Genomic DNA, 54,663 nt, shown 5'->3' on the forward strand with positions numbered 1-54,663 from the left:
CCCTGAACGAAGCGGCTCATACCCACCTCCTGAAGACCTCAGCAGGCTAACCTAATTCGCTCGAACGGAAGCTGTTTTCACACAGCCTCGGTCGAGAGCAGACTTTCCCTGAGGGGAGGGCGAACATACTTGTTCGTTTCATTGGTCGACTGAGATCGCTAAAACACGGTACTGAATAGACGTATCTGAACCCCAACAACAGGCTGATTGGACGAAAACTACTCCGTCCACCGGATCAGAAATTTGAAGACCCGACCAAGGTTTCAGGGGTGGGACATCGGCCATGGTTATCGTAGATTTCCGCGCGCGGGCGTAACGTTCCTGCCCCACGGCAATCCAGCCGTCATGAGTCTCGATCAAGCCGGAGAAAGGCCAAGTCTGGCCGGGGCGATTGACTAGCGAGTATGGCAATACCGGTAGCGGATCGCTGAAAATCGATGTGATCCGGTCGGTGCAAACGCGCATGACTTCACCGTATCGCCCGGTGAGATGAGCTAGGCTCGCCCCGACCAGCACACAGTTTTCGTTGCTGGCGTCCCTGATAATGCCGACGATGGGTGCGCACGCAGGGTTCAAGCGCCCGCCACACAGGTCTTCGCCATCCTCTTTGACAAACGAAACTGTTCCGGCGGGCACATCGATACGACGCAACCCGCCACCCCATTCCCCTTCGTTATAGCCGACAAACAAATCGTCTCCCATCAATGCCGACACACGTGCATGAGGCTCCAGCGAGGCCGCCGTTGGCCATCGAGTGAAGCCTTGGCCTGATGGAAGCAGAACCCTTGTTGTTGTCAGTACGCCCGGACCGCTCGGCGTGGAAAACAAAGAGATAGGACTTCCTTGGAAGTAGACGCGTCGTTCGGGCAGGCTTGCGTCCAGAAGATCACGCACTACGCTTTCGTTCTCGTTAAGCGTAACAAGCGCCCACAAATGCGGGCCATCGGACATAAGATCGACGACGTCACTTGCAACGATCATCCGGTCACCGGTCTGTCTGTCAAACCGCACAACTTTTCTAGATGCCCCTCGAAGCCATAAGTTTTCGCTTTTGCCGACACCTTCGAGGATAGCTCCTCCGAGGTCAGGATCTGTCCAGTCTCGAGGGGAGCTCATTCTGGTTTGAGCAATTGCTTGGCCGCTGATCGTCAGAACTAGCATTGCCGTAAGGATCATAATCCGCATGGCGCAAATCCTTTCTGGAAATCATTGATATTTCTAGAGCGATTGAAAGTTTGTCTTTGGTCGAAAGCAGTCAAGCCATTTTGTAGAGACCCTACCTTATCGGTTTGCTCACACTCCGCCGGTTTCCTTGTGCCTAAAACAGCTGGTCTGGTGATCGTTGACCATACCGACGGCCTGCATGAAGGCGTAAACAATGACTGGCCCGACGAACTTAAAGCCGCGCTTCTTCAGGGCCTTGGACAGGGCCTGACTTTGTTCGGTCTGGGTCGGGGCTTCGCGATAGTCGCCCCACTGGTTCTGGATCGGTGTGCCGTCGACGAAGGACCATATCCACGCGCTGAAATCCTCGCCGCTGTCGCGCATCTGAATGAATAGGCGGGCGCTCTCGATGGTGGCAATGATCTTGGCGCGCGAGCGGATAATGCGGGCATCGCCCAACAGGCGCTCAACGTCGGCATCCGTATAGGCGGCGATCTTGTCGGGATCGAAACCCTCAAAGGCGGCGCGGATACCGTCGCGTTTCCTCAGGATCGTGATCCAGGCCAGCCCCGCCTGCATGCCGTCCAGCACCAGCTTTTCCCACAGCGTGCGGGCATCATATTCCGGCACGCCCCATTCGGTGTCGTGATAGGCCACATAAAGGGCGTCGGTCGTGCCGCACCAGCCGCAACGGCCTTCGGCTTTTTCGGATTCGGTCATAGGAAGATGTTGCCTGAATGTTCTGATCGGGCAAGCGAAAAGGCCCGCTGTTGCCAACGGGCCTTTATTATTCTCGCAACCGGTCCTTACAGGCGTTCGACCGTAAAGCCCTTGGCCTCCAGCATGTCGATCACACTGTCATTGTCCATCAGGTGCGCGGCACCCACAGCGACAAAGGTGGTGCCCGATCCTGCCATCATTTCTTCGATCTGGCGGGTCCAGTCGGCATTACGCACTATCAGGGCGGCGTTATGCACATCGGTATGGACATCGCCGGTATTATAGCGCGACAGGCGGCCCACCTCGGCCACATCGCCCTTGATCCATGCAGCGACGGTCTGGTCCAGATTGGCGACGATGCCATCATGGTTGCGGACAAAATGGTTCAGATAGGCGATCTGGCCTTCCTCGCCCATACCGGCGATCAGGCGCACCTGAATGTCGGCGGTTTCAAACCCGCGCAGAGCCTTGCCCGAGGCACGGGCGCGCTCCATCAGCGTCTTGTCCACACCGGCCTCGGAACGGTATCCGGCCTGCGTCGGGCCGTTCATCGACACCATGAAGGCCGCCAGCCACGGACGATAGGCATCCAGTGCCGCGCCGCTGGCACCGCTGGCCTGTGCCAGCGCATCAAAGGCGGCAAAATCCTCGGGCTTGAGCAGGGTGGACAGGGGCCGGGACGGGGCCACGCCATATTGCTGTATCACCGGCATGACGACGGACTGGTCGTCCTGATTGGCGATCTCGACCCAGATTTCGGGGGCGCTGTCGAAGGCGGCATCCACCTTGTCCGAGCCCCACGCCGTGCCTGGACGCAGCAGGTGGATGGTGCCGTACAGATAGACGGTCGAGTCCGCATCACGTAGCACCCACAGGGGAGGACCGGAACCTTCGGCCCTTGCAACAGGAGATGGCGCGACAGTGGTGGGGGCCGCAGCCTCCTCGGCCTTGGCCGACGGTGCGATCAAGATGGCGGTGCTGAGGGCCAGAGCACCCAGCATACCGAAGGCGAAACGCGAGACACAGTTGGCCGACTGGCCCATGCGGTTGGCGAGGGTCATTGCATATTTTCCGTATTTTAAAGGGATGTTGGGGGCCGCGAAAGGCGCGGCTAAAGGCGTGGCCTTAAGGGCCGAAGTCTTGAGCGTAGGGTGCGAGTTTAGCCCAGCAGCACCTTGGTCATCAGGCCGATCAGCAAGCCACCGGACAGGCCCATGCCAAGGCTGGAGACGATGTGAACGGCGTTGGATGCGATTTTAAACATGAGGGTGGTCCTTTCAGGATTTGAGATCAGGCGATGAAGATCGCTTCGATGGGTTGGTTCAGAAGACGCGAGATACGAAAGGCGAGGGGCAGGGACGGGTCATAGCGACCCTTTTCCAGTGCCTGGATGGTTTGACGGCTGACGCCCAGCTGGTCGGCCAGATCGGTCTGGGTCCAGTTACGCTCGGCACGGAAAACCTTGAGACGGTTGGTGAATTCGCTGGTCATTGGCGGGCGATCCACCAGCCGCACCATGCGATACCGTAACCGACGGCTTGGGCGGCAAAGGCGGCGATGAAACCTGCCGCGATCAGGGCTGCATCGGTGTGCGGGATCGGGGCGGGCAGGATATCGACACCGGCCAGAGCAGCGGTCAGGAAAACTGCGGCACCGACGATGAAGCCGATATTGCCGCCCCACCACCATGCCCATTTGTGGGCTTCCTTGGCGGCTTCATCCAGATCGCGCCACCAGTAATAGGTGTGCAGGGCGAGGAAAACGGCCAGACCGGCGGCCAGAACAACCACGCCGATCGACGGCGCATTGCCCAGTTGTTGAGGCCAGAAGGGCATGGCGGCGGTGGCGCCGGCACCGACGACGGTCAGGGTGCAAAGCCCGACGGTCAGGGCATCCATGTGGTTTTTAGCGTTGGTGGTTTTGGTTTCGACGTTCATGACAAGCCTCCCTGTCTTGTTGACAAGTTAGCTTTACTCTCGCGACCGAGTTTGTGTCAAGTAACATTTACAACGCGACAAGCGAGCTTTCCAATTTTTAATGTTGGCGCATCATCCGTCATCCTCCGACAAGCCGCATAGCGGCGCAGATCGGGGGATCCAGTGGCGCGCGATAGCGCGACCCGAAGGGCGGCGCGTAGCAGCCAAAAGGCGGGGCAATGCGGATGCAGTAAAGATCACCTGCGGTGCCGCTGGGTTCCCCGATCAAGTCGGGGAATGACGAAGAGGGAATCTTACCCCTCGAACGCAGGCACCCAGTCGGGACGATTCACCACCACTACACGGCCATCGACCGTCAGTTCCCCGTCCATGCGGTCCAGCCGCATCAGGGCCATGCCCTGCTGGCCCAGCACACCCGTCACTTCACCCGCGCGACGTTCACCGTTCAGAACCTCGGTGCCGATCGCGGGCGCTTCGCCTTCAAAGGTGAAGGGCAGGATACGGTTCTTGATGGTGCCACGGCGTTTCATGCGCGAGGTGGTTTCTTGACCGATGAAGCATCCCTTGTGGAAATCGATGCCGTTGATCAGGTCAAAGTTTGCTTCGATGGGATAGGTCTTGTCCTGCGGCGTATCCATCGCCGCCTCGGCCACGCCCAAGGCCATGCGGTGCGCGTGCCAGTCATCTTCCGACGCCGTGGTTTCACCGGCAAAACCGATGGCACGGAAGCCCAGCCCTTCAAGGCGGGGATCGGCAACAAAGCCTTCTGGCTGCTCGCCCCATGCCACGAACACGGCATCGTCTGTGGCGCTGACCGTCACATTCAGGCGCAGCTTGTACATGGACAGACGCTGGACCAGTGCATCACGCGCCGCCACCGGCACATCCAGCCACAGGGCGTCGCCCTTCGCCCACACCATCATATCCACCATCAACCGCCCTTGCGGCGTCAGCAGCGCCCCAAAGCGAAGCTCTCCATCCTCGATGGTCTCGACATTCTGCGTCAGCAGATTGTGCAGGAAATGGCGGGCATCGGGGCCTTCGATGCGGATAACGGCGCGGCTGTTCAGACGGGCGATAGACATAGCGTTCAGATAGGAAGGCTTGGCCGTTTATGCCACCGCATATCGTGCGGTTACGCCATCAGGCTGGAACGGCCCTTCGTGCAGCTTGTCCAGTGCCGCCAGTAACCGCTCGACGAAGTCGGCCATGTCGCCTTCCTCGATAGCAGGGCGCAGCCAGTCGGTGATGATGGATCGCACCGGATAGAAACCTTCCGGCCCCGGCACCGACAGAGCGATCTGGATGCCCTCGGCAATCCATTGCGCCACGGTGACAAAGAAATCCTCGCTGGCGAGAAACTCCGAAGGGCGCACCACATAAAGGGTGATCTCGCCGCGCTCGACACCATCGGGACGGATGATGACGCCGCTATGGTCGGGCCGCCAGTCCTCCGACAGCTCCACCGCCCGCCACAGACAGAACCACACACGGCACGTCTGCGGCCGGATCGCATGCACCGCACACCCCGACCCATCCACGCAATAATGGCACAACTGCCCCGTTGGCTTGGCCAGTTCGGGCAAGTCCAGCGGGATATAACGGCAGCACTCGACACAGCCACCGCAATCGCGGTCAGGAAGCAGGGGTAGGGACATGGAGGAGTCTGTAGAGGCTACCGGAGGCTCGAACCAGCCTTGTCTCGCTATGGCGTAACTATACTATCGGGACGGGCGAGGCTTGGAGGGGGAAAGCATGATCGTTTCAGACGAGGTCAGAAGGCATCTTCATGCCGATGAGACTGTTGTATGGATGGGGCATCCGCATACAGGGCTGGCCTTGGCACCGCATGATATCGTCTGGATTCCCGTCAACATACTGACCGCCGCGGTGCTGATCTGGTTCTATGCGACGGGGGAGATAGACAGGCTACCGGTCATCTTTGCCCTGATTGGGCTTGCGCTGTTCCAGTGCCGGTTTTTGGTTGATGCGGGCTGTCGAAAGCTGACGACCTATGTGCTGACCGATAAGCGGATTTTGGTGGTTAAAAGCTGGCCGTTCGGCAAAACAATTGCCCGCGAGCGGTCGCGCTTCCCTTTGCCAAAGCTGAAGGAGGGCAGGGACGGTCGTGGCACAATCTATTTCAATGGCCCGCCGACCATCGGCGACACCCTGTTCGATTTTGCGCCCTACAACCGTGCCGCCGGTGCCGGATTGTTTATCCCGTCGATGCTGGACCGCACTGTCTTTGTGGGCATCGAAAACGCCCGAACGGTCATGGCGCACTTGAAACGGGCCTAAACCTATCGTGGCTGCATCACCGCAATAATCCCCGAAAAGGCCAGCACGGGGCGGCCTTCCTGTTCCATCTGGCCCTGTACGAAGATCATGCGCTTGCCCGCCTTGGTGACCTTGCCACGCGAGGTCAGGCGCTTGTGGGGCAGGGCGGGGCTGAGGAACTCGCTGTTCAGCGACACTGTCACGCCGTCCTGACCGGCCAGCGCTTCGGCGGCAATCACGAACAGCGAGAAGTCGGCAAAGGTCAGCAATGACCCGCCATGCACCGTGCCGCCATGGCGACAGTTATGGTCCTGCGGGATAAAGCCGCCCATCGCATCGCCGTCTTCATGGCGGCGGATATAGAACGGGCCAGCATGCTGCTCGAACGGCACATCCATGCTCCAACGCCCCCAACCGGCCCATTCGCCCTCGGTGAAGGGTGTGACATGGGTATCAAAGCTGGTGGTGGACATGGCGGCTTTAAACTCGACGGATCGGGGAAGGACATACAGCCCTTAGCGCCCCTTATCGCGGCTGTAGAGCCCTAAACCGACAGCCGTTTGCGGGCCTCCTTCCTGCTTTGCGAGCCGGAAGGAGGCTTTGCCATCAGGCGCGCGCAGTCTGTTTGTGGCTAGAGTTCACGCGCAGATAGGCCTCGAGCGAGTCGTCGAACGCCTTCATCCACGGCACATGGTGACGTGCCGCCAGCGTGCCGGTCAGGACCGAGCGATAGCATTTGTCGCGATAGCCCATAATGTCGGCCTTCTTGTCCTTCTTCCACTGCACGAAGATCTTGTTGATGTTGTCGATATCAAGATCGGGATAGTCGGTTTGGGTGATCAGGCGCTTGATGTATTCGCCCTGATACTCAAAGGCCTCCGCATCGGTGCGGATCGCGACTTCTTTCTCGCGCCAGTGGTCGTTGGCGTTTTCCATATCCGTGCGCGACGGCAGCGGGATGCGGTCCATGATGATGTCGCGCGTCAGCCAGGCCTGGGCGTCGAACATGTTGAAGCTGTACCAGAGGTCCTGCATCCCCAGATAGAACAGCTTGGGGTTCGGCGTGAAGGCCACGCCTTCATACAGGTTCAGCGGCCATAGACGGTTGCTGGTCTTCAGGCGCAACGTGTCCGGCAGGAAGGGGAAGTGGTGCTTGTAGCCGGTGCACAGGATGATGGCGTCCACGTCGCGGCGCGTGCCGTCACTAAAGTGGGCCGTCTTGCCTTCCACATGCGTCAGGCAGGGCTTCTCTTTCCACCCCGAGGGCCAGTCATAGCCCATAGGCTGGCTACGGTAGCTGGTGGTGACCGACTTCGCGCCATACTTGTAGCATTGCGAGCCGATGTCTTCGGCGGAATAGCTGGAGCCGATCAGCAGCACATCCTTGCCCGTGAACTCCGTTGCGTCGCGGAAGTCATGGGCGTGCAAAATACGACCGGGGAACAGATCAAAGCCCGGATAGGAAGGCGTGTGCGGCGTCGAGAAGTGGCCGGTCGCAACGATCACATGGTCGAATGTTTCGCTTGTGCGGCGACCTGCCGAATAATCCTTGGCCGTGACGGTGAACAGGCCGGACGCCTTATCGAAGGCCACATCTTTTACCGCGGTGTTGAAGCGAATGTACTGGCGTATATTCGCCTTCTGTACGCGGCCCTGAATATAGTCCCACAGGACTTCACGGGGCGGATAGGAAGAGATCGTCTTCTTGAAATGTTCGTCGAAAGTGTAGTCGGCGAACTCAAGGCACTCCTTGGGACCGTTCGACCACAGATACCGGTACATACTGCCGTGAACCGGCTCGCCGTTTTCATCTATGCCGGTGCGCCAAGTATAGTTCCACATGCCGCCCCAGTCCTTCTGCTTTTCGAAACAGACGATGTCGGGGATATCGGCTCCCTTGTCCCGGGCGGACTGGAAGGCGCGAAGAAGGGCGAGACCGGACGGGCCGGCACCGATGATGGCTATACGTTTTTGCTTGGGCATATTCACTTTGGGCTGATGGACGGGAGTCCCTGTCAAAACGACGCTGTGGCCGTAGATCGCAGGGGTCGAACGCACGAGCTGATGTGCATATTTCAATATCCGACTGAAGTTTTCAGAATCAGTTTGGATAAATATGAATAGTTATTAGTGACGCGGATTGAGTGTCTCTGTATTGTATTAATCGTGGTTTTATTTGCTTTAGTTGCTCTGCAAAATGTTTTTCAGATTATCCAATACAATATTCATCCTTGTCTTTTGAAATTGCTGTTTCAGTTTTGTCACTATGCATGGATGTTGTCGAAAGAGCAAATTTAAGCCCCAAAAACACCATTTCAACTTTCAGTGAGGTCGGCTTCACACAACCGCCTTGGAGGCAAGGTGAGCCCGCACGCAGTGGCGCTCACGCGCCCTGTGGTGGCCGTCTTCAGGATGGGGATGGGGGATCAAGTCTCTGCGTTATGGCTGAACGTGCAGAGCATTCCGTTGGGCACGGAATGGGCGGGCTTTAACGCAAACAGGCAGGCGGGGGCGGGCAGGCGGGGTTGGGCAAGGAGACGCCAAGCCCTTGGCGCCCTTGCCCCTGTTGTCGTCCCCTAAATCAGCGCAGGACGGTGTCCGTGCTGACCACATGCACGTCATGCATCTGGTCCAGATAGGCCTCGTAATAGCCTTTGTGCGATGCGCCCACGAGGGTCAGCATCCGCGTGCCTGGCTCGCGGCCCAGCACCTCGCGGATATTGGCGACCATGCGCAGGTTGCGGGTTTCCCAATAGCTCAGATAGCGACGGCCATAGGCCTGCTCGGAAGGCTCCATATGGTTGGGGCCAAAATCGGCCTGATAGGCCCCAAGCGCGGATTCAGCCGTATTGGCATCGCGATAGATGTCCATAATGCCGTCGGGCTGATCCACACGGGCATTCAGTGCTTGGTGGGCTTCCTTGCTGGCATTGGCGACAGGATTGTTCCACACGCCGCGCAGATTGGCACCATAGGCGCGCGTTTCACCGGCGGGGATATGCCACGAGGCCGTGTGGTCATCGACAGCCCATAAACGCTCCTGCCCCAGTCGCGCGGCCAGCTTTGCAGCCACCAGTTCGGTCTCGTTCTTCTGGACCATGCGGGTGTTCAGGGCGGTGACCAGTTCCTCGGTCAGGCCGTCCTGTGCCACGCGGTCGGCTTCGTTGAGGCGCAGCCATTGCACAATGGCCGAAGGCGCTTCGCCCGCCGCAAGGAAGGTCAGGGCCAGTTGGCGGCGCTGGGCTGCGGTCGGGGCGTGCGGCCATTCGGCCAGAATACGCTCCACCTCGACATTGGCAGCGGGCACATCCATCCCCGATGCGGCCTCAGCGGCGGTGGTATCATCGCAATAACCACGAAGCGCGGCGGCATAACGGGTAGGCATGCGGCGCATGGCATCGCATTGCAGACCCGAGACATTCTCGATCGAAATGGCCGTGGGCTGCCATGCCGCCAGACGGTCCAGCAGCGGATTTAGCTGCTCGGCGCGGAAGGTATCAGGCAGACCCGACAGGTGCGGCGTGCCCAGCACCATGACCTCGTTCACGCGACCGGCGGGCGGGCCCTTATACTGTCCGGGCTGAAAGGCGGGATGGTAATCCTGTGCCGTGGCGGCCGTAGCGCCCAAGGCAAACAGGGCTGTGAAAGCAAGAAAAACAGAGCGCATGAAAAGCTCGTATGAGGGGTTACCGTTGAATGCGGCGGCACATATCAGCGCTCTGTTTTCTGCCCAAGTTAAGCTTATGCAATGCGGCGCGGAATCATTTTCCAGCTCAGTACAATCGCCGCCACCACTACGGCCAGACGCAGGCCATTGCCCAGCCAGCCACCCAGCGCTGTCTCCCCCAGCGCAAACACGATCCACAGGCTGTTCAGCCCCACATGCAGCAGGATCGGCGGCCACAGATTAAAGCGCCAGCGCACGAACAGCCACCCGAACAGCAGTCCACCAAGGGCCGTGATGGCGACAATCCCTGCGGCATCCATCGGGTTCTCACCCTGCGCCATATGCACAATGCCAAACATCAGGGCAGGGGCCAGACACGCCGCCCACCATCGCCAGTGCGCCAGCATCACCAACGCCCCGACCGCCAGCCCGCGATAGACCACTTCCTCGATGACCGGAAAAATCCCGCCCTGCCACAACAGGGTATTGGCCGACAGATCGGACGCCACAGGGGCCATCAGTGCGGCGGCCACCGCGGCGGGCACCAGAATAAAGGCCGACCAGATCAAAGGCTTTACGGGCGATGCCGCCAGCCCCGCCATTTTCCACAAGGCCAGCGGTCCCTTGCGTGCCGCCAGCATGACCAATGCAGCCATCACCGCCACATCCGACAAATTGACCAGAAACGATGCCAGATACGGCACCTGTATTCCCGCCAGATGCGGCCTCAAGACCGGCCCGCTAAAGGTCGTCCACAACAGGCCAAGGCCCACCGCCCCCGCCACCAGAAGTGCGTTTTTGTTTCGCCAGCTCATTTTGATCCCTCCCGGCCCCCCGGAAGCTCGCAGGCTAGGGATTGGACCGATGACAGCAAGTGAAGCTTTGGCAATCTTTGGCGAAAGCCGCCGATAACGTTTATTTCAGCAGGCGGGCAGAGAAACGCCGAGAGAATCCCGTTAGACAGGGATTATGAGCGGGCGTTTTCCCATCCTTTATATCGCCGAGGCCGATCCCGAAGAGGCAATCCTGTCTTCGGGTGTGCTGGCGCATCTGGTGGAAATGATCCCCCATGCGGACTTTACGGTGGTGGGCTCGGCGGCGTCTGCGCCCCTGTTTGCCGATCTGCCGCGCCTGCGCCGCCTGATCGTTCTGGACAAGGACGGGCGCTGGGACTGGATCTCGCTGTGGAACCAGGTGCGCGATACCAACTGGGGTCTGGTGGTCGATCAACGCGGCTCCAACCTGTCGGGCAAGCTGCGCCGCCAGCGCCGCGCCGTGCGCCCCGCGCCGGTGCCGGGCGTCCACTGGGTCGAAGAAGCCGCCCGCGCCATGCAACTGGACGAGATTCCAGCCCCGCATCTGTTCTTCTCGCCCGAAACCATGGCCATCGCCGACAGCTTCATCCCGCCTGCGGCTCTGGACGGTCCTATTCTGGCCGTTGGTCCGGGCGTGGACTGGATCGGCAAGCGCTGGCCTGCCGAACGCTATTCCAAGCTGGCCGGTGCGCTTCTGGCCCCGTCAGGGCCACTGGCGGGCGGGCGTCTGATGATTGTCGGCGAAGAAGCCGACCGCGATGCCGCCCACACCATCCGCTTTGCCGTCAGCCGCGACCGCGTGATTGAGCTACAGGGCAAGCTGACCCGTCTGCAAACGGCGGCGGCCCTGCGCCATGCCACCCTGTTTGTCGGTGGTGACAGTGTCTGGACCCAACTGGCCGTAGCCGCCAATGTGCCCACCGTGGGCGTGTTCGGCCCGTCCGACGACACCAAGCGCCGCCCATGGAACGGCATCGCCGTGCGCGGCCCGCGTACTCTCGACGAATACCGCGAACTGGACCCGCGCCTGAACCAGCACATCCAGCACATGATGGACCTTCCCGCTGAACGCGTCTTCAAAAAGACGCTGAAATATCTGGCGGAGATGGCGGAATAGGCAGTCTTATCTTCTAAGGGGCAACGAGATGCGAAAGCTTACCAAGATACTACGTTGGACTTTTTGCGTACCACTTGTTTGTTCAGCACCTGCTGCTGCCAGTGAAGTTATGCCCAATATGGTCGGCACCGAGGCCGTGACCTCTTTGATCCGAGAGACGGCCTTTGACACCACTTTGTTTTTTAGGTCCCGTCATTGGGACCGTTCAAATATTGGCGTCCTCTACACAGGTGATGACTACGGATGGCCTGTTTATGCGTTTGCCATTGCGCCGGGCTGTATGAATGAAAACGAGCCTGTAGCTATTTGTCGTCTGGGCATGTCAGCACGGATGCTGCGTGTGGTTAACAGTGGCGATCAAAGCCCCAGAAATGCCGCAGCAAGGCTGGTTCGGCAAATGGCGGATGCAGGGGCCGACACGCCAGAAAAGCTACGTGATGCAATGGACAATGTTGAATTGCAGTGGCTGGAGGCAAATCTACTCACGTGCCCTGGTGCTCTTGAACAGTTGAAGCGTGCAGAAGAAGTGGCGTGGGTTCCGGCCGAGGTGTTGGTCCCGCCGGATATTAATGAACCATTTCCTTCCCTTGTGTTGCATGCAGATAAGGTCACGGTCACGTTCCGCAAGAAACTTTGGAATGCGACTTTCAGCGGATGGACTGGTGATAGTTCGCCTGCCAAATGGGCAGTAGAGATGGCGCAAACGCTTGAGCCGTGTTGGCAATCATCGAGTTCGCCTGTGCCCTGGCGTAGATAGTCGAGTAGCTTCACTTAACGTATCTGCTTTTCGACCATGAGAGCTGGGTGTGGAAAGAAACATTGCCGCTGGCTGGGAGGGCAAAGCGGACGACTGGTTTGACGACCTTCTTGCTACCTGTCGCTAGAACCTAGCCGCGACTGATAATCGGGCAACCACTTTTGCCAGTGACACAAGACGCGAGGCGTTGGACGCATACGAAAACGCTTTGAACCGGAGCGCCAACAGCGCCAATACGAAGGCTAGCTAGGTCCGCTTCCCACCCTTAAGCGAACTTCGCGTCACGACCAATTATGGACCTTCGATTGATTGGCTTCTGGGCGTTTTTCACTTCGGTTTAGAGGCGGATGAGGGAAGCTACGGGAGTGCCCGCCTGTTGGTATGGTCAGTCCAAGACTGGGATGGGCAGGGCGCGGAACAGAGTGGGCTTGTCCGGCCCCCCCCAGCAGCATGAGCCAACCACGAACAGGACCCCGTCTTGCTCGTGGCTGATCCTCAGGCCGGACCAGTCATGAAAAGGCTTGAACGCCCTCTCCTCAACTCGGCCGCCGCGACTGCGAAAGAAACGGCCTCGACTAGTCGCAACCCAACCGTCGCGGATGGGGACCAGATCGTAGAGCGGCCAAGGCGACGGCATCAGCATCCACCGATCGGGGAGTGTCGGCGGCGGCGTATTGAATTCGGAGGAAATGCCGTCTCGGCAGACGCGATAGATGCGTCCCATACTCGATCCGAGGTGGGATAGGCCGGTTCCAACGATCACACATCCCGGCCGGTCGGGCGCGGGAAACAGGCCGATAACCGGCTGACAGGCTGGGTTGAGCGCTCCCCCGCATAGACCATCGCCTTGAGCTGAAACGATCGAAATCGTCCCTGTGTCGAGATCGACGCGCCTCAGACCGCCACCGAATTCTCCGCGATTGAGGCCGACATAGAGTGCGGTCTGTCCATCGAAAACGACCTCGCCAGCGGCCAACGTCGCCGCCAGTTCCTTACGGACCCAACCGCGCTCTGCGGGGCGATAGGCGACCGCGCCGGTGAGCACACCCGGGCGGTCCTGGCCAGTCGCGAACAGATTGATCATCGGGGTTTCCCCGGCGTAGAATCGAACAGGCTCGGACTGTTCAGAGCGCAGATCGCGGATTTCGCCCTCACCCCCAGCGCCCGACGTCAGGACCCAGAGGCGCGTCCCGTCCGGCATCAGGTCCAAGACGCTTTCGGCAACGACTGTTCGCGTTCCATCGGTGCGGTCGAACCGCACGACTTTTCCGGACTCGCCTCGCAACCACAGAGATGCGAGATCAGCATAGCCCTCGAAAATCGCGTGGCCCAAATCCGGATCACGCCAAGTTCCGCGCTGCCACGAACCCGGCGTTTCCACGTCGGGCATACGCTCCGTCTGAGCCACGGCCGGTGCGGCCGCCCCGAGCATCATCAGCAGGAAAAGAGTCAGGAAGCGCATGGCTAACTCTCGCATGAGATGGTGGAAGAGTCTGCCTAAATCGATCGCTCAGAAGTTCCCGGTCGATCTGGGTCGATGGTAGCAGTAGGCGGCGCGATGCCAATGCCTGCTTCCGGTCCCTAACCGACATTCAGCATGCCCGCTTCTGGTAAGGCGGGTTCAGCAGACGATGTAATCCGACCTCCGCCTTTCGCTCGCGCCCTATAGGGCGTAGAAGTAGGTCCGACTGTAATCCTTGCCTGTCGGAGCCTCCCCTATGACCCAATCGCCCATGAATCAGACCTATGACCTGATCGTTCGCGGGGGCGAGGTGGCCAATCACGCAGGGCGCGGCCGTGCGGATGTTGGTGTGATCGACGGCAAGATCGCCTTTATCGGTGACCTGTCCCACGCCTCGGCGGGTGAAGTGTTCGACGCCACCGGCCTTACCGTTTTGCCGGGTGTGATCGACACGCAGGTCCACTTCCGCGAACCGGGTCTGGAATGGAAAGAAGACCTTGAAACCGGCAGCCGTGGCGCGGCCCTTGGCGGCGTCGTGGCCGTGTTTGAAATGCCGAACACCAACCCCAACACGACCAATGAGGCGACCCTTCAGGACAAGCTGAAACGCGCGGGCAACCGCATGTGGACGGACCACGCCTTCTATATCGGCGGCACGCACGAAAACGCCGACCATCTGGGCGAGCTGGAGCGCCTGCCGGGTGTGTGCGGGGTCAAGGTCTTCATGGGCGCATCGACCGGCGACCTGCTGATTGCCGACGACGAGGGCGTGCGCAAAGTCCTGACCAATACCAAGCGCCGCGCCACCTTCCACTCGGAAGACGAATACCGTCTGGTCGAGCGCCGCGAACTGGCCCGCACCGGCGACTGGACCAGCCACCCCGAGGTGCGCGACGCCGAAAGCGCCATCCGTTCCACCCGCCGTCTGGTCGGTCTGGCCAAGGAAACCGGCGCGCGTATCCACGTCCTGCACGTCACCACGCGCGAGGAAATGGAGTTCCTGCGCTTCCACAAGGACGTGGCGACCGTTGAAATCACGCCCCAGCACCTGACGCTGGTTGGCCCCGAAGCCTATGAGCGCCTCGGCGCCTATGCCCAGATGAACCCGCCGATCCGCTCGCAAGAACATGTCGACGCCCTGTGGCTGTGGGGCATTCAGCAGGGCGTGGCCGATGTGCTGGGTTCCGACCACGCGCCACACACCAAGGAAGAAAAGTCCAAGCTGTACCCTGCCTCGCCATCGGGCATGCCGGGCGTGCAGACCTTGGTGCCGCTGATGCTGGACCATGTGAACAAGGGTCGCCTGACGCTGGAACGCTTCATCGACCTGACCTCGGGCGGCGCCCAGCGCGTGTTCGGCACCGCAAACAAGGGCCGCATGGCCGTCAGCTATGATGCCGACCTGACCATTGTCGACATGAAGGCCACCAAGACCATCACCCACGACCAGCAGGCCAACCGCAGTGGCTGGACCCCGTTTGACGGTCGCGAAGTCACTGGCTGGCCGGTTGCCACCATCATCCGTGGCCGCGTGGTCATGCAGGACGGCGAACTGATCGGCACCGCCCACGGCCAGCCCGTCCGCTTCCAGGAAACGCTGTAAGGGTGATTAGGCGTTCCGCGGATTGGAAGGGCGCAGCAGTCCTGTTCGGGCTATGTATTGCTGCGGCTGCATGTGCTGAACGCCCGGCTCAAGCTAGGGGAACGTGTCAGCTTGAGGCCGTAAAGACGTTTTGTAATGTAGAAGGCAACGATAGGTTGGTAGCAATCGACAAGGGGGCATGCCTCTCGGGTGGCTCCATTGGTCGTTTATTGGTGTCTCTGCCCTATTCCCCGATGTTGGTGCTGGATATCGAGGCTACAGATATTGAAGCGACTACGAAAACTCTAAGCGGTTACGAAGAATATATGGTCTCCCTGCTGCCAGCGGCACCTATCCCAGTGAAGGGGCAGGGCGGAGCCGTTTATGCATGTCATGAAGAGTTATGCAGAGCGGTATTTGGTTTGGATGGGCACGCGCTGATGGTCGAATGGCACAACAGACAGCTCTCGCCCACAGATGCAGTGCAAGCAACTATGAGCTTGTTTAGAGAGTGGACAGCGCCGTGTGCGGTGGCAATAAATGCATAAAAAGCCCCGTTTAGGCCTGATCGGTTACGGCGCGTTTGGGAAACTGACCGCGCAACACCTGTCGCCGCATTTTGACGTGCGCGCCTATGATCCGGCGATGGATGCCGATGATGCCCATGCCGCCAAGGTCGATCTGGCCGAGGCAGCGGGCTGTCCGGTGGTGATCCTCGCCGTTCCGGTCGGTATTCTGGAACAGACGCTAACCGAGATTGCGCCCAAGTTGTCGGCGGGCGCATTGGTGATTGATGTCGGCTCGGTAAAGGTCAAACCGGCCGAGGCCATGCTGCGCCTGTTGCCCGATCATGTCCGTATCGTCGGCACCCATCCTTTGTTCGGTCCGCAATCGGCCAAGGACGGTTTGGCGGGCCTTCGCATCGCCGTGTGCGAGGTGAGGGGAGCCAAAGACGCCCGCCGCACCGCCGCATGGTGCCGCAAAATGCTGGCGCTCAAGGTGTTCAACGTCACCCCCGAGGACCACGACCGTGAGGCCGCCACCGTTCAGGGCCTGACCCATCTGATCGCACGGGTGCTGCTGAAAATGGAACCGCTGCCCACCCGCATGACCACCGCCAGTTTCGAGCGTCTCATGCAGGGCGTCGATATGGTCCGCCACGACAGCCCCGCCGTCTATCAGGCCATCGAACGCGACAACCCCTTTGCCGCCGGCGTGCGCGAACGCTTCTTCTCCCTGTTCGACAAGGCCAGAGGTGAACTGGACAGCTAAGCCCTAGCGCGGCGTCAGAATGAAGTCTGTGACGGTCTGGAAGAACTGGCCTTCAGGCACGCGCGTCAAATGAGCGGGTGCTGGAGTATCCTCGATGAAATTTGTGGGATAAGCGTGCTCGTAAACGCGGACAGTTACAGAGGGCAGGGGCTCATAGGCCGTGGCAGCTTCTACGACGGGTGCCTCGTTGACCTCGTTGATGATCACCAGCATCGGAGCGGCAGCATTCGCTAGCGCTTCACTCCGGTTAAATCTATTCGACTGGATGTTGTGACGTTGCATCTCTGCGGGATAGATGTCCCGTATATCCGGGTCGTTGACCTCAATAATTCGACCGTCAGCATTGGCCTCCAACACCTCGCGGTGTTGCTTCATCACTGTCCTTTCACGCGTTATAGCGGCTTGAAATTCGGGATCGGTCGTCGCGTTTTTTTCGATTTCTTCGATTTCCGCGATCGTCTTTTTGATTTCAGGATTGGTCTCCCAATCCGGATGCTCTCTCTTGAGGGCTTCGATGAAGCCGTTCATAAATTCATCTATTGTGGCCCCCACCGTCCCTTCCAATGGGCCAGGCATTGCGGTGAGGCTGTAGATGTCCCGCTCCAATGGCGTTTACAGGGTCGGTGCCACGACGATCATCCCGCATATCTTGTCGCTGGATTGCGCGATGGCATGACTGATGAGAGTGCTTTTCGTTGTAGAGAACAGCCAGACACATGGTGTGCCGACACGCTCGGCAATATGCGAAGCCCATTCCACGCCGTCGCTACGGTTCAAGTCATAATCAGGCATGGTGGCTGAGTCTTTGTCGCCCAAACGACTGCGAGGAAGGTATCGAATGGAAGCTACGCCCAGCCGACTGAACTCTTCGGCCATAGAGATCCTATCTGACGCCACATAATCGTAGGCCCAGAAGCCGTCCGCGTCGGTTTCGTCCCACTCAGGTACGAACAAAACCGCCGCCTTTGTCGGCCCTTCAGGCGTGACCAGTGTTCCTACCAGTGGAGCAGGCTCCGCAGGCAGCGTGATTTCGGTCGAGACGGGCGAGGCTATGAGGGCGGCGAGCAGGGCTAACATGGAACATTGTTATGTTCATTTTTGTCGGGCCGTCCATAGGGCCACAGCAAATGAAGCCTATCAGTGGGTTGGCGCGTCCGTGGGCTAAGGCGTCGCCTCATTATCTGGGGCGTATGCTTACCCCGCGCGGCGCGTCTCGTTCATGTAGCGGGCAGGGGATTGGCCCAGCAGTTTTCGGAACATAGTGATGAAGGCGCTGACCGAGTCATAGCCGAGATTATCGGCCACGTTCTGCACCGAAGCCCCTTCGGAAAGCTGGCGCAGGGCGATGATGACCTGAAGCTGCTGGCGCCAGCGGCCAAAACTCATGGCGGTCTGGCGGGTCACAAGGCGCGAGAGGGATCGCTCGCTCATGGCCACGCGGCTGGCCCATTGCGCCAACGACAGACGCTCGCCGGGATTTTCGATCAGGGCATTGGCGATAAAGCGCAGCGCCGGATCATCGGGAATGGGCAGGTGCAGATCGTTGACCTGTTGCAGACGCAACTCCTCCAGCAAAACCTGAGCGATACGGTCCAGATGGTCGCCGCTGCGGTAAAGGGCGGTCGGATTTTCGGCCAGACGACAGATCAGTTCGATCACCAGCGGCGACAGGTTCAGACAGGCGCAATGTTCGGGCAGTCCGGCAATTTCGGGCGCAACAAACAGCACCACAACACGGCCATTGCGGGTGACTTCATTACTGTGCCTGACATAGCCGGGCACCCACACCCCGCTACCGGCGGGCACCATCCACAGGCCCTTTTCCGTGCGACAGATCACCCCGCCGCTGAGGGCCACCACCAACTGGCCCCTGTTGTGGTTGTGCATCGGGGCTTCGCGCGTGTGCTCGGCGGCGTCCAGATTGAGGGCGCAGACCGGCACGTCGATGGCATCGGGATCAAAGCACTGCATCATCAAGATTGGCCAGATTTAGAAATAGAGTGTCTAGATAGCTAAATCCGGCGCATTTTCCCATTGCTATATGCACGATACTGCCGGTCCTCCCCCTGTCCGAGTGAAATCCTGACATGCCCAAGTCCGCATCCGCGCGACACACGACGCTTTTCTCCCTGCTGGCTCTGGCGGGTATCCTGCTGTTTGCGGCCAATCTGCGTGGCCCCTTTACGGCGGCGGGCGCGGTGCTGGAGGTCATTCAGGCCTCCTTGCACATCGGGGCGGGACAGGCGGGCCTGCTGCTGACCCTGCCGGTGCTGGCCTTCTGTGTCATCTCGCCTTTTGCGGCCCCGCTGGCACGCCTTTACGGGCTGGAGCGGGTGCTGTTCGGGGCGCTGCTGATCATGATCGCAGGCATTGCCATACGGTCCACGGGCTCGGTGTGGATGCTCTATACGGGGACAATCATACTGGGGGGCGGGATTGCTCTGGGCAATACACTGGTGCCCAGCCTTCTCAAGCGTGACTATCCCAACAGCTTTGCCCGCCTGACGGGGGTCTATGCCATCACCATGGGGCTGGGCGCAGCGGCGGCCTCGACCATTATTGTGCCCCTGACGCTGGCCTTTGACTGGCAGGTGTCTCTGGGCAGCTTCATCCTGTTACCGGTGATCAGTGCTCTGGTCTGGTGGCCGCGACTGAAAAATAACGCGGCACCCGAAGAAGCGGCCGAGGAGTCGGTTGCCGCGGCCCCGATGTGGCGCTCGCCTGTCGCGTGGCAGGTGACGCTGTTCTTCGGCTGCACCTCATTCAACTATTATGCCTTCACCGCCTGGCTGCCTTCCATTCTGGTCAGTCAGGGCTATTCGCAGGTCGAGGCCGGAAATATGCACGGCCTTCTGCAACTGTGCACCGCTGTACCGGGCTTGCTGCTGCCGCTGCTGATTGCCAAGGCCAAGGACCAAAGGGCGATTGCCGCAGGTCTGGCCCTGTCCGGCTTTAGCGGCGTGGTCGGGCTATATCTGTTGCCCGCCTATGCCGTGGTCTGGGTGATGATCTTTGGCATCGGCATGGGCGGGGCCTTCATCATGGCCCTGATGTTCATCGGTCTGAGAACGCGCCATTCCCGACAGACCGCGCGTCTGTCAGGCATGACCCAGTCCTTCGGCTATATGATCTCCGCCTGCGGTCCGGTCACGGTCGGACTGGCGCACGACCTGACCGGCGCATGGCTGGTGCCGTTCATCCTGTGCGGCACCCTGTGCCTGATCGTGGCCACGCTGGGCCTTGGTGCAGGCCGCGCCCGTTATGTGGATGAGGGCTGAGGCCTCGCCTTCACCTTAAAGCGTGTTGTTCTTGATGAAGGCGGCGACATCCGTAACCACCTGCGGATCGATCTTCGCCTCCGGATCGGCATAGGTGGCAAGGTTGGCACTGCGTTCCGCAGGGGCTTGCGTCAGGACGTGGTTGACGCCCTGCCACAGCTTCATCTGGGCGTTGGGCTGGGCCAGCGACAGGGCTTCGGCATCGGCTACACTGGTTTGCAGGTCGGTGGTGCCTTGGCCGATGAAGATCGGACCCAGATCGTCATGGGCCAGCTTGGCCGGATCGCGCGAAATCCACGAAATCATATAGGGCTGAACCGACGGACGTAGCAGGCTGTGCAGCATGGGCGACGGATTGGGGATGGTGCGTCCGGCCTCAAGTTCGGCAATGCCGTCAAAGAGCTGGGTTCTGTACGGCTCGGGTGTTTGGGCCAGTTGTTCGCGCAGAACCACACCCGCCGGACGGCCCGCACCCGAGAGCAGAACCAGACCGCAGATATTTCTATCGGTATTGCTGGCCGCTGACTGGGCCACCAGTGCGCCTTCGGAATGGCCGATCAGCCAGACACAGGACACATCCAGTTGCTGCACCGTATGGGCGGCCCATGCGCGGGCATCGTCGATATAGGTGTCAAAGCGCAGGTCTTCTTCGCGGCTGGCTGCCGCCACGCTACGGGCAATGCCGCGCTTGTCGATGCGGACCGTGGCGATGCCCTGTGCCGCCAGCCCCTCGGCCAGTTGTTTCAGGCTGGCATTCTTGACGCCCAGCGGGTTGTTGCCGTCGCCATCGGTCGGGCCGGAACCGGGGATGATAACGGCGGCGGCCTCTAACGCGCCTTCAGGCCGCAACAGGGTGCCGTAAAGGGCGGACGGTTGCGCCGCCATTTCCACCTGTGACGATACCGGCTCGGCCATAGCGGGCAGGGCGAACATCAGGCCCATCTGGGCGGCGATCAGTGTCGGGGTCAGTTTCACAGTTTATCTCCACTCAGAAGGTTTGGGCTTAGAAGGCCAAATCTTAGAAGGCCAAATCTTAGAAGGATTGCGCTTCAGGATCGTTCTTCCACACGCGCCAGCTCTCATAGGCGCTGAAGATGGCCATCAGCACGACCGCAACGGTCAGGGCGATAAGGCCAAAGGGCTGGGGCGACAAAGGACTGGCGATCAGGCCGACAAGGCCGGTCCAGAACATCAGCCGCCCCGCCAAGCGGTTGGACTTGTCCCATGCCAGACGCGACTTGAACGCCCACGGGGTGCGTACGCCGATAAAGGCATTGGGACCGACGCGGCCCAGAATGGCCCCCACCGTCAGAAACACCGCGCCCATAAAGGCCATGGCACCGCTCAGGGACGTCATGCCCGATGCGGCCGACGGCCCAAGGCTGGACCAGCTTATAAAGGCGGCGACGGCGGCCATGATGGCCACGGTGACGTATTGCCCGCTGCGCAAAGCCTTCTGGCGCACAGGATCAGGCGTGCTGTCGGCCTGTTTTCCGGTCAAAAAGCCGACGATCAGGTTCAGAACCGACATCCCCGCCAGCACAGCCGCCAGTTCATAGCGCGTGCCATAACGGTCAACCTGACCCGAGGCATCGAAATGCATGGGGATCGGACCTGTCGGACCATGCAGGGCCACCCAGATGGCACCGGCCAGAATAAGGGCGCTGACAATAAAACCGAACACATGGGCGGGATGCAGTTTGGGGTTCACTTGTCGTCCTCTGGCGTGCGGCTTCCTGTTCCGGTCAGGTCCATCAAAAAGGCCATGGCCTCCTCGACGGCAGATATTTCGAGACGATAACGCACCGACTGGCCGTGCTTTTCTGTCGAAACCAGCTCGGAGTCTTTGAGCGCATTCAGGTGGCCGGTAATGGTTGGCCAACTCATGTCAAAGGCGGCGGCGATCTCGCCAGACCCCATCGGACCCTGCCTCAGCATGGCGATGATGCGACGACGCACCGGATGGGACAGGGCTTTGAACAGGTTGTTCATAAGCCAATACCCTAATTAGGAAATATCCTAAGTAAAGTGAAATATCGGTAATCGAGACCCTCGCCCCGTCATCCTCCGGCCAAGCCAGCGCATGACGGCGAAGGCTGGCGGTTATCAGGCCAAAGTCCTAGACGAACATCACAGGTAGTGAGGAAACGCCCCATGCAGATTTCAGATCAGATTGTTCTCGTCACCGGCGGTGCGCGTGGGGTGGGTGCGGCAACCGTCCGCGCCTTTGCCAATGAGGGTGCCCGCGTCATCATCAACTGGCGGGCCAGCGCCGATGCGGCACAGGCTCTGGCGGCTGAACTGGGCGATCGCGTCATCGCCCTACAGGCCGATGTGACCGACCGCGCCAGCGTCGAGGCCATGCTGGCCACCGCCCACAGCCATTTTGGTGCGCCGGTCACCACGGTGGTCAACAACGCGCTGGACTACAGCTTTAACGGCGATGCCCGCTCCCAGATGGAAACCATCGGCTGGGACGAGTTCGCCAGCCAGTTCGAAACCGTCATCCACGGCGCGCTGAATGTCATTCAGGCCGCCACCCCCGCCATGAAGACGCAGGGCTTTGGCCGCGTCATCAATATCGGCACGAACCTGGTGCAAAACCCTGTCGTGCCCTACCACGACTACACGGCAGCGAAGGCCGCGCTCATGAGCCTGACCCGCACAGCGGCAGGCGACCTTGGCCCGCTGGGCGTTACGGTGAATATGGTCTCCGGTGGGCTTTTGCGCACGACCGATGCCAGTGCCGCCACCCCCGATGCCGTGTTCGACCTGATCGCCGGAATGACACCCCTTCGCAGCGTCACCACCCCGCAGGAATTCGCCGACGCCATCCTGTTCTTCGCCTCGCCGTGGAGCCGCGCCGTCACCGGCCAGAACCTCGTCGTCGATGGCGGTCTGGTACGCGACTGATCAAGGTTTGCGGGAACGGCCTGTGCGCGGCTTCGTTCTTCTGTGACAGCAACAGGAGACAGTCAGATGATCAAATGGGCTTTGATATTCGCGGTAATCGCCATTGTGGCAGGCATATTGGGCTTTGGCGGGATTGCCGGAGCGGCCGCTGGCATTGCCAAGTTTCTGGCCATTCTGGCGCTGATCGTCTTCCTGATTTTTCTGGTCCTCGGCTTTACCGTGGCCAAGAAGATCGTCGATTAAACAAAAAAGCCCCGACCGGATGGTCGGGGCTTTTTCTATTCGCTCACAGGCGGACTACAGCACGCCCATGATGCGGCGTTTCTGGGATTCATATTCGTCCGACGAGATAGCGCCGCTGTCGCGAAGGGCCGCATAGCGGGCCAGTTCGTCCACCGCCGACATTTTGGGGGCAGAGTTTGCTGACAACTGGTTGATGAGCTGGTTGTTCTGCTGGGCGGCCATGCCGGGGATCAGGAAAATATCCACCAGCAGCCAGACACCCAGCGGGATCAGGAACAATAGGCCCAGACCCAAGGCCCAGACCGTCATCCATCCCAGAATAAACAGAACCAGCATCCCTACGGCTGAGCCGGTGCGACCCAGATAGAAGCGATGTGCGCCCAGACTGCCAAGGAAGAACCACAGAACATAGGCCAGCCCTGTAGACTTCTTGTTATTCTGGAAAGCCATCATGGCTTGCGTGTCGTGACTTAGATTGGACATCGGTGATGCCGTCCCCTTGAAACCCATTGGTTGTGCAGGGAATATCACTCTCATCCAAAGCTTAGCATTATGTTTGCAGCGCTGTTTTCCGAGCTAATGACGTAGCCACAGACAGAAGCCCGCTAAAGACGCGACGTCCGACCAGCCCTAGATCGAGAAGCTGACCCCGCAGCCACAGCTGGACGAGGCATTGGGGTTCTTGATCACAAACTGCGCACCGGCCAGCTCGTCGACAAAGTCGATCACCGAGTCCTTAAGGAACGGCACCGAGACGGCGTCCACCAGTGCAGTCTGGCCTTCCAGCTCGATCTTCAGATCGTCCGCTTCGGCATTTTCGACCAGATCCATCAGGTACTGAAAGCCCGAACAACCGCCGCCCTCAACCGCGACGCGCAGCATCAACGCCTTGCCCTCGGCCTGTGACAGGGTCGCCAGACGGCGGGCCGCGCTTTGCGACAGAGAGATGCCTTCGGGGGTGCGGGCAGAGATCGAAAAGGACACTTGTGGATAATTCTGTGGATTGGACGGGTCTTACACGCTTCTATATGTGATGCCTTGGGCCATTAAGATAGGCCCGTAGTCTTCAAAGATGATGTCGTGATCCAGAACGAACGCGCTTCTTACGCCGAAAAGCACGAAAACAGCCTTGGTCGCCGGATCCCCGAGCCGCCCAGCCGTACCCGCACCCCCTTTGCGCGTGACCGCGACCGCATCATCCACGCCACGGCCTTCCGCCGTCTTAAGGAAAAGACGCAGGTCTTTGTGGCGCATGAGGGCGACACCTATCGCACGCGCCTGACCCATTCGCTGGAAGTCGCCCAGATTGCGCGTTCCTTGGCCCACGCCCTGCGCCTCGATGACGATCTGGCCGAGACGATTGCGCTGGCCCACGATCTGGGCCACCCGCCATTCTCCCATGCGGGCGAGGACGAGCTGTCCGAACTGATGGCCGACTATGGCGGCTTTGACCACAACGTCCAAAGTTTCCGCGTCGTGACCGAGCTGGAACTCCGCTATCCGGCCTTTGCGGGCCTGAACCTGTCATGGGAAACGGTCGAGGGCGTGGTCAAGCATAACGGCCCCGTCCTGCATCATCTGGATGAGCCCGCATGGGCCAAGGTGGCCGAGTATCACACGGGCGGGGCCATGAACTGGGACCTGCGCCTTGGCACCTTTGCCTCGCTGGAAGCCCAGTGCGCGGCCATTGCCGACGACATCGCCTATAATAACCACGACGTCGATGACGGGGTTCAGGCCGGTCTGTTCACGCTGAACGATCTGGCCGAAATCCCTCTGATCGGTCCGGCCATTGCGGCGGCGCGGGCGGATTATCCGAGCATCGACGACCGTATGCTGCGGCTCGAAGCCGTGCGCCGCATGATCGGGGTGATGGTGGACGATGTGCTGCAAGAGACCGAACACCGTCTGAAGTCGCACCGCATCGAAACCCCCGAAGATGTGCGCCTTGCCCCCGAAACCCTCGTCCAGTTCTCGGCGGGCATGATGCAGGAACTGTCGGTCCTGCGCCGCTTCCTGTTCGAGCGCATGTATCGCCATTACCGTGTGAACCGCACCCGCAGTCAGGCCCGTCGCGTTCTGGCGCAACTGTTCAATCTGGCCATGGCCGAGCCGGAGGTTCTGCCGCCCGAATGGCAAAAGGCGGCCATGACGCAGGACCGCACCGCCCGCGCCCGCGCCGTTTGCGATTATATCGCCGGTATGACCGACAGATATGCCATCGAAGTACACAGAAAGCTGTTCAGTCTCGACCTCGCCCTCGATCTATGATTCGAAAGAGGCGGGTGGGAACGATAAAATGACTGTGGCCCCGTACCGATTCGCGGGGTTGTACCCGAGCTAAAGGCGCGACCATGTCCTATGACGACGATAACCGGGGCTATCCCCAAAACGGCCAGCAGAATGGTCGCGATCAGGGCCGTGATCGCGGTGCCTATACGCCGCCGACCGGCGATGACGACCTGCCGTTCAACCGCAGCGGCTATGACCCGCGCCGCGCACCGGCGTCCAAATCGCCGCCCCTGACCCTGATTATCAGCGCCGTTGTGCTGTTGCTGCTGGTTGTGGCGGTGGCGCTCTTCTATCGCTCGGGCCTGCGTTCCTCGACCGATGCCCCGCCTGCGGTCGGCACGCCGGTGGAAACCATGAAGGTGGAATCGCCGCTGGACGCCCAGCCGGTTGATCCCGAAGAAGGCATCCGCGTCTATCGCGATACGGCCGCTCCCGAAGGTGTCACCCCGACCCTGACCCCCGGACCCGAAGAAGTCCTGCCGCGTCCGGCCCCGTCGCTGGAAGCACCGGCACCGGTTTCGGCAACTCCGCCGCCTGCGCCCAAGGCCGTGACCCAGCCCGCGCCTGTAACAACCGCTCCGGCTCCGGTTAAGGCCGCTCCGGTCACGACGGCTCCTGCGGCACCCAAGGCTGCAGCCCCTGCGGCTCCGGCTCCCGCCGCGGCCTCCGGCTCGTCGCGCGTCCAGATCGGTGCCTTCTCCTCGCGTGCCATTGCCGACCAGCAATATGCCAGCGTCGCCGGTCGCCACGGCCAGTATGCTTCGGGTGCCACCAAGGGCATCGAGGCTGTGACCCTGCCGAACGGCAACACGGTTTACCGCACCACCTTCAACGGCCTGAGCCGTGAACGGGCCAATGCCTTCTGCGCGGCGATCAAGTCGTCGGGCGGCGACTGCCTCGTTCGCTAAGACAGGATCGGGACTGTGGTTTCTGCCGTCATTTTCGGCTGTGCGGGTTATCGGCTGTCGGCGGAGGAGAAATCCTTCTTCGCCGAGGCCAATCCGTGGGGCTTTATTCTTTTCCGACGCAATGTCGAAAACCCCGATCAGGTAAAGGCTCTGGTCTCAGAGCTTCGCGCCTGTGTGGGCCGTGATGATGCGCCGGTCCTGATCGATCAGGAAGGCGGGCGTGTGCAACGCCTCGGCCCGCCCTTCTGGCCCAAATATCCGCCGGGTGCCGCCTATCTTCAGGCCGCAGACGGCGATGTGAACAAGGCGCGCGAACTGGTGCGCCTTGGTGCACGCCTGATGGCGCATGACCTCCATGAACTGGGGATCAATGTGGACTGTGTGCCGGTGCTGGATGTGCCGGTGCCGGATGCCCACGACATTATCGGTGACCGCGCCTATGCCCGCGATCCGCAGACCGTGGCCCGTCTGGGCCGCGCCGCTGCCGAGGGCATGCTGGCGGGCGGTGTCCTGCCGATCATCAAACATATTCCGGGCCATGGCCGTGCCTTTTCGGACAGCCACCATGACCTGCCGGTGGTGGAAACACCGCTGGAGGAATTGGATGCATGGGACTTTGTGCCCTTCCGCGCCAATTCCGACATGCCGATGGCCATGACCGCCCATGTGGTGTTCACCGCCGTTGACGCCGCCGAGCCCGCCACCACGTCAAAAGCCGGTATCCGCCTGATGCGCGATCATCTGGGCTTTGGCGGTCTGATCATGTGTGACGACCTGTCGATGAACGCGCTGCAAGGCACGCTTAAAGACCGTGCCGAACGCTCGATCGCTGCGGGCTGTGACATGCTGCTGCACTGTAATGGCAAGCTGGACGAAATGGCCGAGGTCCTGTCGGCCACGCCCAAGCTGAAGGGCGAGGCCAAGCAACGCGCCGATGCTGCATTGGCCCGCATTGTCCGCCTGCCCGAACCGCTGGATATCGAGGCTGACCGCGCCCGCTTCTTTGCGGCGATGGACGGACGTTTTGCGGCCGCTCGCGGCCCTGATGTCGGCGAAGCCCAAGCTCCGGCACTGGCTTAATAGAGAGAGGGCAGGGGGAAATGACCGACGCCTTCCAGCCCAATCTCGACTTCACCGCGGTCCAGCAGGCCGAGGAGAAGGAAACCTTTGTCGTCGATCTCGAAGGTTATGAAGGCCCACTGCACGTCCTGCTGGAACTGGCACGCGGGCAAAAGGTGGACCTGTTAAAACTGTCCATCACCCGCTTGGCCGAACAATATCTGCTGTTCGTTCATGAAGCGCGCCGCCGCAACTTCTCGCTGGCCGCCGACTATCTGGTGATGGCCTCGTGGCTGGCCTATCTCAAGTCGCGCCTGCTGATTCCGCGCAACGAAAAGGACAAGGGCGAGGAGCCGCCCGCCGAGCAGATGGCCGCCGCACTGGCCTTTCGCCTGCAAAAGCTGGAAGCCATGCGTACCGCCGTCGCCAACCTGACCAAGCGCCCGCAACTGGGGCGCGATGTCTTTATGCGCGGCGATCCCGAACAGACAGTCATCATCCCTTCCGATCAGGTGGATGCCAGCCTGTACGAACTGATGGGTGCCTATGTGCATCAGCGCATCAAACAAGAACGCCGCAACTATAATCCCGGCCAGCGCGTCGAGGCCTTCCAACTGGAAGCCGCCCGTGACTGGCTGCGCGAAATCATGCCGCGCCTTGCCGACTGGACACCGCTGGAACGGGTGGCCCCGCAACGCCCCGACGACCATGACGGCCCGACACAGGCCAGCTATACGGCCTCGACCCTGTCGGCTTCGCTGGAACTGGTGAAAGAAGGCGGCATGGATATCCGGCAGGAAAAGCCCTTTGACGAAATCTGGTTGAAACGCCGTGGACCCTGTGAGCCTCTGGAGCTGACACCGTGAGCCTCGACTTCACCCCCGACCACGAAGAAATCGAACGCCGCATCGAGGCGCTACTTTTTGCCGCAGCGGCCCCGCTGTCGCGCGAAGAGCTGTCACGTCGCCTGCCCGAAGGGGCCGATGTGTCCGGTGCCCTGACCGCGCTTCAACAACGCTATGCCGGACGCGGTGTCGAACTGGACTGTGTGGCGGGGCGCTATCGTTTTCGCACCGCCGAGGACCTCGGCTTCCTGATGACCGAAGAGCGCGAGGAACCGCGCCGTCTGTCCAAGGCGGCCTTGGAAACCCTCGCCATCATTGCCTATCACCAGCCCTGCACCCGTGCCGAGGTTGAAAGCGTGCGCGGCGTTTCCCTGTCCAAAGGCACGCTGGATGTGCTGCTGGAGATGGGTTTTGTGCGGCTGCGCGGGCGTCGCCGTACACCGGGGCGGCCTGTGACCTATGGTACGAGCGACCGATTCCTCGAACATTTCGGCCTTGCCGGTCTTTATGATCTGCCGGGCGTACAGGAAATGAAGGCGGCGGGTTTGCTGGACCTGTCCATGCCTGTGGGCTTTGAAGTGCCCGATCCGTCGCTGGTGTCCGATGAAGACGGCGAGGATTTGCTGTCGGGTATCGATCCGGATACCCCCGAGTTTGCACAGGATTTCGTCACCGAAGACAGCGAGTCGTAGACGAAAGGGCGATGCAAGCTCGCACCTCCATAAGAAATCGCTGAAAATCATGCACTTAAGTCGCGTCTTGTTCGCCTTGACCTGAAGCCCCTGCATCTGTAGGTTCCGCGCGAAATTCAGACCCCTGCCGAACTTGTTTGGCTCTGAGCGAATTGGCCATGTCCTCACCTAAGGAATCGCGCGAAGAGGCGATCGCACGCCTCGCCAAAAGCGCTTCTGCACTTGAGGCGCGGACTCGGACCGAAGTTGTTGCTTCGGCCGAGGCTCAGAAGGTCGTCAGTCAGGCTTGGCGCATCGTCGCCGAACTGGTGGGCGGCGTCTTTATTGGTCTGGGTATCGGGGCTGGTATCGACTTCATGTTCGATACCCGTCCTGTAGGCATAGTGGGCGGTGTCCTTTTGGGCTTCGCTCTGTCCATTTTTATGGCCCGTCGTACAGCCAACCGGCTGATGGCAGAGGCCAAGGCACTCGGTGAAGTCCCTGCGGGCGAGCCGGATGTCGAGCTAAACGAAGACGAGGAACGATAGGCTCCATGGCCGGTCCGATTGAACAATTTGAGGTCAAGCCGCTCGTTGAGCTCGGCACGGTCAATGTTCCCGTTCTGGGCGAACAACTGATCGCCATCACCAATTCGCACGTCGCTATGACGCTGGCGTTTGCGGCTGTGGTGGGCTTCCTGACGCTGGCTACCAGCAAGAATTCCGTCGTTCCGGGCCGTATGCAGGCTGCGGGCGAAACCATGTTCGGCATGGTGGATGGTCTGACCTCGTCGATCATCGGTCACGAGGGCAAGAAATACTTCCCGTTCGCCTTCACCATGTTCATGCTGGTTCTGTCGATGAACCTGCTGGGTATGTTCCTGACCTTCACGGCGACGTCGCAACTGGCCGTCACCATGACGCTGGGCCTGATCTCCTTCCTGACCGTTGTCGTTGTCGGCTTCGTCAAGAACGGTCTGGGCTTCTTCAAGCTGTTCTGGCCTGTGGGCGCGCCGCTGCTGCTGCGTCCGGTTGTCGGCCTGATCGAGTTTGTTTCGTTCCTGCTGCGTCCGGCCACCCTGGCCCTTCGTCTGTTCGGCAACATGCTGGGCGGCCACGTTGCCCTTAAGATTTTTGCTCAGTTTGTTGTACAACTGGGTGCTGTGGCCATCGCCACCGGCGGTATCGCCTACGCCTTCTTCGGCGTCGCGGCGCTGTCGCTGGGCATGACTGTTGCGATGACCGCACTAGAGTTTCTGGTGGCCTTCCTTCAGGCCTTCGTTTTCACTGTTCTGACCTGCATCTACCTCAATGATGTGGTCAACCTGGGTGAAGGCCACTAAGGCCTGAAACCAGTTCGCTTAAACCCTACCTTCTAACGCTCTCTCGATTTAGGAAATCATCATGGAAGCTGAAGCCGCAAAGTACATCGGCGCTGGTCTGGCCACCCTCGGCATGATCGGTTCGGCCCTGGCCGTTGGTAACATCTTCGGTCAATTCCTGGCTGGCGCTCTGCGCAACCCGGCAGCTGCTGCCGCTCAAGTCGGCAACCTGTTCGTGGGTGCCGCTCTGGCAGAAGCCCTGGGCATCCTGGCCTTCGTGCTGGGCGTCCTGATGATCTTCGGCTAAATCTAGCCTCACGAAGACCACACAGTATCGACGGCGCGTAGGTTCGTCCTACGCGCCGTTGTCCTGATCTATAGACAGACGGACCATGGCCGCAGAACCCACACTAGAAGCACCGATCGGCGACGTAGCCGCCGAGACCCATGCCTCCACCGAGCACGCCTCGGGCGGCCTGCCCCAGTTCGAAATGCAGCACTGGGCCGGCCAGATCGGCTACCTGCTGATCCTGTTCGCCATCACCTATGTGCTGATTGCCAAGGTGTTCGCGCCGCGTATGCGCCGCGTCATCGACGAACGTGCCGAAACCATCGACGGTGCTATTGCCACCGCCCGTTCGGTTCAGGCCGAAGCTGAAGCTCAAGCCGAAGCTGCCCGCGCCGAGGTCGACAAGGCCCGCGCCGACGCCCGCGCCACCGCAGCCGCTGCGAAGGCCCGCGTCACCGAAGAATTCAACGCCCGTCTGGCTGCCGACGAAGCTGTCGTCGGTGCCCGTATCGCCGAGGCCGAGGCCAAGATTGCCGCGACCCGCGATGCCGCCATGGGTAACGTCACCACCATCGCTACCGACGCCACCAGCGCTATGGTCGAGCGTCTGACCGGCAAGGCACCGACCGCTGCCGAGCTGAGCGCGACCATCAAGGGAGCTGCCTGATATGCCCGCTTTTCTGACTGGCCATTTCTGGGACATCTCCAACCCTGAATTCTGGGTTGCCATCGGCCTGCTGGTCTTCTTTGCCATCGTCATCATGGCTGGTGTGCCGAAACTGGTTGCTGCCGGTCTTGATGCCAAGGCCTCCAAGATCCAGTCCGACCTCGACGAAGCCGCCCGTCTGCGTGCCGAAGCCGAAGCCATGCTGGCCCAGATCCGCAAGGAAAAGGCCGAGGCCGAAGCTCAAGCTGCCGAACTGCTGGCCACTGCCGAAGCCGAGGCCAAGCGCCTCGAAGCCGAAGCCAAGGTCCGTATCGAAGAATCGACCGCTCGTCGTGAAGCTCTGGCCGAGCGCCGCATCGCTCAGGCCGAAGCCGAAGCCACCCGTGAAGTGAAGTCGGCTGCGGCTGACCTCGCTGCCAAGGCGGCTCAGGACATCCTCGCGGCCCGCATCGCCGGTGCCAAGAGCGATCCGGCTCTGGACGCAGCCATCGGCCAGCTGGCCGGCAAGCTGAACTAAAACTTTCTGGCCGCAAGGTCTGAAACGTCAAAAGGCCCCGCTTTTCTGCGGGGCCTTTTTTCGTAACCTTATAGGCCGTATCGGCCCTTTGCTGTTCCGCGCCTAGTGGGCGGGGGCAGCGCCCGCTGGATGGATGTGATGTTTGTCACGTTGCAGCAGACGGTTGAACGTAGAACCCAGCACAGCGCCATAGACGGCGTGGGTGGCCAGCATCCAGGCGATGATATCGAAACCGCCGGAAGGCAGGATGCGCTGACCGGGGACGATCATGATGACGTAGATCATCAATACGACCCATGCCCCGACAGCAAAGGTGATGCCCTTGGCCATTGGAACCTTGGTCGGCAGGCGATCATAGATCAGGCCAAAGGCCGTCCCCAGGATCACGATACCCATAAAGATGTGCAACGCCCATCCGGCTGCAACATTGCCGGTCATGCCGAACATCTTTGCGACGATCAGCGGAAAAGCGGGGAACATCTTGAGTGCGAACATATTAACGGCCTCAAGGACCGAGACAACTGCAGTTGCAGCCACACCGGCAATCATGCCGTTTTTTACGCGTGACATCATTAGTATAGCGCCTCCCAACGCCAACACACCGAGACTACGCACAACCAGAGTATGCCATTTTCGAGCGAATGTCGAAAAACAGCGTTCACTTTAGCGTGCGAGCCTTGGCCATAAGGCGCAACAAGGCGATCTGCGGGGCAGGAGAGGGGTCTGTAGGTCGGTTTTAGAAGTGGCGCTTGCGGGCGGTACGCAGGCCGCGCGTGCGGTTACGCATGGCACGGCGGTACATGCAGCGGATACGGCGGCGCATACGCGGCAGGGCGCGGTGACGCTTGGAGCGCACCACCATCTTCTCGACGCGCAGGGCCTGTTGCCAGAACACCGGCGCGATCTCGGGGTTTTTGCGCATCAGGCGACGGAACGGGTAGACCCATTTCGGCTTGGCCCGCTGTGCCTTGATGAACTGGCGCTTGGCCCAGTACGAATGGCGCAGCACCACGATCAGACCCAGCGTGATCACCGGAATACCGCCCGGACCCGGCAGGGGCGAGATGATGATCCCGACCAGGATAATGAACACACCCAGCGTCATCATGGCCAAACGGCGCATGCGGTTCTTCGACGCCGGACGGCGCGAAGGTTGCGGCAGGGAGGTCAGAACCAGAGACACGGGCGCAGCAGTCTTTTCGGGAGGAATCGGGAAACGTCTAAAGGCACAAATCGGGGAGAACTAAATCGATGACCGATATCAACCTAGATTGGTGGCCGAACCATGACTGCTAGGTGAACAAGGTGTCATGACCCCACAAAAGAAAACGCCGTGTCCCGAAAGACACGGCGTTGCTTTGGTCAGGGTTTGTCAACCGGCCTTAGGCGGCGTGGTTGGAGCCTTCCGGCTTGACCCAGCGCAGCTTGGGCGAGCGGGCCGCACGGGTCTCGTCCAGACGACGCATCGGGGCGTGGAACGGTGCGCCCTTGAAGCGTTCGACGTCACCGTCCTTCGCGGCCTGCGCCAGCAGACGCATGGCGTGGATGAAGCGATCCAGCTCGGCCTTGGATTCCGTCTCGGTCGGCTCGATCAGCATCGCACCGTGTACCACCAGCGGGAAGTACATGGTCATCGGGTGGAAGCCCTCGTCGATCATCGCCTTGGCGAAGTCGAGCGTGGTGATGTCCGTGCCCTTCAGCCATTCGTCGTCGAACAGGGCCTCGTGCATGCACGGGCCGTCCGGGAAGGCCGGGCTCATCAGGTCTTCCAGACGGGCCTTGATGTAGTTGGCGTTCAGCACGGCATCCTCGGCGACCTGACGCAGACCGTCAGAACCGTGGGACATCATGTAGCTGAGGGCGCGCACATACATGCCCATTTGCCCCTGGAAGGCGCACAGACGGCCAAAGGCCTGCTCGGCCTCGTCCTCTTCACGCTCGACCAGTTTGTAGCCGTCACCCGTGTTCACGACCCAAGGGGCGGGTGCGAACGGGGCGAGGGCTTCGGACAGCACGACCGGACCTGCGCCCGGACCGCCGCCGCCGTGCGGCGTCGAGAAGGTCTTGTGCAGGTTGATGTGCATGGCATCGACGCCCAGATCGCCCGGACGCACGCGACCGACGATGGCGTTGAAGTTGGCACCGTCACAATAGAAATAGGCACCGGCCTCGTGGGTCAGGCGGCTGATTTCCATGATGTCGCGCTCGAACAGACCGCAGGTGTTCGGGTTGGTGACCATGATGGCCGCCACGTCCGGACCCAGCTTGCTCGCCAGATCGGCCACGTCCACGCGACCGTCATCGGTCTGGGCCACTTCCACGACCGAATAGCCAACGAAGGCTGCGGTCGCAGGGTTGGTGCCGTGCGCCGAGGTCGGCACCAGCACCTTGCGGCGCTGCTCGTGCTCGCCCTTGGCTTCGTGGGCGGCGCGGATAGCCATCAGGCCGCACAGTTCACCGTGCGCGCCTGCCTTGGGCGACAGTGCAACCGCCGGCATGCCCGTCAGGGTGGTCAGCCAGTGCGACAGGGTATCCATCAGCTCCAGCGCGCCCTGAACCGTCGATTGCGGTTGCAGCGGGTGGATGTCCGAGAAACCGGCCAAGCGGGCCATCTTCTCGTTCAGACGCGGATTGTGCTTCATCGTGCACGAACCCAGCGGATAGATGGCCAGATCGATGGCGTGGTTCTTCTGGCTCAGGCGCACATAGTGGCGCATGGCTTCCGGCTCCGACAGACCGGGCAGGCCGATCGGGTCGCGACGGACCAGATCACCGAGGTCCGAACCATCGGTTTTCGGTGTCGGCAGATCGACGCCGGTCTTGCCCCAGCCTTCGCCTTCGAAGATCAGGGCCTCGTCCTGCAACAGACCGCGACCGCCCGTCAGGGTCGGGTGCTTGTAGTCATTGTCCGGCAGGGTGTTTGGGGTGGTCGGACGGCCGACAGTGTTCATCGTGCTCATATTATCAATCTCCCCTTAGGCCGCCAGAACCTTGGCGAGCGCACCCGCCAAAATCTTGATGTCGGCGTCCAGCGTGGTTTCCGTTGCGGCGACCAGCAGCACATCGTCCAGACCCGCTTCCGGTGCCAGACGGCTGTAAGGCACACCGGCCAGAATGCCTTGGGCCGCCAGTTGCTCGACCACATCGGTGGCATTCTTCGGCAGCTTGATCGCAAACTCGTTGAAGAAGCGCGGGGTCAGAACCTCAACGCCATCAATCGCGGCCAGTGCATCGCGCGTGGCCAGTGCCTTTTCGTGGTTCAACAGGGCCAGTTGGCGTAAGCCCGTTTCACCCAGCAGGCTCATATGGATAGTGAAGGCGAGGCAGCACAGACCGGAGTTGGTGCAGATGTTCGACGTCGCCTTGTCGCGGCGGATATGCTGCTCGCGGGTCGAAAGCGTCAAAACAAAGCCACGGCGGCCGTCGGAATCGACCGTCTCACCGCAATAGCGACCCGGCGTCTGGCGCAGCAGCTTTTCGCGGGTGGCGAACAGACCGATGTAAGGACCGCCATAGTTCAGGGCGTTACCGATCGACTGGCCTTCGCCGGCCACGATGTCGGCACCCATTTCACCGGGCGACTTCAGCAGGCCCATCGACACGGCCTCGGTCACGACGACGATCAGCAGCGCGCCGTGGGCCTGTGCGGCCTCGGCGATCTTGGTGACGTCGGTGGCGGTGCCGAACACGTTCGGGGTCTGCACGACGACGCAGGCGGTGTCAGGGCCGATCTGGGCGATGACATCGGCTTCGGCATCGACGGCAGGGGCCAGAACCTGCGTTTCAACGCCCATGGCGTGAACCACAGTCTCGGTGGCGCGGACATAGTGCGGGTGAACACCGCCCGAGATCACAGCCTTGTTGCGGCGGGTGACGCGGGTGGCCATCAGCACGCCCTCGGCCATGGCGGTCGAACCGTCATACAGCGAGGCGTTGGCAACCGGCATACCCGTCAGGTTCGCAACCTGCGTCTGGAACTCGTACAGATACTGCAGCGTACCTTGCGCGATTTCCGGCTGGTACGGGGTGTACGAGGTCAGGAATTCCGAACGCTGGATCACGTGATCCACCGTGGCCGGAACGTGGTGCTTATAGGCACCGGCGCCACAGAAGAACGGCACCGAACCGGCGGTGGCGTTCTTGGCGGCCATGGCGGACAGGGCGCGTTCGACCTCCAACTCGCCCGCAACGCGCGGCAGGTCCACAGGGGCGCTCAGGCGTGCGCTTTCAGGCACGTCCACAAACAGGTCATCGATCGACTTGGCGCCGATCGCGGCCAGCATGGCCTCGCGATCATCGGCGGTCAGAGGGAGGTAACGCATGGTCAGGTCCGATCCATCCGGCTTGGGGCCGGACTAGTGGGAAGGGGTAAAAGCAAGCCCGCTCCGGCAGGGCCGAAGCGGGCGAAAGTCTTAGAGGGTCGCGAGGAAGGCGTCGTAAGCCGCCTTGTCCATCAGGCCGTCCAGCTGGGAAGCATCCGAGATCTTGATCTTGGCGAACCAGCCTTCACCTTCCGGCGAGGCATTCACGGTTTCCGGTGCGTCGGCGAGGGCTTCGTTGGCCTCGACCACTTCGCCCGAGACCGGAGCGTAAACGTCGGATGCGGCCTTGACCGATTCCACAACGGCGAAGCTGTCACCCTTGGCGAAGGTCTTGCCGACCTGCGGGGTTTCAACGAACACAACGTCGCCGAGGGCTTCGGCAGCGTGGGCCGAAATGCCGACAGTGGCGATATCGCCGTCCAGCGATACCCACTCGTGATCTGTGGTGAATTTCATGGCTGATCCCTCTCAAGCCTTGGGTTTGCGATAATAGCGGGTGGGCACGAACGGCGAGGCGACGACCGTAGCTGCCGAAGGGCGACCACGGACCAGCACCTGAAGCTCGGTCCCGATTTCGGTAAAGGCCGGCGGCACAAAGCCGATGGCGATCTTGTTGCCGGTCGAAGGCGAGGGGCCACCCGAGGTGACCACGCCGATGACATTGCCGTCCGCATCGGCGATCTCTGCGCCTTCACGGGCCGGAGCGCCTTCCTTGACGATCAGGTTGACGCGCTTGCGCGACGGGCCTTCAGCCAGTTCCTTCAGGATGCGCTCGGCACCCGGGAAATCGGCGGCTTCCTTGCGTGACTTGGAAATAGTGAAGGCCAGATCGGTTTCGACCGGCGACGTGGTGGCGTCCATGTCGTGACCGTGCAGCGGCAGACCGGCTTCCAGACGAAGGCTGTCGCGTGCGCCCAGACCGATCGGCTTGACGCGCTCGTCACCCAGAATGGTGTTCCAGATACGCTCGGCATCGGCGTTCGGCATCGAGATTTCAAAGCCGTCCTCGCCCGTATAGCCCGAGCGCGAAATGATGCAGTTGGTGCCGAAAATGTTCAGCCAGTTGACGTCCATAAAGGCCATCTCGGCGACAGCAGGCTCGAATGCCGACAGCACAGCCACGGCTTCCGGCCCTTGCAGCGCCAGCAGCGCGCGGTCTTCGAGGATTTCCAGCTTGGCATCGCCCGCCAGATTGGCGTTCAGATAGGCAAAGTCGGCGTCTTTGTTACCGGCATTGACGACGACATACAGACCGTCATGGTCGGGCTTGCCCGCCATCAGGTCATCCATGATGCCGCCATTGTCGTTCAGCAGGTGGGTGTATTTCTGCTTGTGGTCCTTGACGATCTTGTAGTCGCCGGGAACGAAACGCTCGAACTGCTCGATGGCGTCCTTGCCGGTGATCTTGGCCTGACCCATGTGCGAGACGTCGAACAGACCCGCATGTTCGCGCGTCCATTTGTGCTCGGCCAGCACGCCTTCATATTGCACAGGCATGTCATAGCCGCCGAAACCGACCATACGCGCTCCCAGCGCACGGTGGGCCGCGTTAAGCGGGGTGGTTTTCAGGATCTCGTCGCTCATAAGGCGCACTCCGGAGTCGCGTCATCACGGCAAAGGCCTTGCCGTCCGCGCCCCCGCTGTCCCTTAAGCCTGAGAGATTCCGATCAGCCCGGGGGACAGGCGACCTTGCTCCTTCGGCGCGCTTTCGGACCCCTCGTGACCCTTGAGCGACTTTCCAGCGTTTAGTAGCTTTCGCGGTCCTTTTGCCTGAGCGTTTCCGGGGCGGTTGCGCCTTCGGCTCCGAAAGACGGTTGCCCGTCTCCCGATCTCTCCCGCGAGAGCAAATGTCCTAAGCCATCGACTCCTGTTCGAAGTCAAGCGGCACCGGACTTGTCGGAACGGTTTTGAGGCGTCATTGAGAGCCTAATCTGTTTGCCGTTTGCGAGATGACCGCCAAAATGACCGATACCCGCATCGACCTTGCCACCCATCTTGACGGTGCCGCACTGCCGCAAGGCCTGTCCGAACTGCTGGCTCTGGTGGCCTCGGCGTGTGTGGATATCCGCAAAGTCGTGTCGGGCGGTGCGCTGGCCGGTGCCCTTGGCGCATCGGGCAGTGTGAACGTGCAGGACGAAGAGCAGAAAAAACTCGACGTCATCTCCAACGACATCCTGACCGATCAGCTTCTGGCATCCCCGCTGGTGGCCGGTGTGGCCTCCGAAGAAATGGACAATTGCCAGCCAGCCCCGCATTCGGGCGGCAAATTCTTGGTGCTGTTCGACCCGCTGGATGGTTCCAGCAATATCGACATCAATGCGCCCGTTGGCACCATCTTCTCGGTTCTGGCCGCCCCCGAGGGCGACATTACCGACGCGTCCTTCCTTCAGGATGGCCGCAAGCAACTGGCAGCGGGTTATGTGCTGTATGGCGGCCAGACCATGCTGGTGCTGACGACGGGTAACGGTGTGGCCGGTTTCACCTTGTCGCTGGACGGCCAGTGGTTGTTGACCCACCCCGACATCAAGATTTCCGCCGACACCAAAGAGTTCGCCATCAACATGTCGAACCAGCGCCATTGGGCGCAGGGCGTCCAGACCTATGTCGCCGGTTGTCTGCAAGGCGTCGAAGGCGGTCGCGGCAAGAATTTCAACATGCGCTGGGTCGCCGCCATGGTCGCCGACGTTCACCGCATCATGATGCGCGGCGGCGTGTTCCTGTATCCATGGGACAAGCGCGAGCCGAACAAGCCGGGCAAGCTGCGCCTGATGTACGAAGGCAACCCCATGTCCTTCCTCGTCGAGCAGGCCGGTGGCAAGTCCACCACCGACGGCCGCGCCGCCATCCTCGACGTCACCCCGACCGAGCTGCACCAGCGCGTCCCCGTCATCCTCGGCTCCGCCAACGAAATCGACATCATCGCCGATACTTGCGGGGTCTAAGCGAATGAACATCCCCGCCTTTGACGTTCTCGATACCGATGCCCTGATCGTCGTCGATCCGCAGAACGATTTCTGCGAAGGCGGGGCCTTAGCGGTATCGGGCGGGGCGGGGATCATGCCGTTGCTGAATGCGATCGCGGCCCGCTTCAAAACCGTGATCGTGTCTCAGGACTGGCATACGCCCGACCAGATCAGCTTTGCCTCAAACCACGAAGGTGCGGCCCCGTTCACCCAGATCGAGGTCGCCTACGGCCCGCAAATGCTGTGGCCTGACCACTGTGTGCAGGGCACGTCGGGCGCAGACTTCCACCCCGCTGTGGCCCCTGCCATCCAGCGGGCCGCGGCCATCATCCGCAAGGGCGCAAACCCTGCGGTGGACTCCTATTCCGCCTTTTTCGAGAACGACCACCAGACCTCGACGGGCCTGTCGGGCCTTCTGCGCGGCCTCGGCATCAAGCGCGTATTCATCTGCGGCCTCGCCTATGACTATTGCGTCCGCTACAGCGCCGAAGACGCCGTGCGCGAAGGCTTTGACGCCATCGTCATCGAAGACGCCTGCCGCGCCATCGCCCCTGAAACGGCGCAGGCCGCCCGCGACAGCTTTGCGGCACTGGGCGTCACCCGCCTCTGACACCTGTTTCGCTCCGGCGGGCGTGGACCAGCCGGAGCGGTATTCAGGGCTTAGTCGTCCAGTTCGGTGATGATGACCGTTGCCGGAACTGGCTCGTCCTCATAGGTGCCGACCCAGATTTCATAGACGCCTTCTTCCGGGTCCGTGAAGCTGATCATCGGGTTTTCGCCGCCGCCGCTGTCATCGTCGCAATACCAGCTACCGTCGGGGCCATTGATGACCAGGGTGGTGTCTTCCTTGGAGCTGACGCGAATATTCAGGGGCAGTTCGTCGGGGCTGTAGGTCAGGCGGATATCCGGTGCATTGGCGATCATGCCCACGCATTCGCCGCCCTGTGTGCGCTCTACGTTAATGTCTCCGCCTGCGGTCAACTGGATACGATAGGGGTCGGGTGTGAAACCGGCCTCCAGCGTCAGATTGGAAAAGGTCGGTTGTGCGCCGATTTCCTGCGCGAGGGCAGGGCTGGCCACCATGGTGGCAAGGACAGCGGCGCTGATAGCCGTGCGGATCATTCGAGACGACATTCTATTCCCGTTCATTAAGGCCCAACGCCTTGAGATAGGCCCATAAAAGCCATGTTCGATGAATGGGGATTGAACAAATAGGCTCCATGAAATGAGGACGTTATTTTCTAAAAACTGTTGAAGGGGCTCCGGCCTTCACTCCCAGAAATCCTCTTCGTCCGGAATGCGGTTAAAGGCGATCTTGGCCCCGATATAGGCAGGCAATCCGGCATTGGGACCGATGCTGATCGTGTCCTTGCCAAAGCGTTTGTTCAGTTCATCCATCGCCTGTGACAGCCGCAAGGATGGCGCATTGCCGTTCATATCCGGCCCGTCGCTGAACAGGTCGGCCTCGAACGCGGCCCGCGGTTTCAGGTTGAGGATATTGACCCCTACCGTATTGGGCCGCCCGCGTTTCAGGACCGGCGCGGCCTGACGCCACAAGCCGTCCAGCGCCGCCAAAAGGGCAAAGGTGTCCTGTGTCGGGTCCAGATGGCATTGCACCGCCACCCGCTCGCCGCGACGGCGCTCATAGCGGTCGGCACCCTCCATCTCGATGTGCAGGCCCAGCACGCCTCCGGTCACCCCCATGCGCCGCAACCGCGCCCCGCACTTGACCAGCAGACGACGGGCGACGGCGCGGGTTTTTTCCGGCGTTCGCATCTCGGCGGCCAGCACATGGCTGTGCCCGATAGAGGCCGGGGCCTGTTCGGGCGGCAGTTCGGTATGCAGACCATGCAGGCCGCGCCAGATACGCTCGCCCTCGACACTGTTCCAGACGGCGCGGGCCTGTTTGGGGCTCATGGCCCACAGTCCTTGCGTGTCGTGAATACCCGCCGCCGCCAGCCTCTGCTGCATCCGTCGCCCGATCCCCGGAAAGTCCGATACCGGCAGGTCCAGCAAGGGCGCGGGCAGTTCATGGAGGCGCAAAATAGTCAGGCCATCGGGCTTTTTCATCCCGCACGCCGTCTTGGCCAGAAAACGCGACGGAGCCAGCCCCACCGACGACCTCAGGCATTCCCCGACATTCTTCTTGATGCCGTCCTGAATACGCCGCGCCAGTGCCACGGCATTGGCCTCGATCCGCTCCGGTCCCTGAAGCTCGCACGAACATTCGTCAATCGAGCCGACCTTGAAGACCGGAATATGCAGATTGATCTCGGCCATGATCTGTTTGTGCAGCTTCACATACACATCCGGCCGCGCCTCGGCGACGATCAGGTCGGGGCATAGTTTGCGCGCCTCCGACACCCGCGTTCCGGTGCGGATACCGTATGGGCGACTTTCATAGCTGGCAGCAATTGCCCCCGAATATTCACTGGGGGCAGGGCGCACAATCACCGGCTTGCCCCGCCAGTCGGGGTTCATCTGCTGCTCGGCACTGGCAAAAAAGGCGTTCAGGTCAATGAACAGCCAGCGCAGTTGAGCCGGATCAGGATGGGGTAGCGGGGGTTCCATGTTAAGAACATAACAGGAACAAATGCGCGTGTGGAGTCACCCTTTCCGCCGTCACCCTCCGGCTTGACCGGAGGGTCCAGCGGCGCGCGTGAGCGCGAACCAAGGGCGGCGCGTAACAGCCAAAAGGTGGGCATTGCAGTTCAAGTAAGATCACCTTCGGTGCCGCTGGATCCCCCGATCAAGTCGGGGGATGACGAAGCTAGGTGGTAAAGAAAAAGCCCCGCCGTTTCGGGCGGGGCTTTCGCTAATCAGTTTGCCGCGACGTAGGCGTCGATCTCGGCCAGATATTGCGCCTTCTTCTCGTCCGGCAGGAAGCTGCCCTCGAACGAGTTACGCGCCATCTGGATGATCTGTTCGCGGGTCAGGCCCACGGCCTTGGCCAACTGGATATAGTTGTCGTTCACATAGCCGCCGAAATAGGACGGGTCGTCCGAGTTCAGGGTGACGTGCAGACCCTTGGCCAGCATGTTCGGGATCGGGTGATCCTTCAGGTCCTTGACCACGCACAGCTTCAGGTTCGACAGCGGGCAGACGGTCAGGGTCATCTGTTCCTTGGCCAGACGCGCCACCAGAGCCTCGTCCTCCATGGCACGGTTGCCGTGATCCATGCGGTCGATCTTCAGCAGGTCCAGCGCCTCATGCACATATTCCGGCGGGCCTTCCTCACCGGCATGGGCGCAGATTTTCAGTCCCAGCTCACGGCACGCCGCAAAGACGCGCTCGAACTTGGACGGCGGGTGGCCCATTTCGGAGCTGTCGAGGCCGACACCGATGAAACGGTCCAGATAGGGCTTGGCCATTTCCAGCGTCGCAAACGCGGCCTCTTCCGGCAGGTGGCGCAGGAAGCTGAGGATCAGACCCGAGGTCACACCCAGCTCGGCCTCGGCGCGGTTCATACCGGCAATGATGCCCTCGACGACCGTTTCAAACGCCACGCCGCGATCGGTGTGGGTCTGCGGGTCAAAGAAGATCTCGGCATGGCGCACATTATCGGCGGCGATGCGCTTGAAATAGGCAAAGGTCAGGTCTTCGAAATCGCGCGCGGTCAGCAGCACATTTGCGCCCGCATAATAGATGTCGAGGAAGTCCTGCAGGTTCGAGAAGTCGTAGGCGGCGCGCACGGCTTCAACGCTGTCGAAGGGGATGGCGACATTGTTGCGCTGGGCCAGTTCGAACATCAGTTCCGGCTCAAGCGAGCCTTCGATGTGCAGGTGAAGTTCGGCCTTGGGCAGCTTGGCCACAAAGGTTTCGATGTCGAATACGGAAGCGGAGGGGAGGCTATCAGTCATTACTGACTATACCCCAACCCCGCCGCGCAATCTATCGGCAGCGAAATCGTGAACGCCCTGTGCGGAACGCGGTGGAGGATGGCGGGTTAATTTATCGCTGGGATGGCAAAACACGGAGATGTCTATGGCACAGCCCGACCCGAACAAGCCGCAGCCCGATCTGCATCCGGGTATGCTTGGCGATGGCACCGAAGAGCAAAACCTGAACCAGCGCGGCCAACCCGAGGCACGCATCAACAAGGACGAGGTTCAGGATGCATTTGGCCAGAAACAGAAACAACCGCCGCAGAAATAGCGGCAATCCTTTTTCCTTTACGAGACTACGCAAACCCGTAAGGGCAAACAAAAAGGCCGGACGATAACCCAGCGTCCGGCCTTTCTTTGATTTGTGCGTCTAACCGATCCGCTTACATGCGTTCCGGCGTCTGGATACCCAGCAGGCGCAGCGCCGTTTCCAGTTGCATCATGCTTGCCGCCGACAGGGAAAGGCGCGAGCCACGGGTGGCTTCATGTCCTTGCGCCAGCACCGGACAGGCAGCGTAAAACTTCGAGAAGCTCTGCGCCACGCGATAGGCATGTTCGGCAATCAGGTGCGGCATGCGCTTGTCATAGGCATCCGACACGGCCGTGCTGAACGCATCCAGCGTCAGGGCCAGATCGCGCTCGGCCTGTTCGGCGATAACAATCTCGCCCGCTTCAGCACCCTGATCGGCGGCCTTACGCAGCAGGGATTTGATACGCACAGCCTGATACAGCAGGTAAGGGCCGGTCTTGCCCTCGAAGCTGGTAAAGCGGTCGAGATCAAACACATAGGACGTGGTGCGGGCGTTCGACAGGTCGGCGAATTTCAGGGCGGCGATGGCCACCTTGTGCGCGATCTCCTCGAACTCGGCTTCCGGCAGATCGTCACCCAGTTTCGCATCCTTCAGACGCTCGCGCGCCTTGTCGGTGGTCATGGTGATCAGGTCGTGCAGTTTCAAAACGCCGCCCGCGCGGGTCTTGAACGGCTTGCCGTCCGTGCCGTTCATGGTGCCAAAGCCCAGATGCTCCAGCGACTTTTCGGGCGCGTAACCGGCCAGATAGGCGGCGCGGAACACCTGTTCGAAATGCTCGGCCTGACGCTCGTCGACGACGTACAGGATCAGGTCCGGCGCAATCGACTTCTTGCGGTCCAGAATGGTGGCCAGATCGGTCGTGCCATACATGGCCGAACCTTCCGACGAGATGACCAGCAGCGGCGGCGGCGAGGGCACCTGCACAACCGAGCCGTCATCCAGCTTCTTCTTGCGGGTCTCGCCTTCGCGCGCGACGTGGACAACCTGTGCGCCCGCATCCGGCACCAGCAGGCTCTTGGCCTTCAGGTCGGCGATCATTTCTTCCATGACCGGATCGGCGTCGCTTTCGCCGTTCCAAAGGTCGAAGGTCACATCCAGAGCCGAGAATTCGCGCGTCAGAGCTGTACGGCTGACAGCCACGAAATGTTGCCACAGAGCGCGGTAACCGGCGCGGCCAGCTTGCAGTTCGGCGGTCGCCTTACGGGCGCGGTCGCGGAAAACAGGGTCTTCCTTGGCCTTACCGGCGGCCAGCGGATACAGGCGTTCCAGATCGGCCAGCGAGACGGGGCTTTCTGACGGGAAGGGACCATCACCCTCGACCATAAACGCATCTGCAATGCCTTCATCACCGCAGGCGGTAATCAGAAGGCCCATCTGGAAACCCCAGTCTCCAAAGTGGGCATCGCCGATCACGTCGTCGCCACGGAAGCGGAAGATGCGCTTCAGGCTTTCACCGATGATGGACGAACGCAGGTGGCCGACGTGCATCGGCTTGGCCACGTTCGGGCCGCCATAATCGATCACGACCTTGCGGGCATCGGCCACCGCAGCGGCACCGGCCTTGTCGGCATCGGTCGCCACTTCACCGGCGCGTTGCGACAGGGCGGCATCCGACAGCTTCATATTGATGAAGCCGGGACCGGCGATCTCGACAGCGGACAGGGCCGGATGGCCTTCCAGATGCGCGGCGACCTTGGCGGCCAGTTCGCGCGGATTGGCCTTCAACGCCTTGGCAGCGGCCAGCGCGCCATTGGACTGGAAGTCGGCCAGATCGGGACGGTCCGACGGGGTAACGCGGGCCAGAGCGGCGTCCACGCCTTCGGCAGCGAAGGCGGTGGCGACCGCTTCGCTGAGTACAGTTTTGAGGTCGGTCATATTCTTAGTTCGTTTGGCCAGCTTGAGGGCGGAAGCGGCTGCCCGAGCGGTTGAATTCAGCTTGTTCAGGCGAGATTTCGAAACCGATCAGGATTTCGAAATTGCCGCCCGAAGTGGTGGCTTCGGCACGTGGAATGACGATGGTGTGGGCGGGTTCTGCCGTGGTGCGTTCCGCACCGTTGAAGTTCACCGGCAGGTCGAAATATTCTTTTTCCAGCACAGCCGAGTTGCGCTCGGTCACGGCCACCCAATAGCGATAGGTCTTGCCGTCACCCGTTGCTGCCGGACCCTTGCCCAGCGAGAACAGCAGGTTGAAATCGACGCGGATCGGATCATTGTCGCGGTACGAGCAGTCCGAGCTGACGCCTTCGATCTCGCCGGTATAGCCAACGCCATTGGTGGACGGGCGGCTAAAGTCGCTCAGTTCCACATAGCGGGCGGCATCATACAGAATCTTGACGTACGGGCACGGACCGGCATTGGCGCGGCGTGACAGCGGCGCAAAGCGCATCGGGCGAGGCTTGGCCGCATCGGCCTGTTGTCCCTGGCCCTGGCTTGGTCGTTGTTGTGCAACGGCAGTGGTGGGCATCATCGACGCCGTAATGGCGGCAGCAGCAAGGGCGGTCAGGACGCGACGCATCTGGATCTTTCCGGCAATCGAAAGGGCAGGTGGGACAGGCACAAGTCTATCGGTGATAGTCTTGTTCCGGCGAACCACGCTGTCCGGTGATAGCGGCTAAAGCAAGACGCCGCAAACAGGCAATGCGCCAAGTGCACCATAATCGAAGCCGTAACATGCGCTTTGCGCGGATAGACGCTTCGTCCTAGTGGCGAAGTGCGGCGCAAACCATTAGGTTCACAGCCATGATTTCTCCTGTGTCCGCCGATCCGCACGCCATGTCCAAGCGCCCCCTGACCATCCGTATGGCAACGCCGCGCGGCTTTTGCGCCGGTGTGGACCGCGCCATCCAGATCGTAGAGCGGGCCATCGAGAAATATGGCGCGCCTGTCTATGTGCGCCACGAGATTGTGCATAACCGCCATGTGGTCGAACGCCTGAAGGCGCTGGGTGCGGTGTTTGTGAAAGAACTGGATGAATGCCCCGACGACCGTCCGGTGGTGTTTTCGGCGCACGGCGTGCCCAAGTCGGTACCGGCGACGGCCAAGTCCCGCCAGATGCTCTATCTGGATGCCACCTGTCCGCTGGTGTCCAAGGTCCATGTCGAGGCCGAGCGCAATTTCAAGAACAACCGCCACATCATCCTGATCGGCCATGCGGGCCACCCCGAGGTCGTCGGCACGATGGGCCAACTGCCCGAAGGGGCAATCTCGCTGGTGGAAACCGTCGAGGATGCCGAAAAGTTCGAGCGTCCGGGCGATGCGCTTTTGGCCTATGCCACGCAAACTACCCTTTCGGTCGATGACACCTCGCAGATTCTGGCGGTTCTAAAGCGCCGCTTCCCCGAGCTTCCCGATCCGCACAAGGAAGACATCTGCTACGCCACCACCAACCGTCAGGAAGCCGTGAAAAAGCTGGGCGACGGCTGTGATCTGGTGCTGGTGGTCGGCTCCAAGAACTCGTCCAACTCGGCCCGTCTGGTCGATGTGGCCCTGACCGCAGGGGCCAAGGCCGCCCGTCTGGTCGATGATGCCAGCGATGTGGACTGGAGCTGGTTCGACGGCGTGAACACGCTGGGCATCACCGCTGGTGCCTCCGCGCCCGAGCCGCTGGTCGAAGGCCTGATCGAGGCGGTACGCCAGCGTTTCGACGTTACCCTGACCGAAGACGACGGCGCCCGCGAAACCATCACCTTCAAACTGCCCCGCCTCTTGCAGGAGTAAGCGGCCCCACTACCTCCGTCATCCTCCGGCTTGACCGGAGGATCCAGCGGCGCGCGTGAGCGCGACCCGAAGGGCGGCGCGTAGCAGCCAAAAGGCGGGCGCAGCGGCCGCCGATTCAGCTCAAGCTGAACTGGCTCCAGCTTTCGGTGTCGTGGTCATACAGGGCAGCGGTTTCACCGCGCATCTCGATGATGAAATGGGTGCCGCTCAGGTGGTCATAGCCGGTATAGGGACTGCGCTCGCCACCGAGGTGGATATAGTTCTTGCGGGCATGGTCATAGATGTCGGGCAGGTCGCCTGACAGCTTGGCATTGCGCGAGATATCCACGCCGCTGATGGTCTTGCCGTCCAGACTGACCGAGATGTTCAGGTGCTCGGCCTTGTCATAGTCATAGACACTGGTGACGTTGCGGCCCAGCGAATGGCACAGGGCAAGGGCGGCAATAGAGGCGCGTACGTCGCGTGGAATCATGGCTGGCTCCGGTAAAGATCGGGCGAGATTACAAAAAAGGCGCAGCTTGTCTAAAGCTGCGCCTTTGATTTTGTGTGCCTATGCGGGGTTTACAGGCCCGGCAGCTTGAAGCGGCGGGTGTCCTGACGCGGGGCGATGGTGATGCCTTCGCGACCGCCGGTCAGGGCCTGCATACGGGCGTGTTCGCTGTTGGCGTCCACGGTGCGCGCGCCGTCCGAACCCATCAGGTTGGTGGCGGCTTGGGTTGCCGGATCATTCTTGCGCCAGAACATCAGGCGGTTGGCCCAACCTTCTTCCTTGTGCGCCAGATCGCCGAACTCGTCGTCAACCACATAGCGGGCCAGCGGGTCTGCGCGCTCGCCACCGGCTTGAGCGACCAGAACCTGTTCACCCGGCGTACGGGTTACGGCTTGGCGTTGGCCCAGCAGGATTTGGCGGGCGGCCGATTCGGGGGCCAGTTCTTGCGGACGCGGTGCGCCCAGCGACGGCGGGGTCAGGCCGTATTCCGGCGGCACCACCAGCGGGGCCGAGGACACGGTCAGGAATTCGTCCGGTGTCACCTTGGTCAGGCCGATGCCCTGTTTGATGGAGCCACAGGCTCCAAGGCTCAGCATCGCGGCGGTGGCGACGGACAGGGTGAGGACAGTACGAATGCGCATATTCAGGCTCGGCTCCGGTCGGCTGCCTAGGCTCGGGCAACTCGGGTCGAATAAGGAAGAGATGAGATTACGACTTTTCAACGGCGACGCCAACCTTGGAACGACGTTCCGAGAGGAAGGAATCGAGGATCAGTAGCGCAATACCAATGGTGATGCCGCTATCGGCGATGTTGAAAATCCACGGAAACAGGCCTGTGCCCGAGAAATCGAGGAAGTCCACCACGCCGCCGAAACGCACACGGTCGATGACATTGCCGATGGCCCCGCCGATCACCAGACCGATGGCCGCCGCCAGCAGGCAACGGTTGGCCCTATAGGCCCAGACCGACAGCGCCACCGCCATACCGATCGAGAAGATGCTCAGGATCCAGCGGGCTTCGCCGCCTCCGAACATGCCAAAGCTGACACCGGTATTCAGGACAAAGGTCAGGTTGAAGACGGGCGGCAGGACATCGGCGATGCGAAAGCCGTCCAGCAGGGGCGAAGGCTCTGCGGGCATGGCCGACAACACCATGGCCTTGGTGATCTGGTCTGCAATGATAACGACGAGGGCCAATGCATAGGCGCCCAGCGCAAGACGGGAAAGTTTCATAGCCTTCGCCTAACAGGAAGGGATAGGACTCGGGAAGCTGAAAAAACGCCCCACCGTTTCCGATGGGGCGTTTTCCTTCATTAGGCCTTCAAGCTGTCCAGATATCGTACCGTATCGGCATCGCGCGCCGACAGGTCCGGATAGTCTGCATCCGAGCCGACATCCGGCACCTTGCGCCACGAACGGGCGCATTTCGGATAGTCGGCGATCTTGACCACAGCGGTGATCGTCTCGCCCGCCACCAGTTCGGCACCCGAGGTACGGAACACCTCGGCGGCATCCAGACCTTCATAGGCGGCCAGCAGATCGGCGGGTGCCGTCACGGTCGGCCATGCGTCCAGCGCACCACCGATGACCTTCTCGCGACGTGCACCTTCGAGGGCCTCGTTGACCACTTCCATGACCTGCTGGACCTTGGCCCAGCGTGCGGCCTCGGCGGCATTTTCCCACTCGGCGGGTGCCGACGGCAGGATACGGGCCGAGTTGGCACCGGCTTCAGCTTCTGGGAAGCGCGACGACCATGCCTCGTCCATGGTGAACGGGGTGATGGGGCTGAGCCATGCGGTCAGGCGGTTGAATACCTCGTCCATGACGGTGCGCACGGCGCGACGCTTGATGCTGTCGGGACGGTCGCAATACAGGCTGTCCTTGCGGACGTCGAAATACAGCGACGACAGGTCGCCGGTGCAGAACTCCATCACCGGACGCACCACGTCCTGGAAGCGGTATTCCTCGAAGGCGGTCTTTACCTGTGCGTCCAGTTCCCACAGGCGGTGCAGGATGAACTGCTCCAGCGGCGGCATGTCGGCATAGGCCACGCGCTCGGCCTCGTCGAAGCCGTTCAGCGCACCCAGCAGGTAACGCACGGTGTTGCGCAGCTTGCGATAGGCATCGACCGTGGTTTGCAGGATCTGCTTACCGATGCGCTGGTCTTCGGAATAGTCGACCAGCGACACCCACAGACGCAGGATATCGGCACCCGATTCCTTGATGACGGTCGCAGGGTCAATCGTATTGCCCTTCGACTTCGACATCTTCTCGCCCTTCTCGTCGAGCGTGAAGCCGTGGGTCAGAACCTCGTTAAACGGGGCGCGACCACGCGAGCCACAGCCTTCCAGCAGCGACGACTGGAACCAGCCACGGTGCTGGTCCGAACCTTCGAGATAAAGGTTGGCGGGCCAGTGCGACGGGCGATCACCCTTATAGCCGTGGGCCGGATCACGGGCTTCCAGCGTAAAGGCATGGGTCGAGCCACTGTCGAACCAGACATCGAGAATGTCGGTGATCTTCTCGAACTGGGCCGGATTGTGATTGCCGAGGAAGTCTTCGTCAGGAGCCGTGAACCACACGTCCGCGCCGCCCTGGGCGACAGCGGCGACGATGCGGGCATCGACTTCGGGATCATTCAGCGGCTGGCCGGTGGTCTTGTCCACGAACATGGCCAGCGGAGTGCCCCATGCGCGCTGACGGCTGATCAGCCAGTCCGGACGGCCCTCGACCATGGCGCGGATACGGTTGCGACCGCCCGCCGGATAGAAGGCAGTGTTGTCGATGGCGGTCAGGGCGCGTTCGCGCAGGGTGTCGCCGTCGGCCAACTCCTCATCCATACGGATGAACCATTGCGGCGTGTTGCGGAAGATGATCGGCGCTTTCGAGCGCCACGAATGCGGGTACGAATGCTCGACGCGGCCACGCGCCAGCAGGTTGCCCGCCTCGATCAGCTTGTCCATCACCGCGCCATTGGCAGGGCCGAACTTGCCGGTCTTCTTGCCTTCGGTTTCTAGCACCTTGAGGCCCGCAAACAGCGGAACGTGCGGATAATAGGCACCGTCCGGATCAACCGTTTCGGGCACTTCGCGATGACCGTGCGACAGCCAGACGGCATAGTCGTCCGCGCCGTGGCCGGGGGCCGTATGCACAAAGCCGGTACCGGCATCGTCGGTGACGTGGTCACCCGACAGCAGCGGCACGGCAAAGCCGTAACCCGTATCCATGGCGGCCAGCGGGTGCGCACATTCCAGACCCGACGGATCGATGTCGTAGATGCGCGTAAAGGTGGCCACCTTGCCGGCCTTCAGCACATCTTCGGCCAGTTTGTCGGCGATGATGAAACGATCACCGGCCTTGGCCCACGGCTCGAACTCAAGGCCTTCTTCCATGGCCGTGACTTCGTACAGACCGTACTTGATCTCGGGGCCATAGGAGATGGCGCGGTTGGCCGGGATGGTCCACGGGGTCGTGGTCCAGATGACGATGGACGGGGTCTTGTTGCGGAAGGCCAGCAAGTCGTCCGGATGGCTGTCCGACATGCCGGTGACGGGGAATTTGACCCAGACCGTCGGCGAGACGTGGTCGTGATACTCGACCTCGGCATCGGCCAGCGCGGTACGCTCGACCGGCGACCACATCACCGGCTTGGAGCCACGATAAAGCTGGCCCGAGTTTTTAAAGCGGTGGAACTCGGCAACGATGGCCGATTCCGAGCTGAAATCCATCGTGGCATAGCGGTGGGCAAAATCACCGGTGATGCCAAGGCGCAGGAACTGGTCGCGCTGCAGGTCGATGAACTTGCCCGCATATTCGCGGCACGCGGTGCGGAACTCGTCCTTGGACACCTCGTCCTTGCGACGGCCCTTCTTGCGGTATTCCTCCTCGATCTTCCATTCGATCGGCAGGCCGTGGCAGTCCCAGCCCGGAACATAATCGACGTCATGGCCCATCAGGAAACGCGAGCGGACGACAAAGTCCTTCAGCGTCTTGTTCAGGGCGTGACCGATATGGATGTCGCCATTGGCATAGGGCGGGCCATCGTGCAGCACATAGAGCGGCGCACCGGCGGCCTGACGCTTGGCGCGCAGGGTCGAATACAGATCACCCCATTTTTCGAGGATTTCCGGCTCTTTTTTCGGCAAGCCGCCACGCATCGGAAAATCGGTTTCCGGCAGGAAGACGGTATCGCGATAATCGCGAGCTTCGGTAGCGGTGTTGTCGGCGTCGGACATGGTCAGTCTTTTTCGTCTAAGCGCACGGCACCCTGATGAACGGGTGCGAAAATTTGCGGCAGTCTAGCGTGAAGTGATGAAGGGCCAAAGGCGTTAAGCAAAGGCACAGGTCATCAGGGCGTTTTGGATATCGATCCCGACGCGCGCGGAGCGGTTCGCCCCAGTCTCCAAACTCGGGTTTGGAGCGCTACGCCGGGCGGCTAATCGAAATCGTGCGGATCACGCAAAAGGTCATACACAGCGCTTTAGCAGACGCCGGTGCGACCAGACCAGACCCATTGGGCCACTTCTTGTCGCTGTTTTTACGCAGCGTTGCCATTCGGCCATCCGGCACCAATATGAACACGGGTCTTCGAGGGGCGGGATTATGTTTCTGGTAACGGGTTTGATGCTGGCGGTCCTGATGCTGGCCGCAACGCCGCAAGGTCGGGCGGCAGGACAGGCATGGGTGCGCGACATCGCACAACGGCTGAACGCGATCACCAGTGGGCAGGTGCTGTTTTACGCCGCTCTGGCCTTGGCGGGGCTGGGGCTGGTGGTGCTGTTCGAAGCCGAGGGCCTGCGCGTATTTGCCATGGTCGCGCCCGAGGCGGTGATGTGGTTTGCCGCCTTCGACATGGCCATCATGCTGGACGCCATGGTGCTGCTGGCGGGACTGGGCGCGATGCAAAAGCTGCGCACGGCCATGAACGGATTGCGCCAGTGGCAAGCGTGGATTGTCGCTGTCGTCAGGCGCGGTGCCATCCAACGCCGCAAGCGGCCAGCCCGTACGTCCATACTTGCGCGGCGCAAGGATCGCGATGACCCCGACCCGCGAGGCCTAGTTTGGGCCTAAACAGTTTCGCGCCCTCGCAGGGCGGGTTAGGGTCGCAACAGGGATCAAACGGGACGGGACAACAGCTCATGGCAACCGCTTCAAAACTATCATTACTGGCCGCTGTGGCACTGATGCTGGCGGCCTGTTCGCCCGAGGCCGAGGCCCCGTCTGAGCCCGCCGCCCCGCAAAAGGTCGGACGCGAGGCCGCCATCGAAGCGGGTAACGGCACACCCGAACAGTTCGTGCGCGCGCTGTATGCTGCCTATGACCACCCGCCCGCCGAGCCCGTCGCTCCCGGTCGCGACATGCTGATCCAGCGCACCTTGAACGCGATGATCTTCTACGACTGGAAAAATGCCAAGGAAGCGAACCGCGAGCCGCACCTGAAGAATGATCCGGTCTGCGACTGCAGCGGCGGCAAGGTGGTTCTGAAAACCGTCGCCATCACCGAGGGCGAACGCAACTATGCCGATGCCGCCGTCACCTTCACCGTCGATGGCACCGAGAAATCCCAGATCGTGAAACTGGAAAAAGAAGGCGGCCGCTGGAAGGTGCTGGACATCATCAAACCCGGCGAAAAGCCCCTGACCGAACAGCTCACCGCCGTCCTCAGCTAGGCGGACTTGTCTCCTTAATATGGTTCATATATGAAACGTATATGAACCATATTAAGGATTAAGCCTGTGGGCATAGTCAACATCGAGGACGATCTGCACGACATGCTGCGTCGTGCCAGCAAGGCGTCTTATCGTTCGATCAATGCGCAGGCGGCCTTCTGGATCAGGATCGGTATGCTGAGCGAAATGCATCCGGGCTTGTCCTATCAGGAACTGGTCGCCCGCGAGTTGAAGGCCGCAGGGGTTGAAGCGCCTCAACTGGGCGATGCTGCCGCGTGATCAAGTCGGCTGATGAAATCGCACTGATGGCCGAGTCCGGTCGCTTGCTGGCCTCGGTTTTTGCCCATGTTGATGCCCTGTCCCTGCAAGGCATGAGCACGATGCAGGTCAATGACAGCGTCGAGCGCTTCATTGTCGATCAGCTTCAGGCCCGACCGGCCAGCAAGGGGCAATACGGCTTCGAGTTTGTGCTGAACAGTTCGCGCAACGAAGTGATCTGTCACGGTGTGCCGTCATCGACCGAGATCATCACGGACGGGGATATCGTCAATCTGGACATCACGCTGGAAAAGAACGGCTACATCGCCGACTCCAGCAAGACCTACATGATCGGGACCGTATCCCATGCCGCGCATCGTCTGGTGCGCAGTACCTATGAGGCCATGTGGCACGGGATCAGAACGGTCAGGCCGGGGGCGACGCTGGGCGATATCGGTTTTGCCATCGAACGCCACGCCCGTCGCAACGGCTATTCCATTGTGCGCGAGTTCTGCGGCCATGGCATCGGTCGGGAAATGCACGAAGCCCCGCAGGTTCTACATTTCGGCAGGCGCGGGGAGGGTCTGACGCTGAAAGAAGGCATGACCTTCACCATCGAGCCGATGCTCAATCAGGGACGCAGAGGATCGCGTACCCTCGATGATGGCTGGACGGTGGTGACCGCTGACGGAAAGCTGTCTGCCCAGTTCGAGCATACGGTTGCCGTTACCCGCGATGGTGTTCGCGTATTGACCTTGCGCCCCGAAGAAGCGGGCCAGATCAGACGCTAACCAGTGGAGGCTAGACCGCAGACGGGGCCGGAGCCAGCGCCTCGATAATCAGGCATTGCGAGATGGTGCCTTGGCTGCATTGGCCGAGCCTCGAGGACAGTTCGCGTTGCAGGGCCTGAAGGTCGGCAATCTTGCGCTCGACCTCGGCCAGATGGCTGCGGGTCAGGGCATCGACCTCGGCGCAGGACTGGTCGCGCCGGTCCGACAGGTTCAGCAGGTCGTGGACCTGTTCAATCGAGAACCCCAGATTGCGGGCGCGACGGATGAAAGAGAGGCGGTTCAACTCCGCCTCTCCATAGGTCCGGTAATTGCCAGAGGTGCGGGCGGGCTGAGGCAACAGGCCGATCCGCTCGTAATAGCGGATCGTCTCGACCTTGGTGTCGGTCTGTTTTGCGAGTGCGCCGATGCTTAAGCCCATGTCTGTTGTCCTAGTGGTGGTCGCCGCCGCCAAAACGGATACGGATACCGCCATTGACCGTAAA

General features: G+C 61.1%; 63 protein-coding genes and 1 riboswitch (1 of these 64 only partly in view). Of the genes, 26 read left to right on the forward strand and 37 right to left on the reverse strand.

What is annotated here, in order from left to right; translation table 11 throughout:
• Positions 1-138: 138 nt before the first annotated feature.
• The 7 genes from FHS64_RS04520 to FHS64_RS04550 all read right to left on the reverse strand — a co-directional run bounded on the left by FHS64_RS04520 (position 139) and on the right by FHS64_RS04550 (position 5,479).
• Positions 139-1,185, reverse strand: a complete 1,047-nt coding sequence (locus FHS64_RS04520) for a hypothetical protein (protein ID WP_167176311.1) — start codon at positions 1,183-1,185, stop codon at positions 139-141.
• A gap of 108 nt (positions 1,186-1,293) precedes the next feature.
• Complete coding sequence (locus FHS64_RS04525) at positions 1,294-1,884, reverse strand: DNA-3-methyladenine glycosylase I (protein WP_167176313.1); 591 nt, start codon at positions 1,882-1,884, stop codon at positions 1,294-1,296.
• A gap of 86 nt (positions 1,885-1,970) precedes the next feature.
• On the reverse strand, positions 1,971-2,945 hold the full coding sequence (locus tag FHS64_RS04530; RefSeq protein WP_167176315.1) for a TraB/GumN family protein: 975 nt from the start codon (positions 2,943-2,945) through the stop codon (positions 1,971-1,973).
• Positions 2,946-3,174: 229 nt separating this feature from the next.
• Positions 3,175-3,375, reverse strand: coding sequence for a helix-turn-helix transcriptional regulator (locus tag FHS64_RS04535; RefSeq protein WP_167176316.1), 201 nt, complete (start codon positions 3,373-3,375; stop codon positions 3,175-3,177).
• The gene (locus FHS64_RS04540; RefSeq protein ID WP_167176318.1) at positions 3,372-3,821 is read right to left on the reverse strand and encodes a hypothetical protein; all 450 of its coding nucleotides are present in this window, start codon (positions 3,819-3,821) and stop codon (positions 3,372-3,374) included. Before FHS64_RS04540 ends, FHS64_RS04535 begins: the two co-directional genes overlap by 4 nt.
• Before the next feature lie 293 nt (positions 3,822-4,114).
• On the reverse strand, positions 4,115-4,906 hold the full coding sequence (gene ygfZ, locus FHS64_RS04545; RefSeq protein ID WP_167176320.1) for a CAF17-like 4Fe-4S cluster assembly/insertion protein YgfZ: 792 nt from the start codon (positions 4,904-4,906) through the stop codon (positions 4,115-4,117).
• 27 nt (positions 4,907-4,933) lie between these two features.
• On the reverse strand, positions 4,934-5,479 hold the full coding sequence (locus FHS64_RS04550) for a hypothetical protein (RefSeq protein ID WP_167176323.1): 546 nt from the start codon (positions 5,477-5,479) through the stop codon (positions 4,934-4,936).
• Positions 5,480-5,576: 97 nt separating this feature from the next.
• On the opposite strand from FHS64_RS04550, the gene FHS64_RS04555 reads away from it, so the two are divergent.
• On the forward strand, positions 5,577-6,122 hold the full coding sequence (locus FHS64_RS04555) for a hypothetical protein (RefSeq protein WP_167176325.1): 546 nt from the start codon (positions 5,577-5,579) through the stop codon (positions 6,120-6,122).
• A gap of 2 nt (positions 6,123-6,124) precedes the next feature.
• Here FHS64_RS04555 and FHS64_RS04560 read toward each other — a convergent pair whose 3' ends face one another.
• The 4 genes from FHS64_RS04560 to FHS64_RS04575 form a co-directional block, all read right to left on the reverse strand.
• The gene (locus FHS64_RS04560; RefSeq protein ID WP_167176327.1) at positions 6,125-6,574 is read right to left on the reverse strand and encodes a PaaI family thioesterase; all 450 of its coding nucleotides are present in this window, start codon (positions 6,572-6,574) and stop codon (positions 6,125-6,127) included.
• Between the two features lie 133 nt (positions 6,575-6,707).
• Positions 6,708-8,084, reverse strand: a complete 1,377-nt coding sequence (locus FHS64_RS04565; RefSeq protein WP_167176329.1) for a flavin-containing monooxygenase — start codon at positions 8,082-8,084, stop codon at positions 6,708-6,710.
• Between the two features lie 598 nt (positions 8,085-8,682).
• Positions 8,683-9,768 (reverse strand): DUF5694 domain-containing protein, encoded by a 1,086-nt coding sequence (locus FHS64_RS04570; protein ID WP_167176330.1) that lies wholly within the window; start codon positions 9,766-9,768, stop codon positions 8,683-8,685.
• 74 nt (positions 9,769-9,842) lie between these two features.
• Positions 9,843-10,583: a CPBP family intramembrane glutamic endopeptidase gene (locus FHS64_RS04575; RefSeq protein WP_167176332.1), complete on the reverse strand. Its 741-nt coding sequence runs from the start codon at positions 10,581-10,583 to the stop codon at positions 9,843-9,845.
• A gap of 154 nt (positions 10,584-10,737) precedes the next feature.
• Between FHS64_RS04575 and FHS64_RS04580 the strand changes: the two genes are divergently transcribed.
• Positions 10,738-11,700, forward strand: coding sequence for a glycosyltransferase family 9 protein (locus FHS64_RS04580; RefSeq protein ID WP_167176334.1), 963 nt, complete (start codon positions 10,738-10,740; stop codon positions 11,698-11,700).
• Between the two features lie 28 nt (positions 11,701-11,728).
• Positions 11,729-12,457 (forward strand): type 1 periplasmic-binding domain-containing protein, encoded by a 729-nt coding sequence (locus FHS64_RS04585; RefSeq protein WP_167176336.1) that lies wholly within the window; start codon positions 11,729-11,731, stop codon positions 12,455-12,457.
• Between the two features lie 385 nt (positions 12,458-12,842).
• Here FHS64_RS04585 and FHS64_RS04590 read toward each other — a convergent pair whose 3' ends face one another.
• A complete protein-coding gene (locus tag FHS64_RS04590; protein ID WP_167176338.1) occupies positions 12,843-13,919 on the reverse strand; it encodes a hypothetical protein in 1,077 nt (358 codons plus the stop codon).
• A 271-nt stretch (positions 13,920-14,190) separates the two neighbouring features.
• On the opposite strand from FHS64_RS04590, the gene FHS64_RS04595 reads away from it, so the two are divergent.
• Together FHS64_RS04595 and FHS64_RS04600 are read left to right on the forward strand one after the other, a co-directional pair.
• The gene (locus tag FHS64_RS04595; protein WP_167177645.1) at positions 14,191-15,522 is read left to right on the forward strand and encodes a dihydroorotase; all 1,332 of its coding nucleotides are present in this window, start codon (positions 14,191-14,193) and stop codon (positions 15,520-15,522) included.
• A 519-nt stretch (positions 15,523-16,041) separates the two neighbouring features.
• Positions 16,042-16,773: a prephenate dehydrogenase gene (locus tag FHS64_RS04600; RefSeq protein WP_167176339.1), complete on the forward strand. Its 732-nt coding sequence runs from the start codon at positions 16,042-16,044 to the stop codon at positions 16,771-16,773.
• Positions 16,774-16,776: 3 nt separating this feature from the next.
• Here FHS64_RS04600 and FHS64_RS04605 read toward each other — a convergent pair whose 3' ends face one another.
• From FHS64_RS04605 to FHS64_RS04615, 3 genes are all read right to left on the reverse strand, one after another.
• Complete coding sequence (locus tag FHS64_RS04605; RefSeq protein WP_167176341.1) at positions 16,777-17,301, reverse strand: hypothetical protein; 525 nt, start codon at positions 17,299-17,301, stop codon at positions 16,777-16,779.
• Between the two features lie 84 nt (positions 17,302-17,385).
• The gene (locus tag FHS64_RS04610; protein ID WP_167176343.1) at positions 17,386-17,850 is read right to left on the reverse strand and encodes a hypothetical protein; all 465 of its coding nucleotides are present in this window, start codon (positions 17,848-17,850) and stop codon (positions 17,386-17,388) included.
• A 117-nt stretch (positions 17,851-17,967) separates the two neighbouring features.
• Entirely contained in the window at positions 17,968-18,747 is a 780-nt protein-coding gene (locus FHS64_RS04615) for an AraC family transcriptional regulator (protein WP_167176345.1), read from the reverse strand.
• A 113-nt stretch (positions 18,748-18,860) separates the two neighbouring features.
• On the opposite strand from FHS64_RS04615, the gene FHS64_RS04620 reads away from it, so the two are divergent.
• Positions 18,861-20,051: an MFS transporter gene (locus FHS64_RS04620; protein WP_243862795.1), complete on the forward strand. Its 1,191-nt coding sequence runs from the start codon at positions 18,861-18,863 to the stop codon at positions 20,049-20,051.
• Between the two features lie 15 nt (positions 20,052-20,066).
• Here the strand turns inward: FHS64_RS04620 and FHS64_RS04625 are convergent, their stop codons facing one another.
• The 3 genes from FHS64_RS04625 to FHS64_RS04635 are packed head-to-tail and all read right to left on the reverse strand — an operon-like array spanning position 20,067 to position 22,043.
• Positions 20,067-21,026 (reverse strand): alpha/beta hydrolase, encoded by a 960-nt coding sequence (locus FHS64_RS04625; protein ID WP_341771085.1) that lies wholly within the window; start codon positions 21,024-21,026, stop codon positions 20,067-20,069.
• 58 nt (positions 21,027-21,084) lie between these two features.
• A complete protein-coding gene (locus tag FHS64_RS04630) occupies positions 21,085-21,762 on the reverse strand; it encodes an SdpI family protein (protein ID WP_341771086.1) in 678 nt (225 codons plus the stop codon).
• Positions 21,759-22,043, reverse strand: a complete 285-nt coding sequence (locus FHS64_RS04635; RefSeq protein WP_167176347.1) for a metalloregulator ArsR/SmtB family transcription factor — start codon at positions 22,041-22,043, stop codon at positions 21,759-21,761. Before FHS64_RS04635 ends, FHS64_RS04630 begins: the two co-directional genes overlap by 4 nt.
• Before the next feature lie 162 nt (positions 22,044-22,205).
• Between FHS64_RS04635 and FHS64_RS04640 the strand changes: the two genes are divergently transcribed.
• Positions 22,206-22,964, forward strand: coding sequence for a 3-oxoacyl-ACP reductase (locus FHS64_RS04640; protein ID WP_167176349.1), 759 nt, complete (start codon positions 22,206-22,208; stop codon positions 22,962-22,964).
• 66 nt (positions 22,965-23,030) lie between these two features.
• A complete protein-coding gene (locus tag FHS64_RS04645) occupies positions 23,031-23,207 on the forward strand; it encodes a DUF1328 family protein (RefSeq protein WP_167176351.1) in 177 nt (58 codons plus the stop codon).
• Positions 23,208-23,261: 54 nt separating this feature from the next.
• Here FHS64_RS04645 and FHS64_RS04650 read toward each other — a convergent pair whose 3' ends face one another.
• Both FHS64_RS04650 and erpA read right to left on the reverse strand, forming a co-directional pair.
• A complete protein-coding gene (locus FHS64_RS04650) occupies positions 23,262-23,690 on the reverse strand; it encodes an NINE protein (RefSeq protein ID WP_208380639.1) in 429 nt (142 codons plus the stop codon).
• A gap of 147 nt (positions 23,691-23,837) precedes the next feature.
• A complete protein-coding gene (erpA, locus tag FHS64_RS04655; RefSeq protein ID WP_167176353.1) occupies positions 23,838-24,191 on the reverse strand; it encodes an iron-sulfur cluster insertion protein ErpA in 354 nt (117 codons plus the stop codon).
• 96 nt (positions 24,192-24,287) lie between these two features.
• Here erpA and FHS64_RS04660 point away from each other — a divergent pair, with 96 nt between their 5' ends.
• From FHS64_RS04660 to FHS64_RS04705, 10 genes are all read left to right on the forward strand, one after another.
• Positions 24,288-25,478 (forward strand): deoxyguanosinetriphosphate triphosphohydrolase, encoded by a 1,191-nt coding sequence (locus FHS64_RS04660; protein ID WP_424945232.1) that lies wholly within the window; start codon positions 24,288-24,290, stop codon positions 25,476-25,478.
• An 83-nt stretch (positions 25,479-25,561) separates the two neighbouring features.
• The gene (locus tag FHS64_RS04665) at positions 25,562-26,407 is read left to right on the forward strand and encodes an SPOR domain-containing protein (protein ID WP_167176355.1); all 846 of its coding nucleotides are present in this window, start codon (positions 25,562-25,564) and stop codon (positions 26,405-26,407) included.
• Positions 26,408-26,422: 15 nt separating this feature from the next.
• Positions 26,423-27,487, forward strand: a complete 1,065-nt coding sequence (nagZ, locus tag FHS64_RS04670) for a beta-N-acetylhexosaminidase (protein ID WP_167176357.1) — start codon at positions 26,423-26,425, stop codon at positions 27,485-27,487.
• A 20-nt stretch (positions 27,488-27,507) separates the two neighbouring features.
• Positions 27,508-28,332, forward strand: a complete 825-nt coding sequence (locus FHS64_RS04675) for a segregation and condensation protein A (RefSeq protein WP_167176359.1) — start codon at positions 27,508-27,510, stop codon at positions 28,330-28,332.
• Positions 28,329-29,003 (forward strand): SMC-Scp complex subunit ScpB, encoded by a 675-nt coding sequence (gene scpB / locus FHS64_RS04680; RefSeq protein WP_167176361.1) that lies wholly within the window; start codon positions 28,329-28,331, stop codon positions 29,001-29,003. Before FHS64_RS04675 ends, scpB begins: the two co-directional genes overlap by 4 nt.
• Positions 29,004-29,161: 158 nt before the next feature.
• Positions 29,162-29,530, forward strand: coding sequence for an AtpZ/AtpI family protein (locus FHS64_RS04685; RefSeq protein WP_167176363.1), 369 nt, complete (start codon positions 29,162-29,164; stop codon positions 29,528-29,530).
• Positions 29,531-29,535: 5 nt separating this feature from the next.
• The gene (locus FHS64_RS04690) at positions 29,536-30,324 is read left to right on the forward strand and encodes a F0F1 ATP synthase subunit A (protein WP_167176364.1); all 789 of its coding nucleotides are present in this window, start codon (positions 29,536-29,538) and stop codon (positions 30,322-30,324) included.
• A gap of 61 nt (positions 30,325-30,385) precedes the next feature.
• On the forward strand, positions 30,386-30,610 hold the full coding sequence (locus FHS64_RS04695) for a F0F1 ATP synthase subunit C (RefSeq protein WP_167176366.1): 225 nt from the start codon (positions 30,386-30,388) through the stop codon (positions 30,608-30,610).
• An 85-nt stretch (positions 30,611-30,695) separates the two neighbouring features.
• Positions 30,696-31,259 (forward strand): F0F1 ATP synthase subunit B family protein, encoded by a 564-nt coding sequence (locus FHS64_RS04700; RefSeq protein ID WP_167176368.1) that lies wholly within the window; start codon positions 30,696-30,698, stop codon positions 31,257-31,259.
• 1 nt (position 31,260) lies between these two features.
• Positions 31,261-31,776, forward strand: coding sequence for a F0F1 ATP synthase subunit B (locus FHS64_RS04705; RefSeq protein ID WP_167176370.1), 516 nt, complete (start codon positions 31,261-31,263; stop codon positions 31,774-31,776).
• 102 nt (positions 31,777-31,878) lie between these two features.
• On the opposite strand, the gene FHS64_RS04710 is transcribed toward FHS64_RS04705, so the two are convergent.
• From FHS64_RS04710 to gcvT, 6 genes are all read right to left on the reverse strand, one after another.
• Positions 31,879-32,349 carry a DUF6789 family protein gene (locus FHS64_RS04710; RefSeq protein WP_167176372.1) on the reverse strand — a complete coding sequence of 157 codons (471 nt, stop codon included), beginning with the start codon at positions 32,347-32,349 and terminating at the stop codon, positions 31,879-31,881.
• Positions 32,350-32,512: 163 nt separating this feature from the next.
• Positions 32,513-32,959, reverse strand: coding sequence for a PGPGW domain-containing protein (locus FHS64_RS04715; RefSeq protein ID WP_341771087.1), 447 nt, complete (start codon positions 32,957-32,959; stop codon positions 32,513-32,515).
• Between the two features lie 199 nt (positions 32,960-33,158).
• Positions 33,159-34,736 (reverse strand): aminomethyl-transferring glycine dehydrogenase subunit GcvPB, encoded by a 1,578-nt coding sequence (gene gcvPB / locus FHS64_RS04720; RefSeq protein ID WP_167176373.1) that lies wholly within the window; start codon positions 34,734-34,736, stop codon positions 33,159-33,161.
• Positions 34,737-34,751: 15 nt separating this feature from the next.
• On the reverse strand, positions 34,752-36,098 hold the full coding sequence (gcvPA, locus tag FHS64_RS04725) for an aminomethyl-transferring glycine dehydrogenase subunit GcvPA (RefSeq protein WP_167176375.1): 1,347 nt from the start codon (positions 36,096-36,098) through the stop codon (positions 34,752-34,754).
• Between the two features lie 90 nt (positions 36,099-36,188).
• Entirely contained in the window at positions 36,189-36,554 is a 366-nt protein-coding gene (gene gcvH / locus FHS64_RS04730) for a glycine cleavage system protein GcvH (protein WP_167176377.1), read from the reverse strand.
• A gap of 12 nt (positions 36,555-36,566) precedes the next feature.
• On the reverse strand, positions 36,567-37,682 hold the full coding sequence (gene gcvT / locus FHS64_RS04735) for a glycine cleavage system aminomethyltransferase GcvT (protein WP_167176379.1): 1,116 nt from the start codon (positions 37,680-37,682) through the stop codon (positions 36,567-36,569).
• Between the two features lie 164 nt (positions 37,683-37,846).
• A riboswitch (glycine riboswitch) is annotated at positions 37,847-37,946 on the reverse strand.
• Between the two features lie 113 nt (positions 37,947-38,059).
• Between gcvT and FHS64_RS04740 the strand changes: the two genes are divergently transcribed.
• On the forward strand, positions 38,060-39,040 hold the full coding sequence (locus FHS64_RS04740) for a class 1 fructose-bisphosphatase (RefSeq protein WP_167176381.1): 981 nt from the start codon (positions 38,060-38,062) through the stop codon (positions 39,038-39,040).
• 4 nt (positions 39,041-39,044) lie between these two features.
• Entirely contained in the window at positions 39,045-39,671 is a 627-nt protein-coding gene (gene pncA / locus FHS64_RS04745; RefSeq protein ID WP_167176382.1) for a bifunctional nicotinamidase/pyrazinamidase, read from the forward strand.
• 50 nt (positions 39,672-39,721) lie between these two features.
• Here pncA and FHS64_RS04750 read toward each other — a convergent pair whose 3' ends face one another.
• The 3 genes from FHS64_RS04750 to FHS64_RS04760 all read right to left on the reverse strand — a co-directional run bounded on the left by FHS64_RS04750 (position 39,722) and on the right by FHS64_RS04760 (position 42,921).
• Positions 39,722-40,195 carry a peptidase S1 gene (locus tag FHS64_RS04750; protein ID WP_208380641.1) on the reverse strand — a complete coding sequence of 158 codons (474 nt, stop codon included), beginning with the start codon at positions 40,193-40,195 and terminating at the stop codon, positions 39,722-39,724.
• A 135-nt stretch (positions 40,196-40,330) separates the two neighbouring features.
• Positions 40,331-41,632, reverse strand: a complete 1,302-nt coding sequence (locus FHS64_RS04755) for a Y-family DNA polymerase (protein WP_167176384.1) — start codon at positions 41,630-41,632, stop codon at positions 40,331-40,333.
• A 248-nt stretch (positions 41,633-41,880) separates the two neighbouring features.
• Entirely contained in the window at positions 41,881-42,921 is a 1,041-nt protein-coding gene (locus tag FHS64_RS04760; RefSeq protein ID WP_167176386.1) for an adenosine deaminase, read from the reverse strand.
• Between the two features lie 124 nt (positions 42,922-43,045).
• Between FHS64_RS04760 and FHS64_RS04765 the strand changes: the two genes are divergently transcribed.
• A complete protein-coding gene (locus FHS64_RS04765; protein WP_167176388.1) occupies positions 43,046-43,216 on the forward strand; it encodes a hypothetical protein in 171 nt (56 codons plus the stop codon).
• A gap of 112 nt (positions 43,217-43,328) precedes the next feature.
• Here FHS64_RS04765 and argS read toward each other — a convergent pair whose 3' ends face one another.
• Together argS and FHS64_RS04775 are read right to left on the reverse strand one after the other, a co-directional pair.
• Entirely contained in the window at positions 43,329-45,131 is a 1,803-nt protein-coding gene (argS, locus tag FHS64_RS04770; RefSeq protein ID WP_167176390.1) for an arginine--tRNA ligase, read from the reverse strand.
• Positions 45,132-45,135: 4 nt separating this feature from the next.
• Entirely contained in the window at positions 45,136-45,771 is a 636-nt protein-coding gene (locus FHS64_RS04775; protein ID WP_167177661.1) for a Tat pathway signal sequence domain protein, read from the reverse strand.
• A 257-nt stretch (positions 45,772-46,028) separates the two neighbouring features.
• On the opposite strand from FHS64_RS04775, the gene ispH reads away from it, so the two are divergent.
• Positions 46,029-46,973, forward strand: a complete 945-nt coding sequence (ispH, locus tag FHS64_RS04780; protein WP_167177663.1) for a 4-hydroxy-3-methylbut-2-enyl diphosphate reductase — start codon at positions 46,029-46,031, stop codon at positions 46,971-46,973.
• Positions 46,974-47,088: 115 nt separating this feature from the next.
• Here the strand turns inward: ispH and FHS64_RS04785 are convergent, their stop codons facing one another.
• From FHS64_RS04785 to ileS, 4 genes are all read right to left on the reverse strand, one after another.
• On the reverse strand, positions 47,089-47,445 hold the full coding sequence (locus FHS64_RS04785; protein WP_167176392.1) for a hypothetical protein: 357 nt from the start codon (positions 47,443-47,445) through the stop codon (positions 47,089-47,091).
• Between the two features lie 89 nt (positions 47,446-47,534).
• Positions 47,535-48,104 (reverse strand): DUF3035 domain-containing protein, encoded by a 570-nt coding sequence (locus FHS64_RS04790; RefSeq protein WP_167176394.1) that lies wholly within the window; start codon positions 48,102-48,104, stop codon positions 47,535-47,537.
• Between the two features lie 67 nt (positions 48,105-48,171).
• Positions 48,172-48,696, reverse strand: coding sequence for a signal peptidase II (gene lspA, locus FHS64_RS04795; protein WP_167176396.1), 525 nt, complete (start codon positions 48,694-48,696; stop codon positions 48,172-48,174).
• 80 nt (positions 48,697-48,776) lie between these two features.
• Positions 48,777-51,698, reverse strand: a complete 2,922-nt coding sequence (gene ileS, locus FHS64_RS04800) for an isoleucine--tRNA ligase (RefSeq protein ID WP_167176398.1) — start codon at positions 51,696-51,698, stop codon at positions 48,777-48,779.
• Positions 51,699-52,065: 367 nt separating this feature from the next.
• Between ileS and FHS64_RS04805 the strand changes: the two genes are divergently transcribed.
• From FHS64_RS04805 to map, 4 genes are all read left to right on the forward strand, one after another.
• Entirely contained in the window at positions 52,066-52,533 is a 468-nt protein-coding gene (locus FHS64_RS04805; RefSeq protein ID WP_167176400.1) for a hypothetical protein, read from the forward strand.
• A 68-nt stretch (positions 52,534-52,601) separates the two neighbouring features.
• Positions 52,602-53,132: a DUF3828 domain-containing protein gene (locus tag FHS64_RS04810; protein ID WP_167176402.1), complete on the forward strand. Its 531-nt coding sequence runs from the start codon at positions 52,602-52,604 to the stop codon at positions 53,130-53,132.
• Between the two features lie 66 nt (positions 53,133-53,198).
• Positions 53,199-53,411 carry a TA system antitoxin ParD family protein gene (locus FHS64_RS04815; RefSeq protein ID WP_167176404.1) on the forward strand — a complete coding sequence of 71 codons (213 nt, stop codon included), beginning with the start codon at positions 53,199-53,201 and terminating at the stop codon, positions 53,409-53,411.
• Positions 53,408-54,181, forward strand: coding sequence for a type I methionyl aminopeptidase (gene map / locus FHS64_RS04820; RefSeq protein WP_167176406.1), 774 nt, complete (start codon positions 53,408-53,410; stop codon positions 54,179-54,181). The genes FHS64_RS04815 and map overlap by 4 nt, the downstream gene beginning before the upstream one ends.
• Positions 54,182-54,191: 10 nt before the next feature.
• Here map and FHS64_RS04825 read toward each other — a convergent pair whose 3' ends face one another.
• Both FHS64_RS04825 and FHS64_RS04830 read right to left on the reverse strand, forming a co-directional pair.
• The gene (locus FHS64_RS04825) at positions 54,192-54,599 is read right to left on the reverse strand and encodes a MerR family transcriptional regulator (RefSeq protein WP_167176408.1); all 408 of its coding nucleotides are present in this window, start codon (positions 54,597-54,599) and stop codon (positions 54,192-54,194) included.
• A gap of 10 nt (positions 54,600-54,609) precedes the next feature.
• Positions 54,610-54,663, reverse strand: the final stretch of a protein-coding gene (locus tag FHS64_RS04830; protein WP_167176410.1) for a TonB-dependent receptor domain-containing protein. The gene runs 1,944 nt beyond the window's last position; the window shows 54 of its 1,998 coding nt (coding positions 1,945-1,998); the start codon falls outside the window, past its right edge; it ends in the stop codon at positions 54,610-54,612.

Source organism: Brevundimonas terrae (assembly GCF_011761985.1).
GTDB lineage: Bacteria > Pseudomonadota > Alphaproteobacteria > Caulobacterales > Caulobacteraceae > Brevundimonas > Brevundimonas terrae.

Bases quoted from the DNA above. Each gene is read 5' to 3' on its own strand.
- FHS64_RS04590 (WP_167176338.1), bottom strand. From the start codon at position 13,919: ATGCGCTTCCTGACTCTTTTCCTGCTGATGATGCTCGGGGCGGCCGCA.
- FHS64_RS04525 (WP_167176313.1), bottom strand. From the start codon at position 1,884: ATGACCGAATCCGAAAAAGCCGAAGGCCGTTGCGGCTGGTGCGGCACG.
- FHS64_RS04785 (WP_167176392.1), bottom strand. From the start codon at position 47,445: ATGATTCCACGCGACGTACGCGCCTCTATTGCCGCCCTTGCCCTGTGC.
- gcvPA (WP_167176375.1), bottom strand. From the start codon at position 36,098: ATGCGTTACCTCCCTCTGACCGCCGATGATCGCGAGGCCATGCTGGCC.
- FHS64_RS04560 (WP_167176327.1), bottom strand. From the start codon at position 6,574: ATGTCCACCACCAGCTTTGATACCCATGTCACACCCTTCACCGAGGGC.
- FHS64_RS04760 (WP_167176386.1), bottom strand. From the start codon at position 42,921: ATGACTGATAGCCTCCCCTCCGCTTCCGTATTCGACATCGAAACCTTT.
- FHS64_RS04585 (WP_167176336.1), top strand. From the start codon at position 11,729: ATGCGAAAGCTTACCAAGATACTACGTTGGACTTTTTGCGTACCACTT.
- pncA (WP_167176382.1), top strand. From the start codon at position 39,045: ATGAACATCCCCGCCTTTGACGTTCTCGATACCGATGCCCTGATCGTC.
- FHS64_RS04580 (WP_167176334.1), top strand. From the start codon at position 10,738: ATGAGCGGGCGTTTTCCCATCCTTTATATCGCCGAGGCCGATCCCGAA.
- gcvH (WP_167176377.1), bottom strand. From the start codon at position 36,554: ATGAAATTCACCACAGATCACGAGTGGGTATCGCTGGACGGCGATATC.
- ileS (WP_167176398.1), bottom strand. From the start codon at position 51,698: ATGTCCGACGCCGACAACACCGCTACCGAAGCTCGCGATTATCGCGAT.
- FHS64_RS04605 (WP_167176341.1), bottom strand. From the start codon at position 17,301: ATGAACGGCTTCATCGAAGCCCTCAAGAGAGAGCATCCGGATTGGGAG.
- FHS64_RS04520 (WP_167176311.1), bottom strand. From the start codon at position 1,185: ATGCGGATTATGATCCTTACGGCAATGCTAGTTCTGACGATCAGCGGC.
- FHS64_RS04570 (WP_167176330.1), bottom strand. From the start codon at position 9,768: ATGCGCTCTGTTTTTCTTGCTTTCACAGCCCTGTTTGCCTTGGGCGCT.
- FHS64_RS04540 (WP_167176318.1), bottom strand. From the start codon at position 3,821: ATGAACGTCGAAACCAAAACCACCAACGCTAAAAACCACATGGATGCC.
- FHS64_RS04710 (WP_167176372.1), bottom strand. From the start codon at position 32,349: ATGATGTCACGCGTAAAAAACGGCATGATTGCCGGTGTGGCTGCAACT.
- FHS64_RS04595 (WP_167177645.1), top strand. From the start codon at position 14,191: ATGAATCAGACCTATGACCTGATCGTTCGCGGGGGCGAGGTGGCCAAT.
- FHS64_RS04565 (WP_167176329.1), bottom strand. From the start codon at position 8,084: ATGCCCAAGCAAAAACGTATAGCCATCATCGGTGCCGGCCCGTCCGGT.
- FHS64_RS04535 (WP_167176316.1), bottom strand. From the start codon at position 3,375: ATGACCAGCGAATTCACCAACCGTCTCAAGGTTTTCCGTGCCGAGCGT.
- FHS64_RS04645 (WP_167176351.1), top strand. From the start codon at position 23,031: ATGATCAAATGGGCTTTGATATTCGCGGTAATCGCCATTGTGGCAGGC.
- FHS64_RS04790 (WP_167176394.1), bottom strand. From the start codon at position 48,104: ATGCGCATTCGTACTGTCCTCACCCTGTCCGTCGCCACCGCCGCGATG.
- FHS64_RS04650 (WP_208380639.1), bottom strand. From the start codon at position 23,690: ATGTCCAATCTAAGTCACGACACGCAAGCCATGATGGCTTTCCAGAAT.
- FHS64_RS04620 (WP_243862795.1), top strand. From the start codon at position 18,861: ATGCCCAAGTCCGCATCCGCGCGACACACGACGCTTTTCTCCCTGCTG.
- lspA (WP_167176396.1), bottom strand. From the start codon at position 48,696: ATGAAACTTTCCCGTCTTGCGCTGGGCGCCTATGCATTGGCCCTCGTC.
- FHS64_RS04685 (WP_167176363.1), top strand. From the start codon at position 29,162: ATGTCCTCACCTAAGGAATCGCGCGAAGAGGCGATCGCACGCCTCGCC.
- FHS64_RS04600 (WP_167176339.1), top strand. From the start codon at position 16,042: ATGCATAAAAAGCCCCGTTTAGGCCTGATCGGTTACGGCGCGTTTGGG.
- ispH (WP_167177663.1), top strand. From the start codon at position 46,029: ATGTCCAAGCGCCCCCTGACCATCCGTATGGCAACGCCGCGCGGCTTT.
- FHS64_RS04550 (WP_167176323.1), bottom strand. From the start codon at position 5,479: ATGTCCCTACCCCTGCTTCCTGACCGCGATTGCGGTGGCTGTGTCGAG.
- ygfZ (WP_167176320.1), bottom strand. From the start codon at position 4,906: ATGTCTATCGCCCGTCTGAACAGCCGCGCCGTTATCCGCATCGAAGGC.
- gcvPB (WP_167176373.1), bottom strand. From the start codon at position 34,736: ATGAGCACGATGAACACTGTCGGCCGTCCGACCACCCCAAACACCCTG.
- FHS64_RS04690 (WP_167176364.1), top strand. From the start codon at position 29,536: ATGGCCGGTCCGATTGAACAATTTGAGGTCAAGCCGCTCGTTGAGCTC.
- FHS64_RS04740 (WP_167176381.1), top strand. From the start codon at position 38,060: ATGACCGATACCCGCATCGACCTTGCCACCCATCTTGACGGTGCCGCA.
- FHS64_RS04705 (WP_167176370.1), top strand. From the start codon at position 31,261: ATGCCCGCTTTTCTGACTGGCCATTTCTGGGACATCTCCAACCCTGAA.
- FHS64_RS04615 (WP_167176345.1), bottom strand. From the start codon at position 18,747: ATGATGCAGTGCTTTGATCCCGATGCCATCGACGTGCCGGTCTGCGCC.
- FHS64_RS04640 (WP_167176349.1), top strand. From the start codon at position 22,206: ATGCAGATTTCAGATCAGATTGTTCTCGTCACCGGCGGTGCGCGTGGG.
- FHS64_RS04810 (WP_167176402.1), top strand. From the start codon at position 52,602: ATGGCAACCGCTTCAAAACTATCATTACTGGCCGCTGTGGCACTGATG.
- FHS64_RS04765 (WP_167176388.1), top strand. From the start codon at position 43,046: ATGGCACAGCCCGACCCGAACAAGCCGCAGCCCGATCTGCATCCGGGT.
- FHS64_RS04750 (WP_208380641.1), bottom strand. From the start codon at position 40,195: ATGTCGTCTCGAATGATCCGCACGGCTATCAGCGCCGCTGTCCTTGCC.
- FHS64_RS04825 (WP_167176408.1), bottom strand. From the start codon at position 54,599: ATGGGCTTAAGCATCGGCGCACTCGCAAAACAGACCGACACCAAGGTC.
- FHS64_RS04675 (WP_167176359.1), top strand. From the start codon at position 27,508: ATGACCGACGCCTTCCAGCCCAATCTCGACTTCACCGCGGTCCAGCAG.
- FHS64_RS04555 (WP_167176325.1), top strand. From the start codon at position 5,577: ATGATCGTTTCAGACGAGGTCAGAAGGCATCTTCATGCCGATGAGACT.
- FHS64_RS04700 (WP_167176368.1), top strand. From the start codon at position 30,696: ATGGCCGCAGAACCCACACTAGAAGCACCGATCGGCGACGTAGCCGCC.
- FHS64_RS04805 (WP_167176400.1), top strand. From the start codon at position 52,066: ATGTTTCTGGTAACGGGTTTGATGCTGGCGGTCCTGATGCTGGCCGCA.
- FHS64_RS04575 (WP_167176332.1), bottom strand. From the start codon at position 10,583: ATGAGCTGGCGAAACAAAAACGCACTTCTGGTGGCGGGGGCGGTGGGC.
- FHS64_RS04530 (WP_167176315.1), bottom strand. From the start codon at position 2,945: ATGACCCTCGCCAACCGCATGGGCCAGTCGGCCAACTGTGTCTCGCGT.
- gcvT (WP_167176379.1), bottom strand. From the start codon at position 37,682: ATGAGCGACGAGATCCTGAAAACCACCCCGCTTAACGCGGCCCACCGT.
- FHS64_RS04755 (WP_167176384.1), bottom strand. From the start codon at position 41,632: ATGGAACCCCCGCTACCCCATCCTGATCCGGCTCAACTGCGCTGGCTG.
- argS (WP_167176390.1), bottom strand. From the start codon at position 45,131: ATGACCGACCTCAAAACTGTACTCAGCGAAGCGGTCGCCACCGCCTTC.
- FHS64_RS04665 (WP_167176355.1), top strand. From the start codon at position 25,562: ATGTCCTATGACGACGATAACCGGGGCTATCCCCAAAACGGCCAGCAG.
- FHS64_RS04610 (WP_167176343.1), bottom strand. From the start codon at position 17,850: ATGTTAGCCCTGCTCGCCGCCCTCATAGCCTCGCCCGTCTCGACCGAA.
- FHS64_RS04775 (WP_167177661.1), bottom strand. From the start codon at position 45,771: ATGCGTCGCGTCCTGACCGCCCTTGCTGCTGCCGCCATTACGGCGTCG.
- FHS64_RS04635 (WP_167176347.1), bottom strand. From the start codon at position 22,043: ATGAACAACCTGTTCAAAGCCCTGTCCCATCCGGTGCGTCGTCGCATC.
- FHS64_RS04695 (WP_167176366.1), top strand. From the start codon at position 30,386: ATGGAAGCTGAAGCCGCAAAGTACATCGGCGCTGGTCTGGCCACCCTC.